The organism is Streptomyces griseoruber (genome assembly GCF_001514205.1).
Taxonomy (GTDB): domain Bacteria; phylum Actinomycetota; class Actinomycetes; order Streptomycetales; family Streptomycetaceae; genus Streptomyces; species Streptomyces griseoruber.
The window spans coordinates 296,705-351,949 of record NZ_KQ948772.1 but is presented as its reverse complement, the minus strand read 5'-3'; the positions used below and the strand labels follow the sequence as shown (position 1 = coordinate 351,949).

General features: G+C 73.5%; 53 protein-coding genes, 3 tRNA genes and 2 pseudogenes (1 of these 58 running past the window's edge). 22 read left to right on the top strand and 36 right to left on the bottom strand.

Annotation, left to right across the window (positions count from 1 at the left end):
• From eboE to AQJ64_RS25675, 5 genes are all read right to left on the bottom strand, one after another.
• Window positions 1-1,102 carry the 5' portion of a metabolite traffic protein EboE gene (gene eboE / locus AQJ64_RS25695; protein ID WP_055637849.1) on the bottom strand. The gene continues 146 nt to the left of window position 1, outside the view, so the window shows 1,102 of its 1,248 coding nt (coding positions 1-1,102); it begins with the start codon at window positions 1,100-1,102; its stop codon lies beyond the left edge, outside the window.
• Between the two features lie 7 nt (window positions 1,103-1,109).
• Window positions 1,110-1,964 (bottom strand): TatD family hydrolase, encoded by an 855-nt coding sequence (locus tag AQJ64_RS25690; RefSeq protein WP_055637850.1) that lies wholly within the window; start codon window positions 1,962-1,964, stop codon window positions 1,110-1,112.
• Window positions 1,964-2,707 (bottom strand): EboA domain-containing protein, encoded by a 744-nt coding sequence (locus AQJ64_RS25685; RefSeq protein ID WP_055637851.1) that lies wholly within the window; start codon window positions 2,705-2,707, stop codon window positions 1,964-1,966. The genes AQJ64_RS25690 and AQJ64_RS25685 overlap by 1 nt, the downstream gene beginning before the upstream one ends.
• Window positions 2,708-2,794: 87 nt before the next feature.
• On the bottom strand, window positions 2,795-3,655 hold the full coding sequence (locus AQJ64_RS25680) for a sugar phosphate isomerase/epimerase family protein (RefSeq protein WP_055637852.1): 861 nt from the start codon (window positions 3,653-3,655) through the stop codon (window positions 2,795-2,797).
• Window positions 3,652-4,569, bottom strand: a complete 918-nt coding sequence (locus AQJ64_RS25675; RefSeq protein ID WP_055637853.1) for an SCO3242 family prenyltransferase — start codon at window positions 4,567-4,569, stop codon at window positions 3,652-3,654. Before AQJ64_RS25675 ends, AQJ64_RS25680 begins: the two co-directional genes overlap by 4 nt.
• A gap of 281 nt (window positions 4,570-4,850) precedes the next feature.
• On the opposite strand from AQJ64_RS25675, the gene AQJ64_RS25670 reads away from it, so the two are divergent.
• Both AQJ64_RS25670 and AQJ64_RS25665 read left to right on the top strand, forming a co-directional pair.
• Window positions 4,851-5,231: a BlaI/MecI/CopY family transcriptional regulator gene (locus AQJ64_RS25670; protein ID WP_055637854.1), complete on the top strand. Its 381-nt coding sequence runs from the start codon at window positions 4,851-4,853 to the stop codon at window positions 5,229-5,231.
• An 18-nt stretch (window positions 5,232-5,249) separates the two neighbouring features.
• Complete coding sequence (locus tag AQJ64_RS25665; protein ID WP_055637855.1) at window positions 5,250-6,182, top strand: M56 family metallopeptidase; 933 nt, start codon at window positions 5,250-5,252, stop codon at window positions 6,180-6,182.
• Between the two features lie 857 nt (window positions 6,183-7,039).
• Here AQJ64_RS25665 and AQJ64_RS25660 read toward each other — a convergent pair.
• On the bottom strand, window positions 7,040-7,495 hold the full coding sequence (locus AQJ64_RS25660; RefSeq protein ID WP_055636867.1) for a tellurite resistance TerB family protein: 456 nt from the start codon (window positions 7,493-7,495) through the stop codon (window positions 7,040-7,042).
• Window positions 7,496-7,610: 115 nt separating this feature from the next.
• Window positions 7,611-7,877 (bottom strand): GlsB/YeaQ/YmgE family stress response membrane protein, encoded by a 267-nt coding sequence (locus AQJ64_RS25655; RefSeq protein ID WP_055636868.1) that lies wholly within the window; start codon window positions 7,875-7,877, stop codon window positions 7,611-7,613.
• A gap of 270 nt (window positions 7,878-8,147) precedes the next feature.
• Here AQJ64_RS25655 and AQJ64_RS25650 point away from each other — a divergent pair, with 270 nt between their 5' ends.
• Window positions 8,148-8,510, top strand: a complete 363-nt coding sequence (locus AQJ64_RS25650) for an ArsR/SmtB family transcription factor (RefSeq protein WP_055636869.1) — start codon at window positions 8,148-8,150, stop codon at window positions 8,508-8,510.
• A 298-nt stretch (window positions 8,511-8,808) separates the two neighbouring features.
• On the top strand, window positions 8,809-10,524 hold the full coding sequence (locus AQJ64_RS25645; RefSeq protein ID WP_240512827.1) for an LCP family protein: 1,716 nt from the start codon (window positions 8,809-8,811) through the stop codon (window positions 10,522-10,524).
• Between the two features lie 16 nt (window positions 10,525-10,540).
• Here AQJ64_RS25645 and AQJ64_RS25640 read toward each other — a convergent pair whose 3' ends face one another.
• Window positions 10,541-10,756, bottom strand: a complete 216-nt coding sequence (locus AQJ64_RS25640) for a twin-arginine translocase TatA/TatE family subunit (RefSeq protein WP_397808446.1) — start codon at window positions 10,754-10,756, stop codon at window positions 10,541-10,543.
• Between the two features lie 140 nt (window positions 10,757-10,896).
• Between AQJ64_RS25640 and AQJ64_RS25635 the strand changes: the two genes are divergently transcribed.
• Window positions 10,897-11,760 (top strand): ion transporter, encoded by an 864-nt coding sequence (locus tag AQJ64_RS25635; protein WP_055636871.1) that lies wholly within the window; start codon window positions 10,897-10,899, stop codon window positions 11,758-11,760.
• Between the two features lie 37 nt (window positions 11,761-11,797).
• Here the strand turns inward: AQJ64_RS25635 and AQJ64_RS25630 are convergent, their stop codons facing one another.
• The 7 genes from AQJ64_RS25630 to pelF form a co-directional block, all read right to left on the bottom strand.
• Window positions 11,798-12,631, bottom strand: coding sequence for an endo alpha-1,4 polygalactosaminidase (locus AQJ64_RS25630; protein WP_055636872.1), 834 nt, complete (start codon window positions 12,629-12,631; stop codon window positions 11,798-11,800).
• Window positions 12,628-13,290 carry a spherulation-specific family 4 protein gene (locus AQJ64_RS25625; protein ID WP_055636873.1) on the bottom strand — a complete coding sequence of 221 codons (663 nt, stop codon included), beginning with the start codon at window positions 13,288-13,290 and terminating at the stop codon, window positions 12,628-12,630. The genes AQJ64_RS25630 and AQJ64_RS25625 overlap by 4 nt, the downstream gene beginning before the upstream one ends.
• Complete coding sequence (locus AQJ64_RS25620) at window positions 13,287-14,186, bottom strand: NAD-dependent epimerase/dehydratase family protein (protein ID WP_055636874.1); 900 nt, start codon at window positions 14,184-14,186, stop codon at window positions 13,287-13,289. Before AQJ64_RS25620 ends, AQJ64_RS25625 begins: the two co-directional genes overlap by 4 nt.
• A 7-nt stretch (window positions 14,187-14,193) precedes the next feature.
• The gene (locus AQJ64_RS25615) at window positions 14,194-14,907 is read right to left on the bottom strand and encodes a nucleotidyltransferase family protein (RefSeq protein WP_055636875.1); all 714 of its coding nucleotides are present in this window, start codon (window positions 14,905-14,907) and stop codon (window positions 14,194-14,196) included.
• A gap of 43 nt (window positions 14,908-14,950) precedes the next feature.
• Window positions 14,951-15,952, bottom strand: a complete 1,002-nt coding sequence (locus AQJ64_RS25610; RefSeq protein ID WP_055636876.1) for a GDP-mannose 4,6-dehydratase — start codon at window positions 15,950-15,952, stop codon at window positions 14,951-14,953.
• A gap of 90 nt (window positions 15,953-16,042) precedes the next feature.
• Window positions 16,043-17,461, bottom strand: coding sequence for a hypothetical protein (locus tag AQJ64_RS25605; protein WP_055636877.1), 1,419 nt, complete (start codon window positions 17,459-17,461; stop codon window positions 16,043-16,045).
• Complete coding sequence (gene pelF, locus AQJ64_RS25600) at window positions 17,458-18,969, bottom strand: GT4 family glycosyltransferase PelF (protein WP_055636878.1); 1,512 nt, start codon at window positions 18,967-18,969, stop codon at window positions 17,458-17,460. Before pelF ends, AQJ64_RS25605 begins: the two co-directional genes overlap by 4 nt.
• Before the next feature lie 675 nt (window positions 18,970-19,644).
• Between pelF and AQJ64_RS25595 the strand changes: the two genes are divergently transcribed.
• Together AQJ64_RS25595 and AQJ64_RS25590 are read left to right on the top strand one after the other, a co-directional pair.
• On the top strand, window positions 19,645-21,690 hold the full coding sequence (locus AQJ64_RS25595) for a phosphocholine-specific phospholipase C (protein ID WP_059203012.1): 2,046 nt from the start codon (window positions 19,645-19,647) through the stop codon (window positions 21,688-21,690).
• Between the two features lie 89 nt (window positions 21,691-21,779).
• Window positions 21,780-22,601 (top strand): LURP-one-related family protein, encoded by an 822-nt coding sequence (locus tag AQJ64_RS25590; RefSeq protein WP_055638386.1) that lies wholly within the window; start codon window positions 21,780-21,782, stop codon window positions 22,599-22,601.
• 7 nt (window positions 22,602-22,608) lie between these two features.
• On the opposite strand, the gene AQJ64_RS25585 is transcribed toward AQJ64_RS25590, so the two are convergent.
• Both AQJ64_RS25585 and AQJ64_RS25580 read right to left on the bottom strand, forming a co-directional pair.
• Window positions 22,609-23,556: a DMT family protein gene (locus tag AQJ64_RS25585; RefSeq protein ID WP_059203011.1), complete on the bottom strand. Its 948-nt coding sequence runs from the start codon at window positions 23,554-23,556 to the stop codon at window positions 22,609-22,611.
• The gene (locus tag AQJ64_RS25580) at window positions 23,553-24,356 is read right to left on the bottom strand and encodes a phosphatase PAP2 family protein (RefSeq protein ID WP_055633289.1); all 804 of its coding nucleotides are present in this window, start codon (window positions 24,354-24,356) and stop codon (window positions 23,553-23,555) included. The genes AQJ64_RS25585 and AQJ64_RS25580 overlap by 4 nt, the downstream gene beginning before the upstream one ends.
• Before the next feature lie 157 nt (window positions 24,357-24,513).
• On the opposite strand from AQJ64_RS25580, the gene AQJ64_RS25575 reads away from it, so the two are divergent.
• The gene (locus AQJ64_RS25575) at window positions 24,514-25,167 is read left to right on the top strand and encodes a TetR/AcrR family transcriptional regulator (protein ID WP_055633288.1); all 654 of its coding nucleotides are present in this window, start codon (window positions 24,514-24,516) and stop codon (window positions 25,165-25,167) included.
• A 114-nt stretch (window positions 25,168-25,281) separates the two neighbouring features.
• Here AQJ64_RS25575 and AQJ64_RS25570 read toward each other — a convergent pair whose 3' ends face one another.
• On the bottom strand, window positions 25,282-26,304 hold the full coding sequence (locus AQJ64_RS25570) for a DUF2510 domain-containing protein (RefSeq protein ID WP_055633287.1): 1,023 nt from the start codon (window positions 26,302-26,304) through the stop codon (window positions 25,282-25,284).
• Between the two features lie 287 nt (window positions 26,305-26,591).
• Here AQJ64_RS25570 and AQJ64_RS25565 point away from each other — a divergent pair, with 287 nt between their 5' ends.
• Window positions 26,592-29,267: an ATP-binding protein gene (locus AQJ64_RS25565; RefSeq protein ID WP_059203010.1), complete on the top strand. Its 2,676-nt coding sequence runs from the start codon at window positions 26,592-26,594 to the stop codon at window positions 29,265-29,267.
• A 28-nt stretch (window positions 29,268-29,295) separates the two neighbouring features.
• Here the strand turns inward: AQJ64_RS25565 and AQJ64_RS25560 are convergent, their stop codons facing one another.
• From AQJ64_RS25560 to AQJ64_RS25525, 8 genes are read right to left on the bottom strand one after another with little or no spacing between them, the layout of a single operon-like run.
• Window positions 29,296-30,087, bottom strand: a complete 792-nt coding sequence (locus AQJ64_RS25560; protein ID WP_055633286.1) for an SDR family NAD(P)-dependent oxidoreductase — start codon at window positions 30,085-30,087, stop codon at window positions 29,296-29,298.
• Between the two features lie 49 nt (window positions 30,088-30,136).
• The gene (gene pcaDC, locus AQJ64_RS25555) at window positions 30,137-31,252 is read right to left on the bottom strand and encodes a bifunctional 3-oxoadipate enol-lactonase/4-carboxymuconolactone decarboxylase PcaDC (RefSeq protein ID WP_055633285.1); all 1,116 of its coding nucleotides are present in this window, start codon (window positions 31,250-31,252) and stop codon (window positions 30,137-30,139) included.
• Window positions 31,249-32,577: a 3-carboxy-cis,cis-muconate cycloisomerase gene (pcaB, locus tag AQJ64_RS25550; protein ID WP_055633284.1), complete on the bottom strand. Its 1,329-nt coding sequence runs from the start codon at window positions 32,575-32,577 to the stop codon at window positions 31,249-31,251. The genes pcaDC and pcaB overlap by 4 nt, the downstream gene beginning before the upstream one ends.
• A complete protein-coding gene (gene pcaG / locus AQJ64_RS25545) occupies window positions 32,574-33,179 on the bottom strand; it encodes a protocatechuate 3,4-dioxygenase subunit alpha (RefSeq protein ID WP_055633283.1) in 606 nt (201 codons plus the stop codon). Before pcaG ends, pcaB begins: the two co-directional genes overlap by 4 nt.
• 6 nt (window positions 33,180-33,185) lie before the next feature.
• Window positions 33,186-33,959 carry a protocatechuate 3,4-dioxygenase subunit beta gene (gene pcaH, locus AQJ64_RS25540; protein ID WP_055633282.1) on the bottom strand — a complete coding sequence of 258 codons (774 nt, stop codon included), beginning with the start codon at window positions 33,957-33,959 and terminating at the stop codon, window positions 33,186-33,188.
• A gap of 16 nt (window positions 33,960-33,975) precedes the next feature.
• The gene (locus AQJ64_RS25535; RefSeq protein ID WP_055633281.1) at window positions 33,976-35,178 is read right to left on the bottom strand and encodes a thiolase family protein; all 1,203 of its coding nucleotides are present in this window, start codon (window positions 35,176-35,178) and stop codon (window positions 33,976-33,978) included.
• Window positions 35,175-35,819, bottom strand: a complete 645-nt coding sequence (locus AQJ64_RS25530) for a CoA transferase subunit B (protein WP_055633280.1) — start codon at window positions 35,817-35,819, stop codon at window positions 35,175-35,177. The genes AQJ64_RS25535 and AQJ64_RS25530 overlap by 4 nt, the downstream gene beginning before the upstream one ends.
• Window positions 35,819-36,574, bottom strand: a complete 756-nt coding sequence (locus AQJ64_RS25525; RefSeq protein ID WP_055633279.1) for a CoA transferase subunit A — start codon at window positions 36,572-36,574, stop codon at window positions 35,819-35,821. Before AQJ64_RS25525 ends, AQJ64_RS25530 begins: the two co-directional genes overlap by 1 nt.
• A 214-nt stretch (window positions 36,575-36,788) precedes the next feature.
• On the opposite strand from AQJ64_RS25525, the gene AQJ64_RS25520 reads away from it, so the two are divergent.
• Window positions 36,789-37,253, top strand: coding sequence for a MarR family winged helix-turn-helix transcriptional regulator (locus AQJ64_RS25520; protein ID WP_055633278.1), 465 nt, complete (start codon window positions 36,789-36,791; stop codon window positions 37,251-37,253).
• 51 nt (window positions 37,254-37,304) lie between these two features.
• Here AQJ64_RS25520 and AQJ64_RS25515 read toward each other — a convergent pair whose 3' ends face one another.
• Window positions 37,305-38,312 (bottom strand): DUF3048 domain-containing protein, encoded by a 1,008-nt coding sequence (locus AQJ64_RS25515; RefSeq protein ID WP_055633277.1) that lies wholly within the window; start codon window positions 38,310-38,312, stop codon window positions 37,305-37,307.
• Window positions 38,313-38,697: 385 nt separating this feature from the next.
• A complete protein-coding gene (locus AQJ64_RS25510) occupies window positions 38,698-39,777 on the bottom strand; it encodes an ATP-dependent DNA ligase (protein WP_055633276.1) in 1,080 nt (359 codons plus the stop codon).
• A gap of 132 nt (window positions 39,778-39,909) precedes the next feature.
• Between AQJ64_RS25510 and ligD the strand changes: the two genes are divergently transcribed.
• Window positions 39,910-40,986 (top strand): non-homologous end-joining DNA ligase, encoded by a 1,077-nt coding sequence (ligD, locus tag AQJ64_RS25505; RefSeq protein WP_059203009.1) that lies wholly within the window; start codon window positions 39,910-39,912, stop codon window positions 40,984-40,986.
• Between the two features lie 153 nt (window positions 40,987-41,139).
• Window positions 41,140-42,165, top strand: coding sequence for a LacI family DNA-binding transcriptional regulator (locus AQJ64_RS25500; RefSeq protein ID WP_059203008.1), 1,026 nt, complete (start codon window positions 41,140-41,142; stop codon window positions 42,163-42,165).
• A 20-nt stretch (window positions 42,166-42,185) separates the two neighbouring features.
• Here the strand turns inward: AQJ64_RS25500 and AQJ64_RS25495 are convergent, their stop codons facing one another.
• Complete coding sequence (locus tag AQJ64_RS25495; RefSeq protein WP_055638364.1) at window positions 42,186-42,977, bottom strand: VOC family protein; 792 nt, start codon at window positions 42,975-42,977, stop codon at window positions 42,186-42,188.
• A 268-nt stretch (window positions 42,978-43,245) separates the two neighbouring features.
• Between AQJ64_RS25495 and AQJ64_RS25490 the strand changes: the two genes are divergently transcribed.
• The 5 genes from AQJ64_RS25490 to AQJ64_RS25470 all read left to right on the top strand — a co-directional run bounded on the left by AQJ64_RS25490 (window position 43,246) and on the right by AQJ64_RS25470 (window position 46,317).
• Window positions 43,246-43,491, top strand: a complete 246-nt coding sequence (locus AQJ64_RS25490) for a WhiB family transcriptional regulator (RefSeq protein WP_167739013.1) — start codon at window positions 43,246-43,248, stop codon at window positions 43,489-43,491.
• An 87-nt stretch (window positions 43,492-43,578) separates the two neighbouring features.
• Window positions 43,579-43,650, top strand: a tRNA-Gly gene (locus tag AQJ64_RS25485).
• A gap of 8 nt (window positions 43,651-43,658) precedes the next feature.
• A tRNA-Asp gene (locus AQJ64_RS25480) sits at window positions 43,659-43,730 on the top strand.
• Between the two features lie 29 nt (window positions 43,731-43,759).
• On the top strand, window positions 43,760-45,121 hold the full coding sequence (locus tag AQJ64_RS25475) for an SDR family NAD(P)-dependent oxidoreductase (RefSeq protein ID WP_055638362.1): 1,362 nt from the start codon (window positions 43,760-43,762) through the stop codon (window positions 45,119-45,121).
• Window positions 45,118-46,317 (top strand): leucine-rich repeat domain-containing protein, encoded by a 1,200-nt coding sequence (locus AQJ64_RS25470; RefSeq protein WP_240512950.1) that lies wholly within the window; start codon window positions 45,118-45,120, stop codon window positions 46,315-46,317. The genes AQJ64_RS25475 and AQJ64_RS25470 overlap by 4 nt, the downstream gene beginning before the upstream one ends.
• Before the next feature lie 24 nt (window positions 46,318-46,341).
• Here the strand turns inward: AQJ64_RS25470 and AQJ64_RS25465 are convergent.
• Together AQJ64_RS25465 and AQJ64_RS46420 are read right to left on the bottom strand one after the other, a co-directional pair.
• Window positions 46,342-46,779, bottom strand: a pseudogene (locus tag AQJ64_RS25465) (AAA family ATPase); the annotation flags it as partial.
• Window positions 46,780-46,812: 33 nt separating this feature from the next.
• A pseudogene (locus AQJ64_RS46420) lies at window positions 46,813-46,998 on the bottom strand (hypothetical protein); the annotation flags it as partial.
• A 57-nt stretch (window positions 46,999-47,055) separates the two neighbouring features.
• On the opposite strand from AQJ64_RS46420, the gene AQJ64_RS25460 reads away from it, so the two are divergent.
• Window positions 47,056-47,131, top strand: a tRNA-Trp gene (locus AQJ64_RS25460).
• Between the two features lie 16 nt (window positions 47,132-47,147).
• Here AQJ64_RS25460 and AQJ64_RS25455 read toward each other — a convergent pair.
• From AQJ64_RS25455 to ssgD, 5 genes are all read right to left on the bottom strand, one after another.
• Window positions 47,148-47,981, bottom strand: a complete 834-nt coding sequence (locus AQJ64_RS25455) for a hypothetical protein (protein ID WP_055638359.1) — start codon at window positions 47,979-47,981, stop codon at window positions 47,148-47,150.
• Between the two features lie 79 nt (window positions 47,982-48,060).
• Complete coding sequence (locus AQJ64_RS25450; protein ID WP_055638358.1) at window positions 48,061-49,035, bottom strand: acyl-ACP desaturase; 975 nt, start codon at window positions 49,033-49,035, stop codon at window positions 48,061-48,063.
• A 219-nt stretch (window positions 49,036-49,254) separates the two neighbouring features.
• Window positions 49,255-50,031: a dimethylargininase gene (gene ddaH / locus AQJ64_RS25445; protein ID WP_055638357.1), complete on the bottom strand. Its 777-nt coding sequence runs from the start codon at window positions 50,029-50,031 to the stop codon at window positions 49,255-49,257.
• A 161-nt stretch (window positions 50,032-50,192) separates the two neighbouring features.
• Window positions 50,193-51,815 carry an ABC-F family ATP-binding cassette domain-containing protein gene (locus tag AQJ64_RS25440; RefSeq protein WP_059203007.1) on the bottom strand — a complete coding sequence of 541 codons (1,623 nt, stop codon included), beginning with the start codon at window positions 51,813-51,815 and terminating at the stop codon, window positions 50,193-50,195.
• A gap of 283 nt (window positions 51,816-52,098) precedes the next feature.
• A complete protein-coding gene (gene ssgD / locus AQJ64_RS25435; RefSeq protein ID WP_055638718.1) occupies window positions 52,099-52,515 on the bottom strand; it encodes a spore wall synthesis regulator SsgD in 417 nt (138 codons plus the stop codon).
• Between the two features lie 225 nt (window positions 52,516-52,740).
• On the opposite strand from ssgD, the gene AQJ64_RS25430 reads away from it, so the two are divergent.
• From AQJ64_RS25430 to mmpA, 4 genes are all read left to right on the top strand, one after another.
• Complete coding sequence (locus AQJ64_RS25430) at window positions 52,741-53,850, top strand: WD40/YVTN/BNR-like repeat-containing protein (protein ID WP_167739017.1); 1,110 nt, start codon at window positions 52,741-52,743, stop codon at window positions 53,848-53,850.
• A gap of 63 nt (window positions 53,851-53,913) precedes the next feature.
• Window positions 53,914-54,246, top strand: a complete 333-nt coding sequence (locus tag AQJ64_RS25425) for a hypothetical protein (protein ID WP_055638720.1) — start codon at window positions 53,914-53,916, stop codon at window positions 54,244-54,246.
• Between the two features lie 60 nt (window positions 54,247-54,306).
• The gene (locus tag AQJ64_RS25420) at window positions 54,307-55,002 is read left to right on the top strand and encodes an endonuclease V (protein ID WP_055638721.1); all 696 of its coding nucleotides are present in this window, start codon (window positions 54,307-54,309) and stop codon (window positions 55,000-55,002) included.
• Between the two features lie 99 nt (window positions 55,003-55,101).
• Window positions 55,102-55,245 (top strand): morphogenic membrane protein MmpA (gene mmpA, locus AQJ64_RS52460; protein ID WP_099054161.1); only part of this gene is annotated, 144 nt, incomplete at its 3' end.

The window sequence follows — 55,245 nt, the reverse complement described above, 5'->3', positions numbered from 1 at the left end:
GGACGGACCAGGTGTAGGTCTCCACCTCCACGTGGTCGCAGACCGCCCGCGGACCGCCGAGCAGTTCCCGGAGAGCGACGGTCAGTTCGGTCGTCGTGGTGCTCAGGGGCGGTTCGGGTGCGGCGTGCAGGGGCGCGTGGAAGTGCACCCGCCAGGGGGAGCCGGGGTCCAGCCCGCCGGCCAGGGCGTCCGGGAGGTCGTCCACTCCGATGACGGTGCGGGTGTCGGTGTCCGTGCCGGTTCCGGTGTCCGTGCCGGTTCCGGTGCCGGGCGGTGCGGTGCGCGTCTGGTGCAGGAAGCGGGGTTCGGCGAACCCGGCGAGGGCCCGGCGTGCCGCGGGGTCGGCGGGGTCGTCGGCCTGGAGGGCGCTGGAGGCCTGCACCTTGACGACCGGGAGGCCGGCGTCGGCGAGGCGGCGCAGTGCCTGCGCCGGGTTCTCGAACTGTACGGCGAGATGGCAGGTGTCCAGGCAGATGCCGAGCCGCTCGGGGTCCAGTCCGCCGAGTTCCCGGGCGGCCTGGACGGTGTTCTCCACCACGCAGCCGGGCTCCGGTTCGAAGCCGACCCGGATCGTACGGCCCGTCTCACGCTCCAACTCGCCTAGCTGGCTGGCAAGTTGGTCCATGGCGCGGCGTGCCGTGTCGCGCGCCCCGGCCGGCCAGGGGGTGCGCCAGGCCAGCGGCAGGGTGGAGACGCTGCCGCGCCGCGCGTCGTCGGGGAGCAGTCCGGCGAGGACCCGGGCGCAGTCGACGGTGTAGCGCAGCCGGGCGGGGTCGGTCCAGTCGGGCAGATAGACGTCCTTCTTGACCACCTCGCGGTGGAAACCCTCGTACGGGAAGGCGTTGAGGGTGACGGTCTCCAGGCCGCGGGCGGTCAGCTCGGCGCGCAGCCGGCGTACGGCCCCGGGCCGGGCGGACAGCTCGGTGACCACGTCCCGGGCCAGCCACAGTCCGATGCCGAGCAGATCGGCGCCGAGGGCCTCGCGGACCGGCTCGGCGTGGGAGGCGAGCTGGCGCACCACGCCGTCCAGGTCCTCCGCCTGGTGGACGTTGCTGCAGTAGGCGAGGTGGACGGTGGTGCCGTCGCCGTGCCGGAAGCGCACCCCGGGCTCACTCCCCGCCGCGCTTGACGGAGTTGCCCTCGAACAGGGCGCTGCCGTCGGCCTCGACGTCCTCGAGGTCGAGCCGGCCGCTCTGCCCGTAGAAGGCCACCGGGTTGCGCCACATCACCTGGTCGACGGTGTCCTCGTCGAAACCGGCGGCCAGCATCGCGTCGGCGGTCTTCCGGGTCTTCAGGGGGTCGCTGCGGCCCCAGTCGGCCGCGGAGTTGACCAGCATCCGCGCGGTGCCGTGGTCCTTCAGGATCCGCACCATCCGGTCCTCGCTCATCTTGGTGTCCGGGTAGATGGAGAAGCCCATCCAGCAGCCGCTGTCGGCGACCAGGGCGACGGTGAGTTCGTTGAGGTGGTCGACGAGGACGTGCTCGGGCGGGATGCCGGACTCGCGGACCACGTCGAGGGTGCGGCGGGTGCCGGCGGCCTTGTCGCGGTGCGGGGTGTGCACCAGCACGGGCAGTCCGTGCTCGACGGCGAGGGCCAGCTGGCGGGCCAGCGCCTCGTCCTCCTCGGGCGTCATGGAGTCGTAGCCGATCTCCCCGACGGCCACCACCCGGTCCTTGGCGAGATAGCGCGGCAGCACGTCCAGCACCCCGGCGCAGCGCGGGTCGTTGGCCTCCTTCGGGTTGAGGGCGATCGTGCAGTGGTGCCGGATGCCGAACTGCGCGGCGCGGTACGGCTCCCAGCCGAGCAGCGCGTCGAAGTAGTCGGTGAAGCTGTCCACCGAGGTGCGCGGCTGGCCGAGCCAGAACGACGGCTCCACCACCGCCCGGACCCCGGCCGCGTACAGCGCCTCGTAGTCGTCGGTGGTGCGGGAGGTCATATGGATGTGGGGGTCGAAGATACGCATCAGGCGGCTCCTGCGGGTGCGGGTGCGGTGGCGGTGGCGGAGAAGGCGGCCAGGGCCCGTACGGCCGCCTCGCGGCGGTCGGGAGAGGGCGACCCGGTCTCGGCGGGCAGCCCGGAGGCCTCCAGCGTCCCCGGGTGGGCGCGCACGACCGGCCAGACGTCGGCCGGGACGTCACGGCCCGCGGCGACCCGCTCATGGGCGAAGTCGGCCAGCATGCGGGCGAGTTCACGGTCGGCGCGCTCCGTCAGACCGGCGATCCGGGCGAGCGGGATGCCGCAGAAGACGCTCTTCAGCACGGCCTGCCGGTAGCCCTCGGCGTCCAGGTGGCGCGCGGCGTACGGTCCGAGGGCCGACTCGATCAGATCGGTGTCGTTGCTCCGCAGCGCCGCCCGCACCAGGGGCAGCCCCCGATCGGCGAAGGACGCGTCCGTGTCCTCCAGCAGGGCCAGGGAGCGCAGCACGGCCCGCTGCTCGGCGGAGTCGCCGTACCGGTGGAGGGCGGCGATCTCCTCGGCGAGTGCCGCGCCGCTGAGCGGCAGGGCGGCGAGCAGCCGGGCGCGGGCGGCGTCCGCCACCGTCCAGCCCGCGATCAGCGGGCCGCGACCGCAGCGCCGGCCCACGGCCGGGAAGACGCCGCGTACCGCCGCCGGATCCTCGCCCACCCGGGCGACCGCGTCGGCCAGCCAGGCCGCCGCGTCCGCGGTGAGCCGCTCGTCGAGGGCGATCGGGATGCGTGGGTCCACAGCGCATACCTCCTCTGTCGGATGTGCGTACGGCGAACAGCCGCACCGAGAAAGGGAAGTGACGAGATGTCAGAGCAGAGCGAGCCGTCAGTGCGGCTCGGCGGCCTTCAGGAACTCCAGTGAGCGGCGGGCGACTTCGGGGGCGTTCAGCGACGCGCCCTGGATCTCCACCGAGACGGGTCCGTGATAGCCGGAGGCCTTCAGCGCGGCCAGGACCGGCGGGAAGTCGATCTCGCCCGTGCCGAGTTCCAGGTGCCGGTGCACCCCGCGCCGCATGTCCTCGATCTGCACGTTGACCAGGTGCGGTGCCGCCAGTGCGACACAGTCGAGCAGGGGCGCTTCCTCGACGCAGTGGGCGTGGCCGATGTCGAGCGTGACACCGAACAGGTCGGGATCGCCGAGCCGGTGGCGCAGGTCCAGCACCCGCTGCACGGTGTCGACGAACATGTACGGCTCGGGCTCGAACCCGAGCGCCACCCCGTGCTCGTCGGCGATCTCCAGGACCTCCTCGCAGCCCGCGGCCAGCCGCTTCCATGCCTCCTCCTCCGGGACGCCCTCGGGGGCCGGCCCGCTGGCCAGCTGGACGGCCGGGGCGCCCAGCTCGGCCGCGATGCGCACCGCCCGCGCGAGGAGGTCCAGGCGCCGTTCGGAGCCGGGGGCGCACATGAGGGTGGGGACGTGCCCCCGCCAGGGGTCGAGGAGGTACGGCGCCCCGGTCTCCACCATGACGGCGAGACCCAACCGGTCGATCCTGGAGGCCAGTTGATCGACCCGGCGCGGCAGGTCCGCGGCGAAGGGGTCGAGATGGCCGTGGTCCAGGGTGAGCCCGACCGAGTCGTAGCCCAGGTCGGCGAGAACGGTCAGGACGTCGTCGAGACGGTGGTGGGCGAAGCCGTTGGTCCCGAAGCCGTAGCGCAGCCGGGCGGGCGGGGCGGGGAGGGCGCTCATGTGGGCGACACCTTCCGTGCCAGCCTGCGGGCCGTCGGATGGGCCGCGGCGAGCAGACCGGCCAGGGCCGGGGCGCCACCGCTCGCGGTGAGCGCCGCCTGGAGGGGCATCAGCGAGAGGATCCCGGCGCCGACGGCCTGCCGGACGTTCGCCGCGGACGGGTGGTGGGCCGCCCGCGCCTGCGCGCCGCCGTACGTGGTCAGATAGGCGAGTGCCCCGGCGGCGGCACCGATCCGGGCCGCCCGCCCGTCGGGTCTTCCGCGTCCGGTGCGCCGTAGTGAGGGAAGCGCCCCGGCGGCGAGGGCGGTGGCCGCGGTGCCGGCCAGGGTCGCGGCCGGTACGGAGCGGGGCGCGCCCGTCACCTCGTGGCGGCTCAGCGCCGTGACCGTGTAGGTGTGCGCGCCGACCAGCAGCGCGGCCGGGAGCGCCGAGCTGCGGCGGCCGGGCTCGGCTCCGGCCAGTACGTTCAGCGCCCGCGCCCCCGCCATCGCGGCGGGGCCGGCGGCGGTGGACTTCAGACGCAGGTCGTACGCCCAGACCAGCCCGGTCAGCGGCACCGCCACACCGAGCGCGGCACGCCCGCCGGCCAGGGCGGCGAGACCGAGGCCGGCGGCGGTCAGCCCGCAGGCGGTGGCCAGGGCGGTGCGGCGGCCGACCCGGCCGGAGGGTATGGGGCGTTCGGGGCGTTCCACCGCGTCCACGGTCGCGTCCGCGTAGTCGTTGAGCGCCATGCCGGCCCAGTAGAGGGCGACGGAGGACGCCATCGTGGCGGCGGTACGGGGCCGGACGCGTCCGGTGCTCGCGACCGCGCCGGCGAGCACGTCACCGGGCACGCTCAGCGCGGCGGGCAGGCGGACGAGGGTCGCCAGATCGGTGAGACGGGGGGAACGCGAGATGTCGTTCGGGCCTTGCATGATCGGACACCCTACGCCCCTTGCTTTAACGTTCAGATACCTTCCCCTCACCCTTCGTGTGAAGAATCTGTGTGTGCGGTGGATCGAACAACACCCTTGCCCCGCACGGCACTTGGCCGCGATTCCGGGGAGGCCCGGGACGTCCTGGTCCCCTTCTCCCGGCCGGTCTTCTACGCTGGTGTAGTCGACCGGGGCGGCGGTGCGATGCACCGGGGGTGGACCGGGGGCGTCGATACGATGTCGGGCCGGAAAAGCGTCGGCGGCGGAAGGGAGACAGGGGCGTGGTGGACGACCGGCAGGGTCCGCGGCGGCGCAGACAGGGCGAGCTGGAGGCGCTGGTGCTGTCGGTGCTCGGCGAGGCGAAGGAGCCGGTGAGCGCGGGGTGGGTGCAGGAGCGCCTCGGCGACGACCTCGCCTATACGACGGTGATCACGATCCTGACCCGGCTGCTGGCCAAGGGCGTGGTGACCCGGGAGCGGGCGGGCCGGTCCTTCGCGTGGACGCCGGCCTCGGACCAGGCGGGTCTCGCGGCGCACCGGATGCGCAGGGTGCTGGACGCGGAGAGCGACCGTGAGGCGGTGCTCGCCAGCTTCGTCACCGGTCTCGGCCCGGACGACGAGCGGCTGCTGCGGGAGCTGCTGGGCCGTTCCGGCGGCGAGTGAAGGGGAAGCCCGAGCCCTATGGGGGTGTTCGTCTTTTTGCCGCTGGTGCTGCCGTTGACGGCGTGGCCGGTGGCGCGCCTGGCGGAGCAGCATCTGCATCCGCGCGCGGCGACCCGGCTGCTGTCGGGGGTGGCGGTGGTGATGGCGGTGTGCAGCACGGTGTGTCTGGGGCTGGTCATGGTGGTGGGCACGGCCCAGCTGCCGGGCAATCCGCTGCCGGACGGGTGGTCGGACCCCGAGGTGCGCGCGGCGGTGCCGTACGACGAGGTGGCCGGGAAGGCGGCCATCCCCGCGCTGTGCGCGGTGCTCGTGGCCTGCGGGCGGACGCTGTGGCGGCACGTTCGGGTACGGCGCGGGGCGCATCGCGCGCTGGCGGGGCTGCCGGGTACCGAGGTGGTCGTCCTGCCCGACGGGGTGCCGTACGCCTACGCGCTGCCCGGTGGCCGGCGGGCCCGGGTGGTGGTGACCACCGCCCTGCTGGACCGCCTCGAACCGGCCGAGCGGCGGGCGCTGTTCGCTCATGAGCGCGCCCATCTGACGGCCGGGCACCACCGGTTCCTGCTGGCGGTGGGGCTCGCGGCCCGCGCCAACCCGTTCCTGCGGCCGCTGCGCACCGCCGTGTCCTACACGGCGGAGCGCTGGGCTGACGAGGACGCGGCCCAGGCGGTGGGCAGCCGCCGTACCGTGGCACGGGCGATCGGCAAGGCGGCCCTGGTCTCCCGGGCCACTCCCGTGTCCACACTGGCGGGCTTCGCGGCGCCGGGACCGGTGCCGCGCCGGGTGGCGGCCCTGCTCGGCCCGGCCCCGGCCGGGCGCAGCTGGCCCTCGGCGTTCACCGCCGTGGGCCTCGCGGCATGGGGCGCCGCCGCCGGCACCGCCGTCTCCGCGATGTCCTCGGCGAACTCCGCCGTGACCATGTTCCTCATCCTGTACGCCGCGACGCCTCTGTAGGGGGCTGAACCGGCAACGGGGAGAGCCGACGGCGCGGGCGAGGCGGTGGCGGCGGTGGGGTGGCGGTACTGGCGGGGCGGCGGCGGGAGGGCCGACGGCGCGGGCGAGGCGGTGGGGTGGCGGTACTGGCGGGGCGGCGGGGTCAGGGCGGCGGTACTGGCAGGGGGGTGGTGCTGGCGGGGCGGCGGCGCGGTCAGGGCGGCGGTACTGGCAGGGCGGTCTTGCTGGCGGGGCGGCGGCGCGGTCAGGGGAGTGGTACTGGCGGGACGGTGGCTGGGTCGGGGGCGGCGGCGCAAGCGGGCTGGCGGGCGATGCGCCGGGCCCCGCCCCCTTTGGGTCCGTCCGGCACCTGGCACCTGGCACCCAGCACCCGTCATCCGGCGGCCGCCACTTGCCATCGGGCATCCGAGACCGCCATCGGGCATCCGAGACCCGCCACCCGGCATCCGGCATCCGGTACCCAGCACCCGGCGCCTGCCACTTGCCATCGGGCATCCGGCATCCGAGACCCGCCGTCCGGCACCCGGCACCCGGCACCCGGCATCCGAGACCCGCCACCCGCCATCCGGCACCCGGCATCCGAGACCCGCCACCCGCCATCCGGCACCCGGCATCCGAGACCCGCCACCTGGTATCCGGCGCTCGGCATCTGCCACCCGCCATCGGCCACCCGCCCCCGGACACTGGCCACCAGCCCTAAGACCAGCCACCCGCCCCAAACGCCGGGCACCCCCAACACCGGCCACCGGCCCCAACACCGGCCACCGGCCCTAAGTCCGGTCACCCGCCCCAACCGGGCACCCCCAACCGCCGGCCACCCCCCAACACCGGGCGCCCGCCCCCCGTCCCCCGGTCGGTCAGAGGTCGAACTCGTGCGGGGGCAGGTCGAGGGTGAAGCAGGCCTCGCGGACGACCGCCTGCTCGGTCTTGTCGAAGTCGCCGTCGGCGCCGCCGATGACGATGCCGATCTGGATGACGGCACGGGCCTCGGCGGGCTTCTTCTTGGCCTTGGCGATCTCCTGGAGCACGCTCACCTTGCCGAAGTCGAAGTCGGTGGTCAGTTTGTTCAGGTTGTCGTCGAAACGGCGCTGGAGATCCGTGGCGTCGAAGTTCTGCAACACCTCGTTGGTGGCGATGAGCTGGGCCACGCGGCGCCGCTCGGACGGGTCGATGGTGCCGTCGGCGGCGGCGACCAGGGCGCACATCGCCATGCTCGCGTCGCGGAAGGCGCCGCTCTTGAGGTCGTTCTTCTTCGCCACGAGCTGCGTCTGCATCGACGACGCGGATTCCTTGATGCGGTCCCACAGGGCCATGAGAACTCCATACGGTCGGTCGGGGGCGGTCGCTCCGGAGGCGACCGCCGGCCCTTCAATATCTACAACAACGTAGAAACTAACGAGGGGTCGGACAAGTTCCCGCCGTGCCCGCTCAGTTCCGCGAGTTGCCGAACAACAGGCGGTAGGCGACGAGGAGGACCAGGGAGCCGCCGATGGCCGCGCCCCAGGTGTAGAGGTCGAAGAAGTGGTTCTCCACCGGGCGGTCGAGGAAGCGGGAGGAGAGCCAGCCGCCGACGAAGGCGCCCGCGACGCCGATGAGCGTGGTGCCGATCAGACCGCCCGGGTCGCGGCCGGGCAGCAGGACCTTGGCGATGGCTCCGGCGAACAGACCGAGGATGATCCAGCCGATGATGCCCATGTCGTCGTGTCTCCAGTCGAGTCGGTCGGGTGGCACCCGTTCCGCATGATGAGTTGCCTGTTTGCGCAACCCTAGAGACGAAACGGGGCGGCGGGCGAGCCTGCACAGGTCACTGCGTTCGAGTCGTCGCGGTTCTGTCACTCATTCAGGACATTGCGCAAACCGCCAAGCGGACGCGGGACCTTCGGCGGCTTCCGCTGCCGGTGCCGACGCCTACACTGGGTACCCGCACGTGCGTCGGTGGTGACGCGGAGGGGACGGGAGAGGGCTGTGGCAACCAGCATCGGTCGCTTCGAGGACCCGTCCGCCGAGGTGCTCGACGAGGCGGCCGCCGCGTTCGGTCTGCTCGCCGCTCCGGCCCGGCTGCATCTCATGTGGGCCCTGTCCCAGGGCGAGAGCGATGTCACCCGCCTCGCCGACCGCGTCGGCGGCGCGCTCCCCGCCGTCAGTCAGCATCTGGCGAAGCTGAGGCTCGCCGGACTCGTGGGCTCGCGCCGCGAGGGCCGGCGGCAGGTGTACTACGTCGACGACCCGGACGTCGTCACCGTGGTGCGCGTGATGGTCGGCCAGCTGACCGCGCGCTCGCACCAGACCGCCGTGCCGGTACGACGACTGCGCGGTGCCGGCAGCTGAGGCCGGCCCGCGTCGCCGGGGGTCGGAACAAGACAGGGCGGCCGAAACCGGCTCATGACGTCCGCTCCGGGCCCCGTGAGGCGAAATCCGTCCCGCGGGTTGCATGAGATCCCTCACCTGTGAATTCGCCCAGGATCCGACCTGTCCCGGCCAGGGCTTTGTTAGATTGCGCAACTACGCAAGCAACCTTGATCTTGATTGCCGCCTCTACCTCTGTGCATCTGTACACCGCCACGCACGCCCGGTCGCCGTTCCGGTGGCCCGGCCTGTCGGGTTCGACCGTTCGTAGGAGTGGTAAATGAGCGACCCGTGGGACGGTCCGGCCGGCCAGGCCACGCGCAGCCGCACCGGCAGGGTGCCCGGGCAGCGCGCGGCCGGGCTCGACGAACCGCTTCCGACGGGCGGGCGGGCCGCGGTACGGGCGGCCTCCCGCAGGCGCCCCGGCCGCGGGGCGCGCCGGGGCCGGCCGGTGCGGCGCGGCAGGCGGGTGCTGCGGATCGCCGGACTGTTCCTGGCGGTGCTGGTGCTGGGGACGGCCGGTGCGGGCTGGTGGTTCTACCAGCACCTGAACAGCAACATCAACAGCGTCTCGATCGACGGCAAGGGCGGCAAGGAGAAGGCCGACGCCTTCGGCCGGACCCCGATCAACATCCTGGTCATGGGCTCGGACGGCCGTACCAGCAAGGCGGACTGCAAACTGGGGGGCGGCTGCTCGCAGACCGGGGTCCAGTCCGGCAACGGCAACGCGGACGTGCAGATGGTGGTCCACATAGCGGCCGACCGCTCCAACGCCACCGTGATGAGCATCCCGCGCGACACCATGACGAACGTACCGGCCTGCAAGGACAGTGAGACCGGACAGTCCACGTCCGGCTACTACGGCCAGATCAACAGCGCCCTCCAGTACGGCCCGGCCTGCCAGGTGTCCACCATCCACGAGCTGACCGGCATCCCCATCGACCACTTCGTCAAGCTCGACTTCTCCGGCGTGGTCAAGATGTCCGACGCGGTCGGCGGTGTCTCCGTGTGCGTGGACGCCAACGTCTACGACACCTACTCGCATCTGAAGCTGTCCAAGGGCACCCACACCCTCAAGGGCGTCGCGGCGCTGGAGTTCGTCCGCTCGCGGCACGGCTTCGGCGACGGCAGCGACCTCGGCCGTACCGTCTCCCAGCACATCTTCCTCAGCGCGATGATCCGCAAGTTCAAGAGCGCGGGCACCCTCACCGACCCCACCGCGGTCTACGGCCTCGCCGACGCCGCCACCAAGGCGCTCACCGTGGACGACGGCCTCGGCAGCGTGAAGAAGCTGATCGGGCTCGCGGCCGACCTGAACAAGGTCCCCACCAGGCGGATGACGTTCACCACCATGCAGACGGCCCCCGATCCGGCGGACAGCGACCGGGTCGTGGTGGGCGCCGGCGCGAAGACCCTGTTCTCCACCATCGCGGGCGACCAGTCGCTCACCACCGGTTCCGGCAAGAAGTCGGCGGCGGCCTCCGCGACGGCGAAGGCGACGGCCACCGCCTCGGCGGTCCCCGCGTCCGAGGTCGCCGTCACCGTGGAGAACGGCACGAACATCACCGGCCGTGCCTCCGCCGTCGCCGGCGCCCTCACCGACGCGGGCTTCAACTCCGGTACGACCACCGCCAACGCCCCGAGCCCGGCGACCACCACGACCCTCACCTACGGCACCGGCGGCAAGGGTGCGGCCCGGACGGCCGCGAAGACCCTCGGCCTGCCGTCCTCCCACCTGAGGCAGGGCGGCGGAACCGGCCTGACCCTGGTCATCGGCAGCGACTGGCCGAGCGGCACCACCTACCCCGGCGGCACCTCCTCGCCCGCCCCCGCCGACACCAAGGCCGCCGTCTCCAACGCCCACGCCCAGACCGCCGACGAGGCCAAGACCTGTGCCAAGGTCAGCCCCTACCGGACGGTCGCCCTCAACGGCGTCCCCATGACGCCCACCCAGGCCTACGCCGCGGCGGGCGACAAGCCCGACTCGGACGACTGACCCACCACCGCGGGGGTCAGGGGCGCCGGGCGGAATCGTCCCGGTCGACGACCGTGCCGGGGACGATCCGCGGCGCGGACGGAGCCGGGTCCGGGGCGTCCTGGTCCTTCAGGGTCCTCGACTCGCTCTTCAGGATGCGGGCCGCCTTGCCCGCCGAGCGGGTCAGTTCGGGCAGCTTCCTGATCCCGAGGATCACGATGACCACCACCAGGATCAGGGCCAGCTCGCTCATGCCGAACATACGGGTCTGCTCTCTCCCGAGGTCGTCTACAGTTCTGTAGAAGTATCCCCGGGAGGCGATCGTTCAACAAGCCTGCCTTCCGGCCGCGTTGGCGGGAAACACCGTACGATCCGAGGAGTGTCGGCAGCAGGATGTCCGAGCAGCACCACCAGGCGACCGTCAGCGCGTCCGGGATGGCCCGCCGGGAACTCGCGCACCGCTGCCGCACCCTCACCGAGGCCCGCTGGTTCGCGCTGACCGTCTTCGCTGTGATCCTCCTCAACGCGGCACTGCTCGGCGTGGAGACCTACTCCGGCCTGGTCGAGGAGTGGCACCGCTGGTTACGGCTCGCCGAGCACGCCTGCCTCGCCGTGTTCACCGTCGAGATCCTCGTACGGATCGGCGCGCACGCCGACCGCCCCCGGGGCTTCCTCAAGGACCCGTGGAACCTGTTCGACCTCGCCGTGGTCCTGTGCGCGTTCCTGCCCGTCGTACGCGAGAACACCACCGTCCTGCGCCTGCTCCGGCTGGCCCGCGTCCTGCGCACCGCCCGCTTCCTGCCCCAGCTCCGGGTCCTGCTCACCGCGGTCGCCCGCAGTCTGCCCGGCACCCTGAGCTTCCTGCTCGTCGGCGCGCTGCTGCTGTACGTGTACGCGATGATCGGCTGGGTCTTTTTCGGCCGCGCGGACCCCGGGCACTACGGCTCGATCGGTCGGTCGGTGCTCACCCTGTTCCTCCTCATGACTCTGGACGGCATCGGCGACGCCGTCCACGCCGGCCTGGAGATCTCCCGCTGGAGCCTGCTCTACTACGCCTCCTACGTGCTGCTCGCCTCCTTCGTCCTGGTCAACGTCCTCATCGGCGTCGTCATCACCTCCCTCGACGAAGCCCGGGAGATGGAGAAGACCCAGCCGCCGCCGGCCGCACCGGCGCAGGACCGGCATCTGCTGCTCGCCCGTGTCGCCGCCGCCCGCGAGGCCCTCGACGACCTCGAACGCGACGTCGGCGCGGGCTGAGGGAACCGGGCCCGGTGGCACCCCGCACGCCGCCCGCTCAGCAGGGCTTGCGCCACACCCCCAGCTCCAGCCTCTTCTGCATCGACGACAGCTTCAGCCGCCGCGACTCGGCGCAGAAGCTGCTCGTGGGCTGCGCGTACTCCACGTGGAAGACCGCCTTGCCGGCCTCGATGAACGGGGTGAGCCGCGCGCACTCGCCGTACTGGGCGCACTCCTCGTTGACCGCGAAGTCGAAGTGGGAGAGGAGCTGCGGGATCTGCGGCAGGTCGTTCTTCAGACCCACCGACATGCCCCGGTCGTGCGCGAGCCGCGCGATCATGCGGTTGTAGCGGAGCTGGTCGCGCGCGGTGAGCGGGAAGCCGGTCGTGTTGCCGTACCCCTCCACCAGGTCCGGCTCGACCGCGTCGAAGCCCTTGTCCCGGCACATGTCGAAGCGGCGTTCCATGATCGGCCGCAGCACGGAGATCTTCCGGATGTCCAGCCAGCGTTCGCCCGCCCAGCCGTTCTGCCGGCCCAGCACCGACTTCGGGAAGGCGTCCTTGTCGGACCGGAAGTCCTCCCAGGCGCCGACGTTGACGTAACAGATGACCCGGCGTCCGTCCCGGTGCAGCCGGGCCACGTCCGCGGCCGTGTTCTCGAAGCCGTCGATGTCGTAGACCGGCACGTCCACCGACGGGTCGACCCGGCTGTTGAGCTGCCACTGCCAGGCCAGCCCCGGCCGGGGCCGCCACCGTGCCCCGGTCGAGGAGTCCGCCGTACCGGAGGGCGAGCCGGAGGACGGCGGTGTCCCGCCGGCCCCGCCCCCCGTGCCGGAGCAGCCCGCCAGTGCCAGCGCGCCGACCAGCAGGAACGCTCGTACCGTGTGCCTCATCGTTCCGCTCCGCTCAGTGCGGGGGTCAACTCACCCCAGGGATTGGGCAGTCCGCCCGTGACGGGACCGGACACGGCCGCGCCCCGCTCGCCCGCGGTGCGCACCGCGAGCGGCACCAGCGCCTCCGGGACGCCGTACACCAGATGGCAGAGCCGCTCGGGCGCGTGCCGGGTGGTCCACGCCGGCCGGGTGAACGCCGAGACGTACGTGGACCAGTGCCCCTCGAAGGTGACGGTCAGGTCGGCGAGGCGGGCGTAGCCGGGCGCCGGGTGCACCCCGGGGTTGAGGACCACCGTCCCGGCGCCCGACCGGCGCACGCTCCGCACCAGCCTGCGGCAGGCGGGCAGCGCGTCCGGGGTCGCCGTCACCTGGTCGAGGAAGCAGCCGTCGGCCGCGTACCACGCCTGGTGCCGGCGTACGTCGGCCACCACGTCGGCGCACTCGCGCACCCCGTAGTCGGTGTCGACGTACCCGAGGACGCGCGTGCCCGCCTCCCGAAGGGCCCCGGCCGCCGCGGCGAACGCGGGGTCGGGGCCCGCACCGGGCCCGTTCGCGGGGTTGAGGATCACGCCGTACGTGCGCCCCGCGCCCTGGATCAGACGGTGCCAGGCGCCCGGATCGTCGGCGGGGTGCACATACAGCGGAATCAGCAGGCTCACGGCGTGCCGTCGCCTTCCCACAGCGTGGCCAGCGCCTCGTCGAGGGTGTGCGCGGGCCGCCAGCCCAGGGCGCGCTCGGCGGCCGTGACGTCGGAGCACTGCCAGGACACCTCGCCCGAGCGGATCGACCGTCCGCCGCCCGCGCTCTCCTCGACCCGCCCCCGGAAGCCCGCCTGCGAGGCCAGCCCGAGCACCAGCTCGCGCACCGGGACGGCGCGGCCCGCGCTGACGTTCAGGATCCGCGGCAGCGGGCCGGGTGCCGTGACCGCCAGCTCCGCCGCGCGCGCCACGTCCCGTACGTCCACGAAGTCACGGTAGGAGGACAGATCGCCGAGCCGCAGCACCGCGTCCGGGTCCCGGCCCGCCTCCCGCAGCAGGGCGGCCAGCCGGCCCGGCAGTCCGGCGGGCGGCGCGCCCGGCCCCACCGGGTTGCCCACCCGCAGCACCACCGCGTCCAGGCCGGACGCGGTCACCAGCGCCGTGCCCGCCAGCTTGGTCGCGCCGTACGGGCCGGCCGGGCAGGTCGCGTCGGACTCGGTGACCGGACTGCCCGCGACGCCCGGACCGTACTCGGCGGCCGAGCCCAGATGCACCAGCCGGGCCCCCGGCGCCGCCTCCCGCAGCGCGGCGCACAGCACGGCCGGACCGCGGGCGTTGACCTCGGCGAGGGTCACGGCGTCGCCGCCGGTCGCGCCCGCGCAGTTGACCACCGCGTCGGGCGCGGCGAGGGCCAGGGTCTTGGCCAGCTCCGCCGGACGGACCGAGGCGAGATCGACCTCGTGGTCCGCGCCCGGGGAGCGGCCGGCGCCGAGGACCAGCGCACCCGGCAGGGTCCGCAGCCGTGCGGCGACATGGGCTCCGAGATATCCGGTGAAGCCCAGGACGAGAATGCGCATGGGGTGCTCAGGCTCCCTTGAGGAGATGGGACTTGCGGGTGGTGAACTCCGCGTTGGCGCGGTCGTAGTCGTCGGGGCGCCCGATGTCCAGCCAGTAGCCGTCGAACTCGTAGGCCTGCGGCGGGTTCTGAGCCCTGATCAGATCGATGACCAACTCGTCGAAACCGAGCGGCAGTCCGGCGGTGTAGCCCTCCAGCGTCGAGCGGGACAGGCCGTAGACGCCCATCGAGACGCGGTAGTCCATGCTGGGCTTCTCGGTGAAGGCGACCACCTTCGAGGAGCGGGTGGTCAGCACCCCGAAGTCGATGTGCACCTTGCGGGCGTACGTGGCGATGGTCAGCGGTGCCCCCGAGTCGCGGTGCGCGCCGAGGACGTCCGCGTAGTCGAGGTCGGTCAGGACGTCTCCGTTCATCACCAGGAACGTCTCGGGCAGTTGCTCGCGCAGGGTGAGCAGCGGGCCGAGGGTGCCCAGCGGGCTCTCCTCGGTGGCGTAGTCGATCCGCAGGCCCCAGGCGGCGCCGTCGCCGACATAGGCGCGGATGATCTCGCCGAGATGGCCGATGGCGATGGTGCAGCTGGCGAAGCCGGCCGTGGCCAGCTGGCGCAGCACGATCTCCAGGATGGCGTGCTGGTCGCCGATGGGCACCAGCGGCTTGGGCAGCGCGGTGGTGTAGGGCCTCAGCCGAACGCCCTTGCCCCCGGCCAGGATCACTGCGTGCATGGGTCTCCCCCTTGGTGTACTCGGTGCCGGACGTGCCGGACGGTCAGATGTTGTAGATGCCGGTCTTGTAGCGGGCCAGGTTGGCCGGTTCGCGGAAGAACTCGACGGTGTGCGCGAGCCCTTCCTCCAGGGTGTGCGCGGGCTGCCAGCCGGTGGCGGCGGCGAGCCGGCTCGCGTCGGCGACCAGCCGCATCACCTCGGAGTTGGCGGGCCGGACCCGGGCGCTGTCCTCGCGGACGTCGAGCGCGGCGTCCATCACCTTCCCGATCAGCCCGACCAGGTCGCCGACGGAGATCTCCCCGCCGGTGCCGGCGTTGAAGGTGCGCCCCACCACCCGCCCGGCGGGCGCGGTGCCGACGGCCAGGAAGGCCTGCGCGGTGTCCTTGACGAAGGTGAAGTCCCGGGTGGGCCGCAGATCGCCGAGGGTGAGGGTGCGTTCCCCGGCGGCCACCTGGCCGATGACGGTGGGGATGACCGCGCGCATCGACTGGCGCGGCCCGAAGGTGTTGAACGGCCGCAGTGTCACCACGGGGGTGTCGAAGCTGGCGTGGTAGCTGTCGGCCAGCCGGTCCCCGCCCGCCTTCGAAGCGGCGTACGGGGACTGGGTGTTGATCGGATGGTCCTCGGTGATCGGCACGGTCTGCGCGGTGCCGTACGTCTCACTGGTGGAGGTGTGCACCAGCCGGGGCGTGCCGAGGGCGCGCACCGCCTCCAGCACGTTCAGCGTGCCGGTGACATTGGTGTCCACATAACTGTGCGGTGCCCGGTAGGAGTACGGGATCGCGATCAGCGCGGCCAGGTGGTAGGCCGTGTCGGCGCCTTCGAGCAGGCCGCGCACCGAGCCCGGGTCCCGGACGTCGCCCAGGACGATCTCCACCTGGTCGAGGACGTCCGGGTGCAGGGTCTCCAGCCAGCCGTACGAGGAGAACGAGTTGTACTGGGCCATGGCCCGCACCCGGTGCCCCGAGGCGACCAGCGCCTCGGTGAGGTGCGAGCCGATGAATCCCTCGGCTCCGGTGACGGCGGCGAGCGGTGTGGAGGTCAACTCCGGTGTCCTTCCAGTTGGTTGGAAATAGGTGCAGGTGGGGGCGTGGGGAGTGGTGAGAAGTCGTGCGGCCCGGGGAGCGCGGGGTGCTCAGGCGTGTGGCGCGGGACGACCGAGCTGCCACAGCGTGTACGCCGTCAGACAGAGCGCGGCGCCGCCGCAGGCCACAGGGAGCGCCTCGACGGGGCCCGGCGGCAGACCGAGGAGGGCGACCGCCCCGGCGCCCGCGGCGGCGGTGAGACAGATGACGGCCGACGGCCAGGCGGCACCGAACGCCTGGAGCAGCAGGGCGGTCCACAGGGTGGCCGCGAGGAGCAGCAGCGCGGCCGGCGCGGCACCGGTGACCAGGGCCGCCGGGACCAGGGGCAGCAGATAGGCGAGCAGACAGACGGCGAGGATGGCGGCCGAGCGCAGCAGGAAGCCGGCGGGGGTCGCGGTGGCACGCAGGGCCGCCACCGACAGTCCGCGGTAGCGGTACAGCAGCCACTCCGCGGGCCCCATGCTGACGGTCAGCACGATCACCGCGTACGGCTCCTCGCGCCCTTCCAGCAGCACCAGCACCCCGGCGGCCAGCCCGAACAGGCCGTACGGCACCGACCAGGTGAGACGCGGGAGGTTCCCGGCGGTCGCGGCGGGCGCGGCGAGGGCCGGGCGCAGCGCCAGGGCGGTCGCGGCCAGGGTGCCCAGCAGGGCCAGCGCCGGCAGCCCGGCGCGCAGCGGTCCGCCCGGCTCCCCCCACGGCAGGACGACGGCGCCCGCGACCAGCGGGGAGAGCGCGGCCAGCAGCAGCCGTTCCCGCGCCAGCACCAGCAGGACGCCCGCCGCCGCCAGATACAGCGACTGCGCGGCGGCGACCAGGGCCACCGGCACGCTCCCGGCGAGCGGCACGGCCGCCGCCGTGGCGAGGGCGGCGCCGACGGGCGCGCCGGTGAGCAGCGTACGGCCGGCCTCGCGCCGGCCGGTCGCCATCCGCAGGTGGGCGCGGTGGCCGAGGGCCTGGCCCCAGGCCCAGGAGAGCAGGCCGGCGACGATCAGCGCGGGGGCGTGGTCCTGCGCGTTCCACAGCGGACGGGTGAGCAGATAGGCCAGCCCCGGCAGGGCGAACAGCACGCCCCGCAGCAGACAGCGCACGGTGTCCGGGCGCCATACGTCGGCCGCCGGGGCGGGTTCCGGGAAGGTCCGCGGGACCCGCTCGTACAGCGCCGCGGCCAGTGAGAACAGGCCGGGGTGGCCGTAGCGCTCCTTGATCAGGGCGGCCGGCAGGCCCTCCGCCTCCAGCAGCGCGGCCACCTCGTAGGGGTGGACGGCGGGCCCGACGCGGTCGGCGAGTTCGGCGGCCAGCTCGCTCACCGCCTCCTCGTCCGGGCCCTGCCGGGGCAGCCGGAGGGCGAGCGTGGTGTCGTCCGAGGCCCAGCGCGGCCGGCGGCGCGGCGGGCGGGTCTCGGCGAGCCGCAGTGCCAGGGTGTCCTGTTCGGACCCGCCGGGTTCCAGGGAGACCGGCCCGCTCATCCGGCCACCGCGCCGACCGGTGCGAGCGGTCGCGGCGGGACGGATATCGCCGCCGGTTCCTCCCTTTGCAGCGTGGGCAGTTCGAGGTAGATGGAGCGGAAGGTGTCGATGGTCTGCCGCAGGGTGAACTGCTCGATCACCCGCAGCCGCGCCGCCTCGCCCATCGTGCGGCGGCGTACCGGGTCGCCCAGCAGCTCCAGGGCGGCCGAGGCCATCGACCGGGGGTCGCGGGGCGGCACCACGAGCCCGGTGTCGCCGACCGCCTCCCGTACCCCGCCCACGTCGGTGGAGACGGTGGCCCGCCCGCACGACATGGCCTCGATCAGCGTGAACGGGAAGCCCTCGCTGATGCTGGACAGCATCACGACGTTGCCGGCCGCGTAGGCGTCCTTGATGTCGTCGACCCGGCCCTCGAAGGTGACGGCGTCCGCGTGTCCCAGTTCGGCGGCGAGCGCCTCGCACCGCTCCCGGTAGGCCTCGCCGCCGCGCGGGGTGCCGCCGAACAACCGCAGGCGGCAGCCGGGGAGTTCGGCGCGGACGAGGGCGAAGGCCCGGATCAGCGTCTCCAGGTCCTTGATCGGGTCGACCCGGCCGGCCCAGCTGAGGGTGAGGTCCCCGGGTTCGGGTCCGGCGGGCGGGAACGCGGCCGGGTCCACGCCGTTGTAGACGGTGCGGATCGACTCCGGGGCGGCGCCGCCCTGCTCCTCCCACAGCCGGTTGTAGCGGTTGCCGGGGGTGATCAGCGCGGCCCGCCGGTAGGTCTCCTCCGCCAGCAGCCGGAAGAAGCCGAGGACGACCGCCTTCACCGGCCAGCGGTAGGGCGCGGTGCGGTAGCCGAGATAGCGCTCGCGCAGGTACACGCCGTGCTCGGTCAGCAGCAGGGGCACACCGTGCCGGTCGAGTGCGGCGAGGCCCGGCAGGACGGCCACGCCGCCGCTGACCGCGTGCGCCACCCCGGACTCGGGGGCGGGCGCGGTGAGCGGGCGCAGGGCGTGCTCCAGCAGGGCGGTCGCGGTGAGCGCGTCGTGCAGGGTCGGGCCCGCCTCGCGCACGGAGAGGCCCGGACGGTTCCACACCGAGGTGAGGACCGCGATCGCCCGGTCGCCGCGCAGGAAGGGGCTGAGCGTCCCGTCCGCCGCGGCCCGCGCCATCGTGTACAGGGCCGGCGCGAAGCCGCCCTCGGCGCGCGGGTCGAGCAGCGCGGTGAGGAACTCCTCGTACGCGTCGGCCAGTCGGCCGCGGGCGCGGCCGCGGGGCGGGCGGCCCGCGGGCGGGTCGCCCCACAGGGGGACGGACCGCACGTGCGAGACATGGGCGGGCAGCTCCCAGGCGACCGGCTCGCGTCCGGTGCCGGTGACGGCGATGACGTCGAAGTCGATGTCGGGCATGCCCTGGACGAGTTGGTCGCACCAGACGCTCACGCCGCCGTGACTGTGCGGGTAGGTGCCTTCGGTGAGCAGGGTGACGCGCGCCGCGCCGGAGCGGCGCGCGCCGTGGTGAACGTGCATGGGTGGGCTCCACGGCCGAGGTGTGGGGTGGTTCGTGTTCCGGTCGGTCGGTGCGCCGTTCAGCGGGCCGGGGCCCCGGTGTCCGGTGGCGTGGCCGTGGGCGTGGTGGTGCGTGTGGTCCGCTCTATGCGGTGAAGTCCCTCCCCCCGGGCAGGGGTGGGCACGGCTCCCCTGGAGCCGACGCACCCCCTTGCGGGACGCCGGCTCCCCCTCCGAGGCCGGTCGTCTCCGCATCCGTCGGCGTCAACTTAGTGAGGTGTCTGTGCGGATTTTGTGATCTTGCCGTGAAAGATGACGGAAAAGTGCTCTTGATCCATTGGTTCGGAAGACAACCGAATGATGTGTTTTTCCGCCTGGGGTGTCTGGGGGGCGCGTCGGAGGCAAGCGCTTCATGTGCTGGTCGTGGCCTCGCGCGGCCCATCGGCGAACCCCGTTGGGCCTCCGGGCGAACACCAGTGGTCCATACCGCGGCGGTTGGTCCGGATCAGGCCGGAATCAGGTCACCCTAAGGGAGTAGGACCGCGTGTCTTTGGCATGTCCTTGATCTGCCGCACATCTCCTGTACCGGCGACCTTCACCCGGGCGCCACCGCACCCTTCCCCGACGTTCGATGCCCTTGGAACACTCGCTTCCCGTCACGTGAGACACGCCTTCTGCACGAGAGGTCCCTCACCCATGTCCGAGGTCAACCGGCGCCGCTTCCTCCAACTCGCGGGCGCCACCACCGCGTTCACCGCGCTCTCCGGCAGCATCGAGCGTGCCGCGGCCCTGCCCGCGAACCACCGCACGGGATCGATCGAGGACGTCGAGCACATCGTCGTCCTGATGCAGGAGAACCGCTCCTTCGACCACTACTTCGGCACGCTGAGAGGCGTCCGCGGCTTCGGCGACCCGCGCCCGGTGACCCTCGCGAACGGCAAGTCGGTCTGGCACCAGTCCGACGGCACCAAGGACGTCCTGCCCTTCCACCCCGACGCCGACGACCTGGGCATGGCCTTCCTCCAGGACCTCCCGCACGGCTGGAACGACGGTCACGCGGCCTTCCATGGCGGCAAGTACGACGGCTGGATCGCCGCCAAGTCCGCGACGACGATGGCGTACCTCAACCGCCAGGACATCCCGTTCCACTACGCGCTCGCCGACGCCTTCACCATCTGCGACGCCTATCACTGCTCGTTCATCGGCTCGACCGACCCCAACCGCTACTACCTGTGGACCGGTCACACCGGCAACGACGGCAAGGGCGGCGGCCCGGTCCTCGGCAACGACGAGGCCGGCTACAGCTGGACGACGTACCCGGAGCGGCTGGAGAAGGCGGGCGTCTCCTGGAAGATCTACCAGGACGTCGGCGACGGCCTCGACAAGGCCGGCGGCTGGGGCTGGATCCAGGACGCCTACCGCGGCAACTACGGCGACAACTCGCTGCTCTACTTCACCCAGTACCAGAACGCCCAGCCCGGCGACCCCCTCTACGACAAGGCCCGCACCGGCACCGACGCCCGCACGGGCGAGGGCTTCTTCGAACAGCTCAAGGCGGACGTCAAGGGCGGGAAGCTGCCGCAGATCTCCTGGATCGTCGCCCCCGAGGCCTTCACCGAGCACCCCAACTGGCCCGCGAACTACGGCGCCTGGTACGTCGCCCAGGTCCTCGACGCCCTCACCTCGGACCCGGAGGTCTGGGCGCGGACGGCCCTGTTCATCACCTACGACGAGAACGACGGCTTCTTCGACCACATGGTCCCGGCGTTCCCGCCCGCCTCCGCCGCCCAGGGCAGGTCCACGGTCGACACCGGCCCGGACGTGTTCAAGGGGGACGGCGGTCATGCCGCGGGCCCCTACGGACTCGGCCAGCGCGTGCCCATGCTCGTCATCTCCCCCTGGAGCAAGGGCGGTTACGTCTGCTCCGAGACCTTCGACCACACCTCGGTCATCCGGTTCATGGAGCGCCGCTTCGGCGTCCACGAGCCGAACATCTCGCCCTGGCGGCGCACGGTCTGCGGCGACCTGACCTCCGCGTTCGACTTCGGCCGCAAGGACACCCGCCCGGTCTCCCTGCCCGGCACCGACGGCTACGAGCCGCCGGACCGCAACCGCCACCCGGACTACGTCCCCACCCCGCCCGCCACCCCGGTCCTGCCGAAGCAGGAGCGCGGCCACCGCCCGACCCGCCCCCTGAAGTACGCCCCGTTCGTGGACGGTTCGGCGAACGGCGCGGCCGGGGAGATCACGCTCACCTTCGCCTCCGGCGCCAAGGCCGGTGCCGCCTTCCTCGTCACCTCCGGCAACCGCGCGGACGGACCGTGGAGCTACACCACCGGCTCGGGCAGGACCGTCTCCGACACCTGGAACCCGGCCGCCTCCGGCGGCTCCTACGACCTGACCGTGCACGGCCCCAACGGTTTCCTGCGCACCTTCGGGGGCAAGGAGGCCGGGCTGGAGGCGATCGCCCGGCACGTCGGCGAGGGCCTCGAACTCACCTTCACCAACAAGACCTCCGGCACGGCCGTGCTGAAGCTCGCCGACGGCTACGGCGGCCGCACCACGTCCGTACGGGTGCGCCCCGGCGCCGTGGTCCGCCACCGCGTGGACCTGACGCGGAGCCGGCGCTGGTACGACGTCACCGTCACCGCCGACGGCGACGCGGACTTCGTACGGCGGTTCGCCGGTCACGTGGAGAACGGGCGCCCCGGCGTCAGCGACCCGGCGATCGTCACGGAGTAGCAAAGGTCCGGGCGCGCGGGCAAATGCGCGGTGAACACCGCATCGTGGGGTCTGGTCAGGTCCTGGTGGCCTCGGGGTAGTGTGCCCCGGTGACCACGCATTCGAACACACCTGCAGGCTGGTACCCGGATCCGCACGGTGCGGCCCAGACGCTGCGCTACTGGGACGGCACCCAGTGGACCGAGCACACGCACGCCGACCAGCAGGGCCAGGCGGCGCCGGGCATCCCGGCGCAGCAGACCGGGCCCGACCCGCGCGTCCAGCGCCAGGTGCAGCAGCAGGCCGGGGTCGCCTCGAGCGGCCCCGGCGGCGGCACGCTGTTCAGCGAGCCGGTGCTGGTGGTGAACCAGAAGGCCAAGCTCATCGAGCTGACCAACGAGTACAAGGTCATGGACCAGCAGGGCAACCAGCTCGGCTCGGTCGTCCAGGTCGGCCAGAGCGCCCTGCGCAAGGTCATCCGCTTCGTCGCCAGCATCGACCAGTACCTCACCCACAAGCTGGAGATCCGCGATGCGTACGGGCAGCCCGTGCTGCTCCTCACCCGCCCGGCGAAGATATTCAAGTCCCGGGTGATCGTGACGCGTCCGGACGGGCAGCAGGTCGGCGAGATCGTGCAGCAGAACGTCTTCGGGAAGATCAACTTCGCGATCAACGCGGGCGGCCGGCAGATCGGCGCGATCAAGGCGGAGAACTGGCGGGCGTGGAACTTCGCCATCGTCGACCACGAGGAGAACGAGGTCGCCCGGATCACCAAGACCTGGGAGGGCCTCGCCAAGACGATGTTCACCACCGCCGACAACTACGTCCTGCAGATCCACTACCAGCTGCCCGAACCCCTGCTGAGCCTGGTCGTCGCCACCGCCCTGACGGTCGACACCGCGCTCAAGCAGGACGCCCGCGGGCTCGGCTGACGCCCGGTCACAGCGGGGTGAGGTGCTCCGGTCCGGTCGCGGGCCGGGGCAGCAGGGCCGGTTCGGCGGAGGCCGTCTCCGGCCTCAGGGCCAGGACGGCCGCGACGGGATGCTCCTCGTCGTGGACCGGCAGCGGCTCCGGCGTGGCCCGCGACAGCAGCACCACACCCCACCCGGCGAGCCCCGCCCCCGCCAGCGCGAGCAGCACACCGGCCGGCCCGCCCTGGAGCCGTTCGCCGAGCAGGACCAGCCCGATCGTCGCCGCGGCCACGGGGTTGGCCAGCGTCACCATCGCCAGCGGGGCGCCGAGCCCGCCCCGGTAGGCGGTCTGCGACAGCAGCAGCCCGGCCGTGGCGAAGGCCGCGACCAGCAGCGCCACCCCGATCACCGGCACGCTCAGCAGTGAGCCCGAGCGGTCGGTGGCCGCCACCGTCACCGTCTGGGTGAGCGCCGAGGCGACCCCGGAGACGATGCCGGAGGCGCTCGCGTGCCGCAGTCCGGGCCGGGTGCCGGGCCGGGCCAGCAGCCCGATCACCGCCGCCGTGGCCCCCGCCACCGCGACCGCCTCGGAGCCGCTGAGCGCGTTCTCCGGGGCCGGGCCCGAGGCCGTGACCAGGATCGCGCCCAGACCGCCCAGCGTGAAGGCGGTGCCCCGCCACTCGGCCGGGGTGACCCGCCGTCCGGCGACCCGGGCACCCATCGGCACCGCGGCCACCAGCGTCAGCGCGCCCAGCGGCTGCACCACGGTCAGCGGACCGTACTTCAGCGCCACCACGTGCAGCAGCGCCGCCGAGGCGTTCAGCCCCACCGAGGCCCACCAGGCCCCCCGGCCCAGCATGCGCACCAGCCCGGCGCCGGGGGAGCGGGAGGCCAGCCGCTCCTGGGCGACGGCCGCGGCCGCGTAGGCGACGGCCGAGAACAGCGAGAGGACGACGGCGACGAGGGTGGCGTTCACCGGCCCGCCCCCACCAGGACGTGGTCCCCGGTCTTCGCCCGGAGGGGCCGCGGGCCGCCGCGGCCGGCGGTGGCCGCCGTCCGCGCGGGCACGTGGATCACCGCGAGCGCCGCGCCGAGCAGGGCCCCCGCCACGATCGCGTCCAGCCAGTAGTGGTTCGCCGTCCCCACGATCACCAGCAGCGTCACCAGCGGATGCAGCAGCCACAGCCAGCGCCACCGCGACCGGGTCGCCACGATCAGCCCGACCGCGACCATCAGGGCCCAGCCGAAGTGCAGCGAGGGCATCGCCGCGAACTGGTTGGACAACTGGTCGGTCTGCGGCGGCCCGTACACCGAGGGGCCGTAGACCCGCGCGGTGTCCGTCAGGCCCGCCGCCGCGAGCATCCGGGGCGGGGCGAGCGGGAACGTCAGATGCAGCACCAGGGCGGCCGCGGTGACGGCGGCCAGCACCCGCCGGGCCCACACGTAGTGCGCCGGGCGCCGCAGGTACAGCCAGACCAGGAAGGCCAGCGTGGCCGGGAAGTGCACGGTCGCGTAGTAGGTGTTCGCGACCCGGACCAGGACGTCCCCGTGCAGCAGCAGGGACTGCACCGCGCCCTCGCCGGGGAGGTGCAGCCGGCGTTCGGCGTGCCACACGTCAGCGGCGTTGCGGAAGGCCTCGGCGGTGTGGCCCGTGGCCAGCTGCCGCCCCACCTTGTAGACGAGGAAGAGCCCTGCGACGAGCAGGAGCTCCCTGACTATGGGCGGCCGGGCCGGCTGGACCGGCTCCGCCTCTTCAGGCTCGGTGCGGGCATTCATCCCCCGACCCCTTCACTGGACGGTGGTGCGTTTGATCGATCGATACGGCATCGTACCGATACGCTACTGTACCGATACGAGCGAGTACCGGTACACTTGCGTATCGATTGAGATACGACACACTGGAAGCACAGCGAGGGAAAGAGAGGCAGAGGCGATGACGTCGCAGGCCGCGGAGGGACCGGAGCCGGTCGCCGCAACGCGCCGCTCCAAGATCACGCCCGAGCGTGAGAAGGAGTTCTTCGACGCCGTCCTCGAACAGATCCGCGCGTGCGGATACGAAGCGGTCACCATGGAGGGCGTCGCCGCCACCACCCGGTGCAGCAAGTCCACGCTCTACCGGCAGTGGAAGACCAAACCCCAGTTCGTCGTGGCCGCGCTGCGCTCCCGCCGGACCGGACGGCTGGCCGGCATCGACACCGGCTCCCTCGTCGGCGACCTGTGCGAGGCCGCACGGGCCACGGGACGCTGGTCGTCGCACGACGGCGCGCTGCTCCAGGCCCTCGGCCACGCGGTCCACGGCGACGAGGACCTCGCGCGGGCGCTGCGCGAGGCGCTGATCGACCCGGAGATCGAGGCGCTGCGGGCGATTCTGCGGCGCGGCGTCGAGCGCGGGGAGATCCCCGCCGACCACCCCGCGCTGGAGTACATCCCCGCGCAGATGTTCGGCGTCGTCCGCGCCCGGCCCGTGGTCGACGGGGAGTACGCCGACCCGGACTACCTGGTCCGGTTCGTGGAGGCCGCCGTACTGCCCGCGCTCGGGCTCGCGAGGCCGTCACCGCAGAGACCCAGGCCGCCGTCCACGGGATGACCGGACGGTGACCTGCTCGCGCCGCACCGTGGGGACGGGGGCGGCGCGCACCCCCCGGCCGGGTGGGGTTCCCCCTTGAGCGGAGGGGCGCCCCACCCGGCCGATCGGTGGGCCTCACACGTTCGTGCCGCTGCCTCCGCCGGACGCGACCTTGATGCCCTTCGTGATGGTGTCGATGACCGACACGCTCTGGTCGGCGTCCACACCGAACCGCAGCACCACCAGCCGCTTGGCGTCCGCGGGGGCCGGGAACGCGAGCGACTCCACGTACCCGTCGGCACCCTTGCTGGTGACCGCCTTCCAGCGCACCAGATAGCCCTTCTGCCCGGCGACGGTCACCGCCTTGGAGGCGAGCACCTGGTGCGAGGTGATCTCGCCGTAGGTGTCGCCGCCGTAGGACTGCTCCGCGTTCTCGGCGATGTCCGCCTTGGCGACCTCCTCGGCGGTGTCGCCCTTGGTGCCCAGCAGCTCGACCGGCGAGGAGTACACCCCGCCCTTGGTGCAGGACTTGGAGGTGTCGCCCGGGCACTTGTACGAGGACTCGGACGTCACGGCCGCGCCGGAGCTGCCCTCCTGCCCGTACCAGCCGCTCGGGATCGGGATGCTGATCCCGTTGAGCGCGTCGGTCACCGACCCGCTCTTGATCTTCGGCGCCTCGGACTCCTGCGGTGACGGCGAGGCCCCGCCCGAACCGCCGGAGTCCCCCGAACCGCCGGAGCCGCCGGGCCCGCCGTTCGAGCCGCCCGAGCCGCCGGGCCCGCCGTTGCCGCCGGGCCCGCCCTGGCCGCCCGGCCCCTGCGCCGTACCGCCACCGCTGCCGCCGTCGTCCTTGGACAGCGCGTACACGCCCACCCCGATGCTGGCGAGGACCGCGACCGCCGCCGCGACGGCTATGCCCGTGCGCAGTCCGCGCCGCGGGCCCGTGCCCTCCGGCGGTGCCGGGTACGCCGGATAGGCCGGGTACGCCGCATACGCGCCGTCGGTCGGCGCCTGCGCCGGCGGACCCCATGCGGCGGCCGAGCCCGTGGGGCGGGTCTGGTCCGTCCATGCCTTGCCGTCCCACCAGCGCTCGGTGGCGGGACCGTCACTTGTCTGCCCCGGGTCGGGGTACCACCCGGGAGGAGTCACCTGCGTCATGCCCTAACCGTATGAGGCATCGGTGAAAGACGGATGAGAGGGAGGGGAATCCGCCGCGGCGGGCCGCAGCGGGCGAGCCCGCCGATGGCGCGAATCGGACGTCAAATCGGTGCGCGTCGCCCGGCGTTGACGTTCCGGCGCCCGCGCCGCAGGCCCGTCGGGCCGGAGCGGGGCCCGCGGTGTCACTCGTGGAGGCAAGACCTGCGCGGACTGTCTGCACGGCGGCCTCCGGACGGCTACGCTCGAGTTCTGTACGTCGTCCGGGCGACACTTGGGGAGGTAGCGGGATGACGGAGGCACGGCCGGCGGGGGCCGCCCCGGCTTCCCTGTGGGAGCGCGACGACGAGATCGCCGGCATCGCGCGGGCGGTGGACGCGCTCTGCGCCGACCGGTCCTCCTCGGGTCACCTGCTGGTGCTCCGGGGCGAGGCCGGAGTCGGGAAGACCGCGTTGCTGGCCGAGACCCGCCGTATCGCCGAGGACCGGGGCTGCGCCGTCTGGTCGGCCCGCGGCGGCGAGACGCTCAGGTCCGTCCCCTTCAACGTCGTACGGCAGCTGCTCCAGCCCGCGCTGCTGTCGCTGCTGCCCGAGGAGGCCCGCGAATACCTCGGCGACTGGTACGACATCGCGGGCCCCGCGCTCGGCATCGCGGAACCCGGCGACGGCCCCGCGGACCCGCAGCACGTGTGCGACGGACTCGTCGCCGCCGTGAGCCGGCTGGCCACCCGCTGCTACCCCCTCGTCCTGCTGGTCGACGACGCGCACTGGGCCGACCAGGAGACCCTGCGCTGGCTCGCCGCCTTCACCGAACGCCTCGACCGCCTCTCCGTCCTGGTCGTCGTCGCCCGCAGGCCCGAGGAGGTGGGCGGCGACCGGGGCCGCCACCTCGACGCGATCGGCGAGGCCGCCGGCCCCCGCGTCACCAGCATCACCACCCTCACCCCGGCCTCCGTCGCCGGTCTGACCCGCGCCACCCTCGGGGAACACGCGGACGCCGCGTTCTGCCGCGAGGTGTGGGCCGTCACCGACGGCAACCCCTACGACACCGTCGAACTCCTCGCCAAGGTCAGGGACAAGGGCCTCGACCCGACCGAGGCCTCGGCCGCGGAACTGCGGCCCCTGAACCGGGCGGCCCGCGGCGGCGGACTCGTCGACCGCCTGGAGGAACTGGGCGTGGAGGCCACCCGGTTCGCCATGGCGGCCGCCATCCTCGGCGGCGTCGGCATCTCCATCGACGAGGCGTCCCGGCTCGCCGTCATGGGCCGCGACACCGCGGTGCGCTGTGCCGAACTGCTGCGCACCGCCCGCATCCTCACCGAACCCGACCCGGCCGCCGTGCCCGCCGCCGAGGGGGACCTGGAGTTCGTCCACCCGCTCATCGCCACCGCCGTCTACGACAGCATTCCGTCCAGCCTGCGCACCGCGATGCACGGCATCGCCGCCAAGATCGTCACCGAGGCCGGCAAGGGCCTCGCGGCCGCCTCCCGGCACCTCATCCAGGTCCACCCCGAGGGCGACCAGGAACTCGTCGAACAGCTGCGCGGGGCGGCCGGTGAACACCTCGCGGTCGGCGCCCCGGACGCGGCCCGCCGCTGTCTGGAGCGCGCGCTCGCCGAACCGCCCGACCCGGACGTCCACGCACGCGTGCTGTACGACCTCGGCTGCGCCACCCTGCTGACCGCGCCCGCCCGGACCGTCGAGCATCTGCGCACCGCGCTCGCCATGCCCGGCCTGGAGGGCGACCTGCGGATCGACGCCGTCTACCGCCTCTCCCAGGCCCTGCTCCACAACGACCAGATGGAGGAGGCCGTCCGCACGGTCGAGGCGGAGGCGAACCGGCTCGCCCCGGGCCCGGCGAAGATGCGGTTGCGGGCCGTGCAGTTCATGTGGGAGTGCGTGCACGCGGGCGAGGCGATCTCCCCGAACCGCTCCGAGCAGCTCGCCGCCCTCGCCGCGACCTGCACCGGCCGCGACAACGCCGAGCGGGCCCTGCTCATCCTGCGCGGCTTCGACGCGGTGACCCGCGGGGAGAACGCGGAGGAGGTCGTCGAGTACTGCGACCGCGCCCTGGTCAACGGCGGCCTCGCCCCCGGCCTCGGCTGGACCGACCAGGTCTGGGGCATCGAGCTGCTGATGATGCTGTCCAGCTCCTACGCCTACACCGACCGGCTCGACCGCGCCGACACCTTCTTCAACGAGGCGCTGCGCACCTACGAGTCGGCCGGCTGGAGCGGCGGCCATCTCGCCCTCGCGCACGCCTACCTCGGCCTCGGTCTGCGCCGCCGGGGCAAGCTGAAGGAGGCCGAGGAGTCCCTCAGGAAGTCCCTCCGGCTCGCCGAGCGCGTCGGCCGCGGACTGCCCCTGTACTGGTCGGCCACCTGCAACCTGGTCGATGTGCTGCTGTGCCGCGGCCATGTCGACGAGGCGTGGGAGGTCGCCGAGGAGTGCGGTTTCGCCCCGCCGTACCCGTCCACGATCGTGCTGCCCGACCCGCGCTCGGTGCGCGGCCGGCTGCTGCTCGCCGTGGGCCGCACCGCCGAGGGGATCAACGAGCTGGAGGAGGCGGAGAAGGCGGCGGCCGTCCGCGGCCACCTCAACCCGGTGATGGTCCCCTGGGCGGTCGACCTCGCCCGGGCCCTCGCGACCGAGGACCCGGCCCGTGCGGCGCTGCTCGCCGGCGACGTCCGCCGCCGGGCGGAGCGGTTCGGCACCGACACCGCGATCGGGGAGGCGCTGCGGTGCGCCGCCGCGCTGGAGACGGGGCAGCGTGCGGTGCGGCTGGCGCATCAGGCGGTCACGCTGCTGGAATCCTCGCCCAGCCAGTACGAGCACGCGGCCGCCCGTATCGAGTACGGCATCCTGTCCCGGTCGGTGTCCGAGCTGAACCGGGGGCTGACGCTGGCGCGGACCTGCGGGGCGGACGGGCTGGTGGAGCAGGCGGAGAGGGCGTTGGGCGCGCGCTGACGTCCTCTCGCTCAAGGCGCCGGCCCGGTCAGTTCGTCAGCAGGTGACCGGTGAGCCGGGCCAGGCGGTCGCGCACCTCCGGGTCGTACGTGTCCTCGTGGGCGCGGGCCGGGCGCGTGCCGTCGTAGAAGCGGCCCGTGCCCAGGCTCCGGGTGGCCAGGGCCAGGACGCCCGGGGCGCCGTCGGCGACCGTGGTCCACGGGGTGACACCGCCCTCGCGGACCATCGTCGTGTCCATGAAGGTCGCCGGGTGCAGGACGTTCACCGCGACGCCGGTGTCCGCCAGTTCCTCGGCGAGGGCGAAGGTGTGGGCCGCGAGGGCGAACTTGCTGCGGCAGTAGGCCGCGAAGCCGTCGTAGCCGCGGGTGAACCCGGGGTCGTCGGTGTCGAGGGGTTCCTGGCCGAGCGAGCCGACGTTGACGATCCGGGCCGGCGGGTTCGCCCGCAGCACCGGCAGCAGCGCGCGGGTCAGCGCCACCGGTGCCAGGTAGTTGACGGCCAGCCGCAGTTCGTGCCCGTCGGCGCTCACCTCACGGCCCGAGCCGGGTGAACCGGCGCCCACGCCCGCGTTGTTGATCAGCACGTCGAGTTCCGGGTGGGCCCCGGCGACCCGCGCGCCCAGCTCGCGCACCCGGGCCAGCGAGGCCAGGTCGGCGACGAACCCCTCCGCCGCGCCCTCCGCGCCCAGCTCCTCGACCAGGGCCCGGGTACGGTCCGGATCGCGGCCGTGGGCGAGCACGAGGTGCCCGGAGCGGACCAGCTCGAACGCGACGTACCGGCCGAGACCCGAGGTGGCGCCGGTGATCAGGATGGTGGACATGCCCCCACCGTAGGCACATCGCGTCGACCCGTGCCTGCCACCGTCGGGGTCAGCCTTCTTCCTCCAGCACCCGCTGTGCCGCCGCGAACGCCGAGTTCGCCGCCGGGACCCCGCAGTACACGGCCGTCTGGAGCAGGACGGCCCCGATCTCGTCCGGCGTCAGCCCGTTGCGCAGTGCGGCCCGCACATGCATGGCCAGCTCGTCGTAGTGGCCGTGCGCGACCAGCGCGGTCAGCGTGATCATGCTGCGTTCGCGGCGGCTGAGCGTGGGGTCGGTCCAGATCTCGCCCCAGGCGTAGCGCGAGATGAAGTCCTGGTAGCGGGCCGTGAACGGGGACTGCCGGGCCTGCGCCCGGTCCACATGGGCGTCGCCCAGCACCTGGCGCCGCACCTCCATGCCCCGCCTGGCCCCGCCGTCGAAGTGGCCCCGCAGCGCGGTCAGCACCGCCTCGGGCCGCTCGGCGGGCGCCAGGTGCGAGGCGCCCGGGATCTCCACGAGCGCCGCGTCCGGGACCGCGTCCGCGATCTCCCGCAGATGCGCGGGCGGGGTCGCCGGATCCTGCCGCCCCGCGATCAGCAGGGTCGGCACGGAGATCTCCGCGAGCCGCTCCCGCAGGTCGAACGCGCCCAGCGCGTCACAGCACGCGGCATAGCCCCCGGGGTCGGCGGCGCGATGGTCCGCGACCAGCTCCGGCACGGTGAATCCGGGGGTGAACCAGCGCGCGTCGGCGCTCTCGGCGAGCTTCGCCAGCCCCTCGCTCCGCACCTGCGCGGCCCGCTCCTCCCACGGCCTGCTGCCGTTGAAGTGGGCCGAGGAGCAGATCACCGCGAGCTTGGACATGCGCTCGGGGTGGTGCAGCGCGAGATACAGGCCCACCGCACCGCCCAGCGAGACGCCCGCGTACGCGAAGCGTTCCAGGCCGAGCGAGTCGGCGAGCGCCAGCACCAGCGCGGCGAGGTCGCCGACGGTGGCCCCGGGGCCGATCAGATCGGCGGGGGAGCCGCCGTGCCCCGGCAGGTCGTAGCGGATCACCCGGTGGGTGATGGACAGCTCGGGCGCGACCTTGTCCCACAGCGCGTACGAGGTGCCCAGCGAGGGGCCGAGCAGCAGCGCGGGCGCGGAAACGGGGCCCTCGGCACGGTGGTTGAGCAGCTTCTCGGTCAACGTCGCTCCAGCGCACGGTCGGTGAGGGCACCGGCGGAGCCGGTGTAGCGGGCGGGGTCGGTGAGGTCGCCGAGGTCGACGTCCTTCATGTCGGCCTCCTCCGCGAGGAGTTCGGCCAGCGGACGGCCCTCGGCGTAGGTGCGCGGGGCGAGCGCGGTGAGCAGCTCCTTGGCCCGGGCCCGGCCCAGCACCGCCGACAGCTCGGCGGACAGCCGCTCGGAGACGATGAGCCCGTGGGTGAGGTCCACGTCGGCGCGCATCGCCTCCGGACGTACGCGCAGGCCCTCGGCCAGCTCGGCCGCGTCCCGGGCGGCCCCGCCGACCAGCCGCAGCAGATCCCGCAGCGGCTCCCACTCGGCGTGCCAGGCCCCGGCCGGCCGCTCGTCCGGGGCGGTCAGCGACCCGAACAGCACGGCCGCGAGCTGCGGTGCGCGCAGGGCGGCGGCCGCGATCAGCGTCGAGCGCACCGGGTTCGCCTTGTGCGGCATGGCCGAGGAGCCGCCCCCGCTGCCCTCCGCCACCTCGGCGATCTCGGTGCGGGCGAGGGTGAGGACGTCCGTCGCGATCTTGCCCAGCGCGCCCGCCGCGAAGGCGAGAGCGCCGGCGAGGTCGGCGACCGGGGTGCGCAGGGTGTGCCACGGCAACAGCGGTTCCGCCAGCTCGAGTTCGCGCGCGTACGCGGCCACCAGCGCCGTCGCGTCCGGGGCGCCGTATGCCGTGAAGGCCGCCAGTGTCCCGGCGGCGCCGCCGAGTTGGGCGGGCAGACCGTCCCGTACGGCGGTGATCCGGTCCCGTGCGTCCAGCACGAGGGAACGCCATCCGGCGGCCTTCAGCCCGAAGGTCGTCGGTACGGCGTGCTGGGTGAGCGTCCGGCCGGGCATCACCGTGTCCCGGTGCGCGGCGGCGAGCCGGGCGAGCGCCTCCTGCGTACGTCCGAGGTCGGCCAGCACCGTCTCCAGGGTGCGCACGGCGACCAGCATCGTCGCCGTGTCCATGATGTCCTGGCTGGTCGCGCCCCGGTGGACGTACGGGCCGAAGGTGCCGCCGACCGCCCGGGTGAGGTCCGCGACCAGCGGGATCACCGGGTTGCCGCCTCCGCGGGCGCGCTCGGCGAGGGAGTGCGCGTCGAACGCGCCGGCGGCGGCCGCGGTGACCGCCGCCCCGGCGCCCTCGGGGGCCAGGCCCAGGGTCTCCTGGGCACGGGTCAGCGCGGCCTCCGCGTCCAGCAGCGCCCGCAGGTAGGCGCCGTCGGAGGTCGCGGAGGCGGCGGGGGAGCCGGTCCACCCCGGGGAGAGCAGACCGGACTCGGGCCGGGCATCCGTCACTGGAACTCCAGGAACACCGTCTCGCCTTCGCCCTGAAGGCGGATGTCGAAACGGTAGGTGCCCAGCGGGCCGTCCGTGGCGATCAGCGTGGCCCGGCGCGCCGGGTCGAGCCGCTCCAGCAGCGGGTCCGCGGCGAGCGCGGCCTCGTCGCCCGGCAGGTAGATCCGGGTGTACAGGTGCACCAGCAGACCGCGGGCGAACACACAGACGCTGAGGTAGGGCGCGCTGTTCCCGCGCGCGCCGGGCCGCAGGGTGCGGGCCGACCAGTGGCCGTTCGCGTCGGTCTGGACGCGGCCCCAGCCGGTGAACTCCACGCCGTTGCGGCCCAGGAAGCCGCCCGTGGACGGGTCGCGCCGCATCGAGCCGTCGCTCTGCGGCACCCGGCCGTCCGGGTCGGCGCCCCACAGCTCCACGAACGCGTCCGGCAGCGGGTTGCCCTCGCCGTCGTACACGTACCCCTGGAGGGCGACGGTGTCCGGGTGGCCGAGCGGGGCGATGTCGCCGCCGCCGGGGAACGGCAGGGCATGGCCGTAGAACGGGCCGACCGTGTGCGACGGGGTCGGGAGCACGGTCTCCGGACGGCTTGTGTCGATCTTCGTCATGGCAGGTCAGCGTCCTTCTTCGATCCAGGTGGCCTGCGGGCCGTCCAGCACGATGTCCCAGTGGTAGCCCATCGAGAACTCCGGCACCGACAGGCTGTGGTCGTACGTCGCGATCAGCCGCTGGCGGGCCGCGTCGTCCGTCACCGACTGGATGATCGGGTCGTAGGGGAACAGCGGGTCGCTCGGGAAGTACATCTGCGTCACGAGCCGCTGGGTGAACGCCGTCCCGAAGAGCGAGAAGTGGATGTGGGCGGGCCGCCAGGCGTTGAGGTGCTGGCGCCAGGGGTAGGGGCCCGGCTGGACGGTCGTGAAGTGGTACCGGCCGTCGTCGTCGGTCAGGGTGCGGCCGACGCCGGTGAAGTTCGGGTCCAGCGGGGCGTCGTGCTGCTCGCGCTGGTGCGCGTACCGGCCCGCCGAGTTGGCCTGCCAGATCTCGACGAGCTGGCCCCGGATCGGACGCCCGGCGCGGTCCAGCAGCCGTCCGGAGACGGTGATGCGCTCGCCGATCGGCTCGCCCTGGTGCTGGCGGGTCAGATCGTTGTCGATCTCGGTGATGTCGCGCTCGCCGAAGGCGGGGGAGTGCAGCTCCACCAGCTCCGGGTCCTTCGACACGTCGATGGTGACCGGCGGCTGCTTCGGGTGGCGCAGGACCGAGGAGCGGTACGGCGCGTAGTCGCGGCGCGGCTGGTGCTCCACGGGCGCGCCGTCGGCGACCCGCTTCTCGTACGCGGCGTGCTCGGCCGCGATCTCCCGGTCGATGTCGTGCTGGGTGAGAGTCATGGGGATTCCTGGAGGCCTAACGTTCGAGGACGAGGGCGAGGCCTTGGCCCACGCCGATGCAGAGGGTGGCGACACCGGTGCCGCTGCCCTTGCGGGCGAGCTGGTGGGCGACGGTGCCGGCGAGCCGGGCGCCGGAGGCGCCGAGCGGGTGGCCGAGGGCGATGGCGCCGCCCTGCGGGTTGAGGACCGCCGGGTCGAACTCGGGCCATTCGGCGACACAGCCCAGCACCTGGGCGGCGAACGCCTCGTTCAGTTCGAGCACGGACAGGTCGGAGAAGGTCCGGCCGGCCTTGGCGAGCGCCCGGTTGACGGCCTCGACCGGGGCGAGCCCGAAGTAGTCCGGGTCGACGGCGTGCGCACCGGTCGCCGAGACACGGGCGAGCGGCTCCCGGCCGGTCGCCTTCAGCCCCTCCTCGTCCACCAGCAGCAGGGCCGCGGCACCGTCGTTCAGCGGCGAGGCGTTGCCCGCGGTGACGGTCCCGGCGCCGGGGCGGAAGGACGGCTTCAGCTTCGCCATCGCCGCAAGCGACGCATCCGGGCGTACGCATTCGTCGGCGCCGAAGAGAACCGGGTCGCCCTTGCGCTGCGGGATCGCCACCGGCGCCAGCTCGGCGTCGAACAACCCCTCGGCCTGCGCCTTCGCCGCCTTCCGATGCGAGGCGAGGGCGAACTCGTCCTGCTGCTCACGGCTGATCTTGTGCTTGTCGGCGATCAGCTCCGCCGACTCGCCGAGCGGGATGGTCCACCGCGGGTCCATCCGCGGGTTGACCATCCGCCAGCCGAGCGTGGTCGAGTACAGCTCGGTGTGCCCGGCGGGGAAGGCCCGGTCCGACTTCGGCAGCACGTACGGCGCCCGGGTCATCGACTCCACGCCACCGGCCACGGCGACGGAGGCGTCGCCGACCGCGATGGCGCGGGCCGCCTGGATCACCGCCTCCAGCCCGGAGGCGCACAGCCGGTTGACGGTGACGCCCGGCACCGAGGTGGGCAGGCCGGCGAGCAGCGCGGCCATCCGGGCGACGTTGCGGTTCTCCTCGCCGGCGCCGTTGGCGTTGCCGAAGTACACGTCCTCGATCCGGGCCGGGTCCAGCGCGGGCGTACGGGCGAGGAGCTCACGGACGGCGTGGGCGGCGAGGTCGTCCGGGCGCACGCCCGCGAGGCCGCCGTTGTAGCGGCCGATCGGGGTGCGGACGGCGTCGACGACGTACACCGTGTTCACAGCAGGTCCTCCGCAACGGTCAGTTCGGCGTCGGTCCGGGCGACGACGTCCTCGACGTCCACCCCGGGTGCGACCTCGGTCAGCACGAGCCCGTCCGGGGTCACGTCGATCACCCCGAGGTCGGTGATGACCCGGTCCACGCACGCCTTGCCGGTGAGCGGCAGCGCGCACTCCTCGAGGATCTTCGGCGAGCCGTCCTTGGCGGTGTGGGTCATCACCACGACGACCGTACGGGCCCCGTGGACGAGGTCCATCGCGCCGCCGATCCCGGTGATCAGCTTCCCGGGGATCGCCCAGTTGGCCAGGTCGCCCTTCGCGGACACCTGCATGGCGCCCAGCACGGCGACGTCGATGTGCCCGCCGCGGATCATCCCGAAGGACAGCGCCGAGTCGAAGAAGGACGCGCCCGGCAGGACCGTCACCGTCTCCTTCCCCGCGTTGATCAGATCCGGGTCGACGGCGTCCTCGGCCGGGTAGGGGCCGGTGCCCAGGATGCCGTTCTCCGACTCCAGGATCACCTCCACGCCCTCCGGCAGATAGTTCGGGATCAGCGTCGGCAGCCCGATGCCCAGGTTGACGTACTGCCCGTCCCGGAGCTCGCGCGCGGCCCGGGCGGCCATCTGCTCACGTGTCCAGGCCATCAGCTGCTCACCGTCCGCTGCTCGATCTTCTTGTCGGCGGCCTGCTCCGGGGTCAGCGCGACCACGCGCTGCACGAAGATGCCGGGCAGATGCACCGCGTCCGGGTCGATCTCCCCGGGCTCCACCAGCTCCTCCACCTCGGCGACCGTGATCCTCCCGGCCATCGCGGAGAGCGGGTTGAAGTTGCGGGAGGACTTGTTGAAGACCAGGTTGCCGTGCCGGTCGCCCCTGGCGGCCCGGACCAGCGCGAAGTCGGTGCGGATGCCGCGCTCCAGCACGTACGGGGTGCCGTCGAACTCGCGCACCTCCTTCGGCGGGGACGCCAGCGCGACGCCGCCCTCACCGTCGTAGCGCCACGGCAGCCCGCCCTCGGCGACCTGGGTGCCCACCCCGGCGGGGGTGTAGAAGGCGGGGATGCCCGCGCCGCCGGCCCGCAGCCGCTCGGCGAGGGTGCCCTGCGGGATCATCTCGACCTCCAGCTCCCCGGCCAGGTACTGGCGGGCGAACTCCTTGTTCGCGCCGATGTAGGAACCGGTCACCCGGGAGATCCGCCCGGCGGCGAGCAGGACCGCGAGGCCCGACTCCATCGCCCCGCAGTTGTTGGAGACGACCGACAGACCGCTCACGCCCCGCTCGTACAGGGCCTGGATGAGGACGTTCGGCACGCCGCTCAGTCCGAAACCGCCCACTGCCAGCGACGCGCCGTCCGGCACGTCGGCCACCGCCTCCAGGGCCGTGGCGACCACCTTGTCCATCCGTTGAGCCTCCTCTCTTCCGAGTGCCGTCGGCGCCCGAATTACTCAGGGCACTGATTATTTCTCCGAGGTTTCCCACACGCTGCCATCGTGGCGTGGGACAGTCAAGACCCCAGGCAGAAGGAGGGGTGAAGGCCGTCCGGGGGAGAGACGAGGCCGGGAGGCTAACGGTATCGTTCAGTGCACCGATCGAATCCGAAGCAGAGGAGGGCATATGGCCGCGGTGGATCTCTCGAGCCATCCCGGGCACCTCGCCCGGCGGCTCCAGCAGGCGCACTACCTGCTGTGGAACACGATGGTCTCCGAGGAGATCACCTCCCCGCAGTTCGCCGTCCTCAACGCGCTCGTCGCCGAGCCGGGCCTCGACCAGCGCACCGTCGGCGAGCGGGTGGGGCTCGACCGCTCCACGATCGCCGAGGTGATCAGCCGGCTGAGCCGGCGCGGGCTGCTGGACAAGGTCCGCGACCCGGCGGACGGCCGCCGTGCCCTGCTGCGGCTCACCGAGGACGGGGTACGCACGCACCGCAGGCTCACCGTCCGCACGGCCCGGATGAACCAGGTCTTCCTCGCGCCGCTCTCCGCCGAGGAGCAGGTCCAGTTCTTCGACCTGATCCGGCGGGTCTCGGACGCGGCGGAGGGACTGCGCAATCCGGCCGAGCCGCTGGTCGGGCAGGGGTGAGGCGACCGCGCACGGTGCACCGCTCCTCGTCCACCGCTGATCGGCCCCCGGTCACGGAGCCTTCGCGAAGACCACCCACACCTGCCCCTCGGCGAAGTCGACCGGGTTGCCGTCGCCCGTGGTGAAGTCCGTGCCGTCCTGCGCCGTCGCCCGTTTCCAGCGCACGTCGTAGGCCCGTCCGTCGCGCAGCACCTCCGCCGTCCCCGACCCCACCGTCTCGGTGTACGGAGTGTCGTTGCCGAGGAAGTCGTGGAACGCCGACGCGCGCATCGTCACGTACTGCACCACCACCGTGGCCGGGGCCACCCGTTGTCCGTCGGCCGTCACCGTCGGCGTGCCGTCCATGGAGACCAGCCAGCGGGCCCGGTCCGCCGACCAGGTGAAGGTGAAGCGGGCGGCCGGATAGCGCACGGTGTGCGAGGCCTGCGCCCGGCCTCCGGAGGGCGCGGGGCCGTAGCGGAAGCCGGTGGTCAGCGCGGCCGCGCCCGGCGCCGACGGCAGCAGCCGGTCCGGGCGGAGGTAGAGATTGTGCGGGGCGGCCCGGTCCGGGCCGCGGAAATAGGCACCGGACGCGTCGCCCGGCGTGACGGCGTCCAGCGGCGCCCGGTCGATCAGCGGCAGCAGCTTGTGCTGCGCCCCGGAGAACGCCAGCACCGGCCGCCGGAACTGGCCCAGCAGCTCCAGATCGGACTCACGGGCGCTGCGCACCGGCCCCACCGCCTGCGGCAGCCTGCTCGCGTACACCGCCATCAGCCGGCTCAGCCCGCCCTCGACCTGCTCGACGTAGACGACGTCGGCGGCGTCCACCCCGGTCTGCGGGCGGGCCGCGTCCGCGTTGTCGATCTTCACGGCGAGCACCGGGCCGAGGGACGTGGCGGGCGGGCTGGTGCCGTCCGGCCGTCCCGATGTGCTGCGTCCGTCGTCGGGCGACGGGGAGCGGGACGTCGTACAGCCGGCCGCGAGGGAGAGAGCGAGAGCGAGGGCCGCGGCGAGCAGGGGCGCGGCCGGTGTCGCCCCGACCGCCGCCCTGGAGCGTCTCGCGCGTTCCGCACCCACCATCGCCACCCCGTTCCCGTCCCTCGATTGTGCGCTCGTCCGTTCGGTCGCGCCTCCGCGTGGACGGGGCGGGCGCGACGGGGCACCGGTCCTGGTCCCCGGGGCCGGCCGGCAACCGGGCCCCGGACCGCCGAGGGCCTGGGCGCCCGGGCCGGGTATCCGCGCGTCCCGCAGGCCCGGTTCGGCCCGATCAGGGTCCCCGTGGGCCCGCCCGGCGACCGGTTCGTGGACCTCTCCGACACCCTGCCCACCGCCTGACAGGCCGTCGCCTGCGCCAGGCGTTCCTCCCGGCGGGGCCGCGCGGTGCCCCGGTTCGGCCGCATCGGCACGGCGGCGCGGCCGCCCGCCCGGTCCGGAACGCCTCCGCGCCGCTGCCCCGCACACGCCGTCAGGGCGCCGCCGGGGGCGTCCCCAGGATCTCCGCGAGGTCGTAGCGGACCGGCTCCTCCAGCTGGCCGTACGTGCAGCTCTCCGGGGTGCGGTCCGGGCGCCAGCGGCGGAAGCGGGCGGTGTGCCGGAAGCGCGCCCCGTTCTCCATGTGGTCGTACGCCACCTCGGCCACCCGCTCCGGTCTCAGCGGCACCCAGGACAGGTCCTTCTTGCCCGACCAGCGGCTCGGCGCCCCCGGCAGCCGCGCCGTCTCATGGGCGGCCTCCTGCGCCCAGGCCGCCCACGGGTGCCCGGTGGGATCCGCCATCCGTGACGGCTCCAGCTCCTCGACCAGTTCGGCCCGGCGCTTCATGGGGAAGGCGGCGGACACGCCCACGTGCTGGAGGGTGCCCCGGTCGTCGTACAGGCCCAGCAGCAGCGACCCGACGACCGGCCCGCTCTTGTGCAGGCGGTAGCCGGCGACCACCACGTCGGCGGTGCGCTCGTGCTTCACCTTGAACATGGCCCGCTCGTCCTGCCGGTAGAGCAGGGTGAGCGGCTTGGCGATCACTCCGTCGAGGCCCGCGCCCTCGTACTGCTCGAACCACCGCCGGGCCACCTCGGCGTCGGTCGTCGCCGGTGCCAGGTGCACGGGCGGGCTCACCCCCGCCAGCGCCCTGGTCAGCAGCTCCCGCCGGTCGGTCAGCGGTACGTCGAGCAGCGCGGTGTCCGCCAGCGCCAGCAGGTCGAACGCCACGAACGAGGCCGGCGTCCGCTCGGCCAGCGTGCGCACCCTCGACTCCGCCGGATGGATGCGCTCGGTGAGCGCGTCGAAGTCCAGCCGGCCCTCCCGCGCGATCACGATCTCCCCGTCCAGCACGCACCGCTCGGGCAACCGTTCCTTCAGCGCCTCCACCAGCTCGGGAAAGTACCTGGTCAGCGGCTTCCCGGTGCGACTGCCCAGCTCGACCTCGGCCCCGTCGCGGAACACGATGGCCCGGAACCCGTCCCACTTCGCCTCGTACTGCATCCCCGCCGGAATCGCCGCCACCGACTTGGCGAGCATCGGCTTCACGGGCGGCATCACCGGCAGATCCATGGCTTTGACTCTACGAGCCGCCCAGGACGCCCGCACTCCACACCGACGCCGCCCCGGCCCGCATGCAGCGCGTCACTCGTACCGGTATGGCCCGGTATGCGTGTCATGGGTGTTGCGCCTACCGTGGCTCGCATGGCTGATGCGGTGGAACTGGAGGCGGGCGGCCGGACCGTACGGCTGTCCAGTCCCGACAAGGTCTTCTTCCCGGAGCGCGGCTTCACCAAGCTGGACCTCGCCCGCTACTACCAGGCCGTCGCGCCCGGCGTCCTGCGCGCCCTGCGCAACCGCCCCACCACCCTGGAGCGCTACCCCGACGGCGTGACCGGCGAGTCCTTCTTCCAGAAGCGGGCCCCGAAGAACATGCCCGACTGGATCCCCACCGCCCACATCACCTTCCCCAGCGGGCGCAGCGCCGACGAGATGTGTCCCACCGAGGAGGCGGCCGTGCTGTGGGCGGCCCAGTACGGCACGCTCACCTTCCACCCCTGGCCCGTCCGCCGCGACGACGTGGACCGCCCCGACGAACTGCGCATCGACCTCGACCCGCAGCCCGGCACCGACTTCGACGACGCCGTCCGCGCCGCCCATGAACTGCGGTCCGTCCTCGACGAGTTCGGCGGTCTGCGCGGCTGGCCCAAGACCTCCGGCGGCCGGGGCCTGCACGTCTTCGTGCCGATCCGGCCGGACTGGACCTTCACCCAGGTGCGGCGCGCCGCCATCGCCGTCGGCCGGGAGATGGAGCGGCGGATGCCGGACCGGGTGACGATCAAGTGGTGGAAGGAGGAACGCGGCGAGCGCATCTTCCTCGACTACAACCAGACCGCCCGGGACCGCACCATCGCCTCCGCCTACTCCGTACGGCCCCGCCCGCACGCCCCGGTCTCGGCACCCCTGCGCTGGGAGGAGGTCGGCGAGGCGCACCCCGGTGACTTCGACATCGCGACGATGCCGGCCCGCTTCGCCGAACTCGGCGACGTCCACGCCGACATGGACGACCACGCCTTCTCCCTGGAGTCCCTCCTGGAACTCGCCCGCCGCGACGAGCACGACCACGGCCTCGGCGACCTCCCGTACCCCCCGGAGTACCCGAAGATGCCGGGCGAGCCGAAACGGGTCCAGCCGAGCCGGGCCCGCAGCGAGGACGCCCCGCCGCCCTCCCGCTCCCGCCGCCACGAGAAACCGGCGCCGCCGGAGTCGACGGCCCCCTGACCCCGAGGGGCTCCCGGGGCGTTCCCCCTGACGATCGGTCACCGCCCAGCGCCGACCGCCCGGTGCCCCGCGCCCGCCCGGCGGCGAGAGCGCTCTCACCGACCCCCTCCCGGAGCTATCCTGATCCGCACCCACCCGAGGAGGAGCCCCGACGTGACCGAGACCGCACAGCGTCCCACCCTGGAGGCCGTGGCCGCGCGGGCCGGGGTGTCCAGGGCCACCGTGTCGAGGGTCGTCAACGGTGGGGACGGGGTCCGGGAGCCTCTGGCGGAGCGGGTCCGGCGGGCCGTGGAGGAACTCGGGTACGTGCCCAACCAGGCGGCCCGCAGCCTGGTGACGAAGCGGCACGGCGCCGTGGCCGTCGTCATCGCCGAACCGGAGACCAGGGTCTTCGCCGACCCGTTCTTCGCGCTCCAGCTCCGCGGCATCAGCAAGGAGCTGACCGCCCAGGACAACCAGCTGGTCCTGCTGCTCACCGAGGGCCGCGACGACCACACGCGCGTCGCCCGCTATCTCGCCGGCGGTCATGTCGACGGCGCCCTGGTCTTCTCCCTCCACCTCGACGACCCGCTCCCCGGCCTCATCCGGGGCGCCGGCCTGCCCACCGTGTTCGGCGGCCGCCCCGGCTGGAGCGACGGCGAGGCCGGCGTGGCGTACGTCGACAGCGACAACCGCGGCGGGGCCCGCGAGGCCGTACGCCATCTCGTCGGCCTCGGCCGCACCCGGATCGCGCACCTCACCGGCCCCCTCGACCAGACCTCGGCGGCCGACCGGCTGGACGGCTACCGGGACGTCATGGGCGGGGCCGATGCGCGGCTCGTCGTGGAGAGCGACTTCACGCCCGCCGGCGGGGAGCGCGCCATGCGCGCCCTCCTGGACCGCTGCCCGGACGTCGACGCCGTGTTCGCCGCGAACGACCTCACCGCCTCCGGCGCCCTGCGCGTGCTGCGCGAGCGGGGGCGGCGGGTGCCCGAGGACGTGGCGGTCGTCGGCTTCGACGACATGCTGCCGGTCGCCGAGGCCACCGACCCGCCGCTGACGACGGTCCGTCAGGACATCGAGGAGATGGGCCGGATCATGGCCCGCCTCCTGCTGCGCCGCCTCGACCCGCGCACCCCGGAGGAGACCCCGGCCGGTGTGGTCCTGCCGACCACCCTGGTGCGCCGTGCCTCGACCTGAGCCCGTCCGCCGGCCGGCCCTCAGCCCTCCTGCTGCGCGCTCCTGATCACCGCGAAACGCGCCCCGTACGGGTCGGCCAGCCGGGCCATGCGGCCGACGCCCTCGACGTCCGCCGCGGGCATCCGGACCGCGCCGCCCCGCGCCTCCGCCTCGGCGGCCACCGCGTCCACGTCCGCGACCTCGAAGTACGGCAGCCAGTACGCCCCGTCCCGCGCCTCGGTCGGGTCGTCGGCCAGTGTCACGAACCCGCCGAACATGGCGTCCTCGCTCCCACCCGGGGGATTGACACAGGTGTACACGCCGCCGGGGAAGGGGACCGCGGAGGTCTCCAGACCCAGCGCCGCGTAGTAGAAGGCGGCCGCCGCGGCGATGTCCGGCGTGTACAGCTCCACCCAGCACAGCGAACCGGGCTCGCCGGCCAGGTCCACGCCCTTGTTCCGGCCCGGCTGCCAGAGGCCGAAGGGCACCCCCGCCGAGTCGGCGACGATCGCCATCATGCCCTGTCCCATCACGTCCATGGGAGCGAAGAGCACCCGGCCGTGGGCCCGTTCGGCGGCCTTGGCGGTGGCGTCCACGTCCGACGACTGGAAATAGACCGTCCAGGACGGGGGACCCTGCGCGGGCGTGGTCTGCATACCGCCCGCGACGGTTCTGCCGTCCGACTGGAAGAAGCCGTAACCGCCGGCCTCCGGCCCCGCGGACGCGAACCGCCAGCCGAACAGGGCGCCGTAGAAGGAGGTGGCGCCGTCGATGTCGGGCGTGCCGAGGTCGATCCAGTTCGGAGCGCCGTCGACGAAACGGGTGGTGAGCATCTCCGCCCTCCTCACAAGGGTCCCGTTGCCTGCACTGCCGAGTCTTGCACCGCCCACTGACAATCGCCGCCGGAGTGCCGCGGACGGCCCGCGCGGACCTCCTTCACCGTCGGTGACCGCGGCGGGTCTCCTTGGTGGTGCGCGTTCCGCGCGCCGCCGTGCGCCGAGGCCGGTCACGGCGTCATCATCGGGGCGGCCGGAGGCCTGCGCCCGCTGCGTATATCCGGCGTTGATCGAACGTTTTTCGCCGCACGGCACGATCCTGGCCATGCATACCGACACGATCCCCACGTCCGACCTCGGCTGGCAGCGCCAGGCGCTGTGCGCGCAGACCGGGGCGGACTTCTTCTTCCCGGAGCCCGGCAGCTCGGTGCGCGAGGCCAAGCGCATCTGCGGCATGTGCGACATGCGCGTGGCCTGTCTCGAGTACGCCCTGGCCAACGACGAGCGCTTCGGTGTCTGGGGCGGCCTGTCCGAGAAGGAGCGCCTCCAGATCAGGCGCACGTCCTGCTGACCCGTCACCGGGCGGTGGACCGGGAGAGGCGCCTCGAAAAACCGGGAGACCGCGTCGCGGGGGTGCGGTTAGGATCCGGGGGCGCCTCCGGACGTAGCGCAGAGGCAGCCGCACCGGCTTGCCCAGCCGGATACGCCGGTTCGAATCCGGTCGTCCGGGCGCGGAACGGTCCTGTAGAGCAGAGGCAGACTCACCACCCTGTCAAGGTGGATACGCCGGTTCGAATCCGGCCGGGACCACGGTACGGCGAGCACGGGGGCGGGGACGGATGGGCGAGGAGATGGGGCCGGCGGCGGTCACCGCGCCGGTCACCGAGACGGAACTGGCCGCCTTCCACGCACTGGTGGGCAGGCTGCGCGCGCTGCCCGTCGACGATCCCGTACGGCTGCGCGCCGAGCAGGTCGCCGCGTCCTTCGCGCGCGACGGACGGCTGCGCCGCCGCAAGGCCCGCGGCGCCGAGTTGTCGGCCGCCGACGCCGCCGCGATGGCCGCCACCGCCACCGGAGCTCCGGGCCGGCGCGAGGACGCCCCCCTGACCGGCGCCGACACCGGTGACGGAGGCGTGTTCCGGCGGCCACGCACCTGCTACGTCTGCAAGTCGCCGTATCGACAGGTCGACACCTTCTACCACCGGCTCTGCCCCGGCTGCGCCGCCGACAACACCGCCCGCCGTGCCCTGAGCACCGATCTGCGCGGGCGGCGCGTCCTGCTGACCGGCGGCCGCGTGAAGATCGGCTTCCAGCTGGCGCTGATGATGCTGCGCGACGGCGCGGAGGTCCAGGTCACCTCCCGGTTCCCGCACGACACCGTGCGCCGCTTCCGGGCCGAACCGGGCAGCGCTCAGTGGCTGGACCGGCTCACCGTGCTCGCCGTCGACCTGCGTGACCCGCGCCAGGTACTGGGTCTGTGCGAGGACCTGCGCGCCGAGGGCCGGCCCCTCGACATCCTCGTCAACAACGCGGCCCAGACCGTGCGCCGCCCCCCGCAGTCGTACGCCCTGCTCGCGGCCGGCGAGGTCGACGCGCTGCCCGAGGGGGCGCGCCAGGCCCCCGGGTTCGCGCCGATGCGCATGCTCCCGGGCGGGGCCGCCGCGCTGCCCGCGGCCCTGCGCGAGGCCGACGAGGCCGGTCTGCTGCCGGACCCCTCCCCGGAGAACTCCTGGTCGGCGACGCTCGGCGCGCTCGACCCGGCCGAGGTCCTGGAGACCCAGCTCGTCAACGCCCTCGCCCCCGCCCTGCTGTGCGACCGGCTGCTGCCGCTGCTGCTCGCCTCCCCGCACCCGCGCCGGTACGTCGTCAACGTCACCGCCGTCGAGGGCCGGTTCACCGTGCGCAACAAGATGGCGGGGCACCCGCACACCAACATGGCCAAGGCCGCCCTCAACATGCTCACCCGCACCAGCGCCGCCGAACTCGCGGCCCGGGGCGTCCACATGTGCGCCGTCGACACCGGCTGGATCACCGACGAGAACCCGGCACCGAAGAAGGCCCGGATGGCGGGCGCCGGCTTCCGCACCCCGCTCGACATCGTCGACGGCGCGGCCCGGGTGTACGACCCGATCGTGCGCGGCGAGGCCGGGGACCCGGTGTCGGGCGTGTTCCTGAAGGACTACCGGGAGGCGCAGTGGTGAACGAGGAGAACCAGCCGGCCGGGTTCGCCGGAGTGCCCCCTGTCGTTCCCCGGCCGCTCGCCGATCTCGCCCCGCTGCTCGACTGGCTGCGTGCCGGGCGGCCGGCGGGGGAGCGGCTGGACTTCACGGCCGGGACCGCGCTGCCGGACGGGCGTCTGGACCTGTGCAAGCAGGGGCTCGGCGCCGAGGGGGCGGCGCTGGTCGCCGAGGCCCTGGCCGACGGCCCGTCGCCGGTACGGCATCTGCTGCTGGGCACCGACGCCCTCGGCGACGAGGGCGCCGCCGCCGTGGCCGGCACCGACGCGCCGGTCGAGACGCTCTACCTCGGCTGCAACGGCATCACCGCCGGCGGCGCCTGCCGGATCGCCGACCAGCTGCGCGCCTCGCCGCAGGTCGTCACCGGTGTCTGGCTCAAGCGCAACCCGCTGGGCGGCGGGGCGGGCCGGGCGGCCGCCGAACTCATCGAGTCCGCACGCACCCTGCGCACCCTCGACCTCGTCCAGACGGGCCTGGACGCGTCCGGCGCCGCACGGCTCGCCGACGCCCTGCGGGCCGCCGCCGACGGCGGACGGCGCATCGAGCGGCTCTTCGTCGGCGGCAACCCGCTGGGCGCACCGGGCGCCGAGGCGCTCGCCGCGGTGATCGCCGCCGGGGCCGTCGACGAGCTGTACGTGTCCGCCGCCCGGCTGGGCGACGCCGGCGCCCTCCGGCTCGCCGACGCGCTGGCCCGGGCGCCGTACGGGCGGCTCACCCGCCTGTCCGTCGCCAGCAACGGCATCGGGCCGCGGGCCGCCGCCCTGCTGGTGGACGCGGCCACCGCCGCCGGGGTCACCCTGCTGGACCTCGGCCGGGTGCGTGCCGCCGCCGTGCTCGGCGCGGCCGACAACCGGCTCGACCTGGAGGCCGCCGACCGCATCGGCCGGACGCTGGCCGCCGGTGAACACCGCCTCGCCCACCTGTACCTGCGCCACACGGGCCTGCGCAGCCGCGAGGCCCACCGTCTGCTCGACCACGCGCCCCGCGCCGCCACGGCCACCCGCCTCGTCCTCGGCCGGTCCATCGCGACCAGCGTCAAACGCCGCCTCGCGGCGCTCAGCGCCCACGTCCCGCCCCCGTCCGTGGCCCCCGACGTGGCCGCCGTACGCAGCGTCCACCGCACGGCACCCCTGACACCGGAGAGCTCACCGGAGGACTGACCGGCCCCCGGCCGGCTCGCGCCCTCACCGCCCCTTCCCCGTGCACACCTCCCTCCAGAACCGCTGGTGCTTCTCCGACGCCCCCACCAGATACGTCGCCCGCAGCTTCGGCGGCAGATGACGCACCAGCCGGGCCACCACCGCGCGATGCCTGCGCAGCTGGGACAGCTCGGCGTTGGCGAGGATCTGGTGGACGACGTCACCCTCGTCACCGCCCTCGTCCGAACGCCCGGCGGCACGGCGCAGCCGGGCCTCCCAGGCGTCCGCGTCCCGGGCCAGTTCGCCGAGGCCGGTGACCGGGCGGCCCCGGAGGCGGTCGATCAGCGCGGTCAGCGGCACGGGCGCGTACGCGCCGTCGCCGAGGTAGACCGTCGCCATCTCCAGCGGCAGCCCCCGCCGGTGCAGCTTGATCAGCCGCTCCAGGGCGCGCTTGGTGATCCAGGCCCGGCCCTCCTCGTCGAGGGTCCTCGCGCAGCTCGGGTTCGGCCGGCAGACCGCCGTGTCCACGGCCGTCGTCGGGATCTGGCGGTGGCACTTGGTGTACAGCCAGGACGCCACCGCCGACTCGGTCAGTCCGAAGTCCAGCGGTGCCGCCTCCTTCAGCCGCCGCGCCTCCTCGACGACCTCGGGATCGGCCGGCCGACAGGCCTCCAGCGCCCGCCGATCGGCGAGATCCACCACCGGCGCACGCCGCCGCCGCTCCGACAACGGGCCAAGGCATTACGCTCTGCGGCAAGGGCGGGGCCGTAGCGCAGAGGCAGCCGCACCGGTCTCCAAAACTGGAACACGCTGGTTCGAATCCAGCCGCCCCGCCCCCTCCTCGGCCGTGCTCAGGCGAGGGCTCCCGCCGTCATCAGCAGCTCCGGGGCCGTTCCGTGGAAGGTCTCGGCGATCTGGGCCAGCACGGCCCAGGCCTCCTCACGGTTGCCGAGGTGGCGGTGGACGAGCGGGCGCAGGGCGCGCTCGGCGTCGGGGACCCGGGCCGGGAACATCAGACGGCCCATGGCGAGGACTTCGAGGACGCGGACCGCCGGGCCGTGGCCGGTCGCGTACGCGGCGGGCCCGTCCAGCACGCCCGCCTGCCGCAGCCGGTGCGTGAACTTGGCGTGCGTGCCGAACCGGGCGCGCAGCGCGGGCGGACAGTCCGGGCGTATCGAGAGCACCCAGCGGGTGTAGCCCGGCAGTGGCTGTTCGGCGTCCGCCTCGGCGACCGTCGACCAGTCCTCCCGGGTCAGCACCATGGAGCTGGCCGCGCGGGCCCGGGACATGGAGTCCACCGCGCGCAGGGCGCCCACGAGGCCGTGGCGGACGTAACTCCCGGGGATCTCGGGTTCCTCACCCGCCAGCTTGGGATCCACCGGCACGGGCGCCGTGCGGCCGGGGCCGAAGGGCAGCCCGCGCACGACGGCCCGCCGCAGGCCCGTGTTCCTGCCCAGGTGGGGCCAGACCAGGGCGTTCAGCTGCGGGTCGTCCTGTTCCAGTGTCCACAGCGCGACGGACGACGGTACGGGGGACCAGTTCCAGGCCCGTCGGATCCGCCGCCGGGCCAGTCGGGACGGTTCGCCGGAGTGCAGCCCGATGCGCGCCCGGACGCGGGCCGCGGTGTCGTCGTCGGTCAGGTCCAGCAGGAGGCCGACCGCCAGTCGCGTGGTGTCGTCGAGCATGGCGGCATGATGCCGCACAGCGCCGACAGGGCGCACCGCTGTTTCGGTACGCCCCTTCTCGGTGGTTCCAGCCCGGGTGTCAGGCCCCGGCGCGCGCCGCCATGCGCGCCTTGCGCGCCGCCAGCTTCTCGTCGAACTTCGCCGCCTCCGAGTCCAGGCCGCCCAGGAACAGACCCAGCTCCTCCTGGGCCTGGCGGCCGTCGGCGCCGAGGCCGTCGATGTCCATGACCTTCAGGTGGCGCAGCACGGGCTGGAGGACGTCGTCGTGGTGGATGCGCAGGTTGTAGACCTCGCCGATGGCCATCTGCGCGGCGAACCGCTCGAAGCCGGGCATGCCGTGGCCGGGCATCCGGAAGTTCACGATGACGTCCCGCACGGCCTGCATGGTGAGGTCGGGGGCGAGCTCGAACGCGGCCTTCAGCAGGTTGCGGTAGAAGACCATGTGCAGGTTCTCGTCGGTCGCGATCCGGGCCAGCATGCGGTCGCAGACCGGGTCGCCGGACTGGTGGCCGGTGTTGCGGTGCGAGATGCGGGTCGCGAGCTCCTGGAAGGCGACGTAGGCGACCGAGTGCAGCATCGAGTGGCGGTTGTCCGACTCGAAGCCCTCGCTCATGTGTTCCATCCGGAACCGCTCCAGCTTGTCCGGGTCCACCGCGCGCGAGGCGAGCAGGTAGTCGCGCATCACGATGCCGTGGCGGCCCTCCTCGGCGGTCCAGCGGTGCACCCAGGTGCCCCAGGCGCCGTCCCGGCCGAACAGGGAGGCGATCTCGTGGTGGTAACTGGGGAGGTTGTCCTCGGTGAGGAGGTTCACCACGAGCGCGATCCGGCCGATCTCGGTGACCTTGGACTGCTCCTTGTCCCAGGCCTCGCCGTCCTCGAAGAGGCCGGGGAAGTTGCGGCCGTCGCTCCAGGGCACGTACTCGTGCGGCATCCAGTCCTTGGCGACCTTCAGATGCCGGTTGAGTTCGGTCTCGACCACTTCCTCGAGTGCGTACAGCAGCTTGGCGTCGGTCCAGACGGCGGGGCTGCCGAGGTGAGGGGAGGTGATCGTCACGAGGTACTCCAGGGGACGGAAAACGGAGCGGAACACTCCGGCGAGCGATTGCCGGAACCTACGGGATCGTAGGCTACGAAACCGTAGGTTACGAAGCCGTAGGTTAAGGGTGCTGTAAAGATCGCTGATCAGCCGGGCTCCCCAAGGGATTTCGAGGGGTGTCGAACACCCCCCGGGATCCGCAGGTCCCAGGGCCGGGAAGGTGATTCGATCACCCGGTCAGGCGTACAGCTCCCGCAGTCGCACCGAGAGGCATGTCACACATCCCTCGAGCTTCTCGAACTCGCCGATGTCGACCGTGACGGGCTCGAGGCCGAGGTCGGCGAAGAGCTCGGCCGACCGGGGCGCGGTCGCCGACATGAGCAGCTTCGGCCCGCCCAGGAGCACCACGTGCGACCCGGCCTCCTCGGGCACCGACAGGAACCGGGGGAACAGCGAGGGCCGGTCCACCTTGGGGATGTGCCCGATCACCGTACCGTCGGGCAGCGCGGTGACCGCCGATTTCAGATGCAACACCTTGCTCACCGGTACGGCGACCACCCGCGCCCCGAGCGGCTCGAAGGCCGCCCGCACCTGCTGGAGCCCGGCGGCGTTGGTCCGTCCGCCGCGGCCGACGTAGATCGTGTCGCCCACCTTCAGGACGTCGCCGCCGTCCAGGGTGCCCGGCTCCCAGATCCAGTTCACCGAGCAGCCGAGGCGGGCCACGGCCTCCTCGACCCCGTCGGTCTCCTCGCGCCGGGACTCGGCGCCGGGGCGCGCGATCAGGGCGACGTTCCTGTACATGACCACCGTGTCCTCGACGAACACGGCGTCGGGGCAGTCGTCGGCCGGGTCGACCTCGATCGTCTCCCAGCCGTGCGCGCGCAGCGTCTCCGTGTACGCCTCCCACTGTTCGAGGGCGAGGTCGACATCGATCTTCTCGCGCTCGACGTGGGTCACCAGCCCTTCGGCGAGGCGGGGGCCGGGGCGGCGGACGAGGGCTTTCCTGCTGGGCACGGACGGGTCTCCGAATCAGCGGTGGCTCGGGCCCGGCCGGCGGGTCGCGCCGGAGGTCCGACCGGCGCCCCTGACACGGCGCCGGTCCGCCATCATGCAGCGCGGGCCCACCAGGACAAAACCCCTGGCGCCCGCCTGTGCCCCTCCTGAGACCGCCCCGCCTAGGCCGGGTCCGTCACCTCCTCGAGGCTGCTCTCGCGCAACTCCCCGTCCAGCAGCAGCCAGCGGGTGATCCCGATCGACTCCAGGAACGGCAGATCGTGACTGGCGACGACGAGGGCGCCCTCGTAGGACTCCAGGGCCGTGGTGAGCTGCCGCACACTCGCCATGTCGAGGTTGTTCGTCGGCTCGTCCAGCAGCAGCAGCTGAGGGGCCGGCTCGGCGAGCATCAGGGCCGCCAGGGCCGCCCGGAAGCGCTCCCCGCCGGACAGCGTGCCCGCGTTCTGGTCCGCGCGGGCGCCCCGGAACAGGAACCGGGCGAGCCGGGCCCGGACCCGGTTGTTCGTGGCGGCCGGCGCGAACCGCGCCACGTTCTCGGCGACCGTCAGCGTGTCGTCCAGGACGTCCAGGCGCTGCGGCAGGAACCGCAGCGGCACGTGCGCGTGTGCCTCGCCCGCGACCGGCGCCAGCTCCCCGGCGACGGTGCGCAGCAGGGTCGTCTTGCCCGCGCCGTTGCGTCCGACGAGCGCCACGCGCTCCGGCCCGCGCAGGTCGAGACCGCCCGCCACGCGCGCGCCGTACGCGAGTTCCAGGTCCCGCAGGGTGAGGACCTCACGCCCCGGCGGGACGGCCGTGAACGGCAGCTCCACACGGATCTCGTCGTCGTCCCGTACGGCCTCCGCGGCCTCGTCGAGCCGTTCCCTGGCCTCGGTGAGGCGTTCCTCGTGCAGGATGCGGTGCTTGCCCGCGGACTCCTGCGCCGCGCGCCGACGCGCCCCCATGACGATCTTCGGCTCGCGTTTCTGTTCGAACATCTTCTGCCCGTAGCGCTTGCGGCGGGCGAGCTTGACCTGGGCGTCGGCCAGTTCGCGCTTCTGCCGACGCAGATCGGCCTCCGCGACGCGCACCATGCGCTCGGCCGCCTCCTGCTCGCCGGCGAGCGCCTCCTCGTAGGCGGAGAAGGTGCCGCCGTACCAGGTGATCTCCCCGCCGCGCAGGTCGGCGATCTGGTCGACGAGCTCCAGCAGTTCCCGGTCGTGGCTGACCACGACCAGCACGCCCGGCCAGGACTCCACGGCCGCGTACAGCCGCCGCCGGGCGTGGAGGTCGAGGTTGTTGGTGGGTTCGTCGAGCAGCAGGACGTCGGGGCGGCGCAGCAGCAGCGCGGCCAGCCGCAGCAGGACCGACTCGCCGCCGGACACCTCGCCGACGGTGCGGTCCAGGCCGATGTGGCCGAGGCCGAGCTCGCCCAGGGTGGCCAGGGCGCGTTCCTCCACGTCCCAGTCGTCGCCGAGGGCTTCGAAGTGCTCCTCCGAGGCGTCGCCGGCCTCGATGGCGTGCAGGGCGGCCCGCGGTACGGCGATGCCGAGGACGTCGTCGACCCGCAGACCGGTGTCGAGCGTGACGTTCTGCGGCAGGTGGCCGATCTCGCCGGAGACGCGCACGGTGCCCTCGGTGGGGGTCAGCAGCCCGGCGACCAGCTTCAGCAGGGTCGACTTGCCGGAGCCGTTGACGCCGACGAGCCCGGTCCGGCCGGGGCCGAAGGAGACGTCCAGGCCGTCGAGGACGGCGGTGCCGTCGGGCCAGGAGAAGGAGAGGGAGGAGCAGGTGATGGATCGTGTCAAAGGGGCCTCGCGGTGTGCGTGTGCGGTCAGGGGCATACGCGTGTCGAGACACCGGAGGGCGGCGACCACCGCGGGAGCGGGAGCGCGGGCATACGGAGAGCCCTGTTGCTCGGGACGGCTCGAAGACGCCGAGGTCGCACGCAGCGCCCGCACGGGTGCGGGGCATGGTGTCTCAGGACCTCAGACGAGCAACGTCCTTCTCCAATCGACGGCAACAGGACCGATTCAGACGATAGGAGGGGCCGACAGCCCCGTCAAAGGATTAAAACCGGCCGCCCGCGGTTCAGCAGGCGTCCCGCATCAGTTGCGCGAGGTCGTGGTCCAGATCGAGCTGGAGGTGCTCCAGACCGACCGGCACCAGTTCCCCGCTGGCGCTCAGGAAGCGGCGGATGTCCGACGAGTGGACGTGCACGACGGCGGTGCCCTCGGGGGCGTGGAACTCCAGCACCGTGCGGTCGTACCCGTACGGCCGGACACGGACGTCGCCGTGGCCCTCGGCCCGCTCGAGGCCGGCGGCGAGCAGATCACGGGCGAACGTCCAGCAGACCTCGACGCCCTCCAGGGTCGCGGGGGCCGGGAAGGTCATCCGGACGGCGAACGGATCGCTCCGGTCGTAGTGCAGCATGGCGGGGATGCTGGGCATCCGGGGCGCGGCGGCGACCAGGCGGGCCTCAACGGGCTGCTCGATGACGGTGGACAACGCCTTGCTCCCTTGCTGACGACGTGAGGGACTACCGGCCGGACGGCGTCCGGATACAGGAAGAGACGCTGGAACCGGCCGATCCGTGCACACCGATGACGAGTGACCTCGGTCACCGCCTTCATGCAGGGAAGTGACACACCTCTCCCGCCGTTGCGGGCAGGGCGGTCGAGGCGGCCGAGGCCCTCTGGACGCCATCGGGGCCGTGGGCTAGCTTCCCGCGCCATGAGGCGCTTGGGGAAGACGCGACGCACGGTAAGGACGGTAAGAACTGCACGGGGGAGGGCGTGGGCCGCCGCGGCGGCGGCCTGCGCGGCGGCGCTGGCCACGCTGCCCGCCGCACCCGCCCACGCGCACGGCGATCCGCACTGGGCGCCGAAGGACACCGGCAGCGTCTCGGTCCGCTTCCGCGGGCTGTCCGCGGTCGACCGGCACACCGCGTGGCTGTCCGGCACCCGGGGCACCGTGCTGCGCACCACCGACGGCGGGGCGAGCTGGCGCGACGTCTCTCCGCCCGGCGCGGCCGACCTGCAGTTCCGCGACATCGAGGCGTTCGACGCGCGCCGCGCGGTGGTGCTGGCGATCGGCGAGGGCGAGGCCTCGCGCGTGTACCGCACCGACGACGGCGGGGCGACCTGGACGGAGTCCTTCCGCAACACCGACGCGAAGGCGTTCTACGACTGCATGACCTTCTTCGACCGCCGCCACGGCCTCGCGATGAGCGATCCGGTGGACGGAAGGTTCCGCATCCTGTCGACCGCCGACGGCGGCCGGTCCTGGACGGTGCTGCCGGACACCGGCATGCCGGCCGCCCTGGACGGCGAGGCCGGCTTCGCCGCCGGCGGCCAGTGCCTGGTCTCCTCCGGGCCGAGGGACGTGTGGCTGGCCACCGGCGGAGCGGCACGCGCGCGTGTGCTGCACTCCGCCGACCGGGGACTGACCTGGACCGCCGCCGACACCCCCGTCCCCGCGGGCGACCCCGCGCGCGGGGTGTTCGCCCTCGCCTTCCGCGACCGTACGCACGGCCTCGCCGTCGGCGGCGACTACCGCGCCGGGCAGCCCTCCCCGGACGCCGCCGCCGGCACCGGCGACGCGGGCCGCACCTGGCGCCCCGCCGCCACCGCGCCGCCCGCCTACCGCTCCGGCGTGACCTGGCTCCCGCACCGCCGCGCCGCCGCCCTCGCCGTCGGCCCCACCGGCACCGACCTCACCACCGACGCCGGCCGCACCTGGCGCACCCTCGACTCCGGCTCCTACGACACCGTCGACTGCGCCCCCGGCGGCGGCTGCTGGGCGGCGGGCGAACAAGGGCGGGCGGCACGGCTGGAGAACTGACCGGTCCGGGGTACCCGGACCGCGTACACGAAGGCCCAGCGCGGCCGGAGGGAGTGAGCGCACATGCCACGCGGTGCGAGCCCCAAGCGGGAGCGCCAGTACGAGCACATCAAGGAGAGCGCGCGGGACCGGGGCGAGAGCCCTCGCCGCGCGGAGGAGATCGCCGCGCGCACGGTCAACAAGGAACGTGCCCGCTCCGGCGAGTCGAAGACCGCGAGCCGCACCTCCACCGAGGACATCTCGTCCGGCAGGCGGGGCGGACTGAGGTCAGGCAAGGGCGCCCAGGGGCCCACGTACGACCAGCTCTACGAGGAGGCCAGGCGGCGCGGCATCAAGGGCCGTTCGAGCATGGACAAGAGCCAGTTGCAGCGCGCCCTGGACGGCCGGAAGGGCTGACGGGCCGCCGGGAGACCTGATCGCGGGCCCGCGCGCGGGAGCCGTACGCTCGTCACCACCATGACGACCGTAGACATTCCCGCGGGCTGGCCCGCGACCGAGGAGGAGGCCCGCGCCGTCCAGGACGAGCTGCGGGTCCGCGTGCTGCTCGACGAGACGGGCCCGCCGCCCGGGACCGGCCGGGTGACGGGGGTGGACGTCGCCTACGACGACGAACGGGACGTCGTCGCGGCCGCGGCCGTCGTGCTGGACGCGGCGAGCCTCGACGTCGTCGCGGAGGCCACCGCCGTCGGCCGGATCTCGTTCCCGTACGTGCCCGGTCTGCTCGCCTTCCGCGAGATCCCGACCGTGCTGGCGGCCCTGGACGCCCTGCCCGTCCCGCCCGGCCTGGTCGTCTGCGACGGCTACGGCCTCGCCCACCCGCGCCGCTTCGGCCTCGCGAGCCACCTCGGAGTCGTCACCGGCCTGCCCACGATCGGCGTCGCGAAGAACCCGTTCACCTTCACGTACGACGCCCCGGACGCACCGCGCGGAGCGTCCTCGCCGCTGCTCGCGGGCGCCGAGGAGGTGGGGCGGGCCCTGCGCACCCGGCAGGACGTCAAGCCGGTCTTCGTCTCCGTCGGCCACCGCACGACCCTGGAGACCGCCTGCGCCCACACTCTCGCCCTGACGCCCCGGTTCCGTCTCCCGGAGACGACCCGCAGGGCCGACGCGCTGTGCCGGCGGGCACTCCGGGAGGCGACGGGCGGGCCCTGACGAGCCGCCCTGACGGGCCGTACGGGCACCCCGTCTGAGTACGTCGTCTGAGTATCCGTACGGATGTGGGCGCCGCCTGCCGGCGGCGAGGCTGTGCCCATGACCACGCACCGTGCCCCGAAGCCCCTCGCCGACCCGGACCGGCCCGTCGAGCGCGCCGTCAACGCCGCCCTGATCCTCGCCGTGCTCGCGGGCCTCGGCTGGATCGTCGGCATGATCTACACGCTCGTCGAGTGGCCGGTG

Bases quoted from the DNA above. Each gene is read 5' to 3' on its own strand.
- AQJ64_RS25690 (WP_055637850.1), bottom strand. From the start codon at position 1,964: ATGCGTATCTTCGACCCCCACATCCATATGACCTCCCGCACCACCGAC.
- AQJ64_RS25680 (WP_055637852.1), bottom strand. From the start codon at position 3,655: ATGAGCGCCCTCCCCGCCCCGCCCGCCCGGCTGCGCTACGGCTTCGGG.
- AQJ64_RS25675 (WP_055637853.1), bottom strand. From the start codon at position 4,569: ATGCAAGGCCCGAACGACATCTCGCGTTCCCCCCGTCTCACCGATCTG.
- AQJ64_RS25665 (WP_055637855.1), top strand. From the start codon at position 5,250: ATGGGGGTGTTCGTCTTTTTGCCGCTGGTGCTGCCGTTGACGGCGTGG.
- AQJ64_RS25660 (WP_055636867.1), bottom strand. From the start codon at position 7,495: ATGGCCCTGTGGGACCGCATCAAGGAATCCGCGTCGTCGATGCAGACG.
- AQJ64_RS25655 (WP_055636868.1), bottom strand. From the start codon at position 7,877: ATGGGCATCATCGGCTGGATCATCCTCGGTCTGTTCGCCGGAGCCATC.
- AQJ64_RS25645 (WP_240512827.1), top strand. From the start codon at position 8,809: ATGAGCGACCCGTGGGACGGTCCGGCCGGCCAGGCCACGCGCAGCCGC.
- AQJ64_RS25640 (WP_397808446.1), bottom strand. From the start codon at position 10,756: ATGAGCGAGCTGGCCCTGATCCTGGTGGTGGTCATCGTGATCCTCGGG.
- AQJ64_RS25635 (WP_055636871.1), top strand. From the start codon at position 10,897: ATGTCCGAGCAGCACCACCAGGCGACCGTCAGCGCGTCCGGGATGGCC.
- AQJ64_RS25630 (WP_055636872.1), bottom strand. From the start codon at position 12,631: ATGAGGCACACGGTACGAGCGTTCCTGCTGGTCGGCGCGCTGGCACTG.
- AQJ64_RS25620 (WP_055636874.1), bottom strand. From the start codon at position 14,186: ATGCGCATTCTCGTCCTGGGCTTCACCGGATATCTCGGAGCCCATGTC.
- AQJ64_RS25615 (WP_055636875.1), bottom strand. From the start codon at position 14,907: ATGCACGCAGTGATCCTGGCCGGGGGCAAGGGCGTTCGGCTGAGGCCC.
- AQJ64_RS25605 (WP_055636877.1), bottom strand. From the start codon at position 17,461: ATGAGCGGGCCGGTCTCCCTGGAACCCGGCGGGTCCGAACAGGACACC.
- pelF (WP_055636878.1), bottom strand. From the start codon at position 18,969: ATGCACGTTCACCACGGCGCGCGCCGCTCCGGCGCGGCGCGCGTCACC.
- AQJ64_RS25595 (WP_059203012.1), top strand. From the start codon at position 19,645: ATGTCCGAGGTCAACCGGCGCCGCTTCCTCCAACTCGCGGGCGCCACC.
- AQJ64_RS25580 (WP_055633289.1), bottom strand. From the start codon at position 24,356: ATGAATGCCCGCACCGAGCCTGAAGAGGCGGAGCCGGTCCAGCCGGCC.
- AQJ64_RS25575 (WP_055633288.1), top strand. From the start codon at position 24,514: ATGACGTCGCAGGCCGCGGAGGGACCGGAGCCGGTCGCCGCAACGCGC.
- AQJ64_RS25570 (WP_055633287.1), bottom strand. From the start codon at position 26,304: ATGACGCAGGTGACTCCTCCCGGGTGGTACCCCGACCCGGGGCAGACA.
- AQJ64_RS25565 (WP_059203010.1), top strand. From the start codon at position 26,592: ATGACGGAGGCACGGCCGGCGGGGGCCGCCCCGGCTTCCCTGTGGGAG.
- AQJ64_RS25560 (WP_055633286.1), bottom strand. From the start codon at position 30,087: ATGTCCACCATCCTGATCACCGGCGCCACCTCGGGTCTCGGCCGGTAC.
- pcaG (WP_055633283.1), bottom strand. From the start codon at position 33,179: ATGACGAAGATCGACACAAGCCGTCCGGAGACCGTGCTCCCGACCCCG.
- pcaH (WP_055633282.1), bottom strand. From the start codon at position 33,959: ATGACTCTCACCCAGCACGACATCGACCGGGAGATCGCGGCCGAGCAC.
- AQJ64_RS25530 (WP_055633280.1), bottom strand. From the start codon at position 35,819: ATGGCCTGGACACGTGAGCAGATGGCCGCCCGGGCCGCGCGCGAGCTC.
- AQJ64_RS25525 (WP_055633279.1), bottom strand. From the start codon at position 36,574: ATGGACAAGGTGGTCGCCACGGCCCTGGAGGCGGTGGCCGACGTGCCG.
- AQJ64_RS25520 (WP_055633278.1), top strand. From the start codon at position 36,789: ATGGCCGCGGTGGATCTCTCGAGCCATCCCGGGCACCTCGCCCGGCGG.
- AQJ64_RS25515 (WP_055633277.1), bottom strand. From the start codon at position 38,312: ATGGTGGGTGCGGAACGCGCGAGACGCTCCAGGGCGGCGGTCGGGGCG.
- AQJ64_RS25510 (WP_055633276.1), bottom strand. From the start codon at position 39,777: ATGGATCTGCCGGTGATGCCGCCCGTGAAGCCGATGCTCGCCAAGTCG.
- ligD (WP_059203009.1), top strand. From the start codon at position 39,910: ATGGCTGATGCGGTGGAACTGGAGGCGGGCGGCCGGACCGTACGGCTG.
- AQJ64_RS25495 (WP_055638364.1), bottom strand. From the start codon at position 42,977: ATGCTCACCACCCGTTTCGTCGACGGCGCTCCGAACTGGATCGACCTC.
- AQJ64_RS25490 (WP_167739013.1), top strand. From the start codon at position 43,246: ATGCATACCGACACGATCCCCACGTCCGACCTCGGCTGGCAGCGCCAG.
- AQJ64_RS25475 (WP_055638362.1), top strand. From the start codon at position 43,760: ATGGGCGAGGAGATGGGGCCGGCGGCGGTCACCGCGCCGGTCACCGAG.
- AQJ64_RS25455 (WP_055638359.1), bottom strand. From the start codon at position 47,981: ATGCTCGACGACACCACGCGACTGGCGGTCGGCCTCCTGCTGGACCTG.
- AQJ64_RS25430 (WP_167739017.1), top strand. From the start codon at position 52,741: ATGAGGCGCTTGGGGAAGACGCGACGCACGGTAAGGACGGTAAGAACT.
- AQJ64_RS25425 (WP_055638720.1), top strand. From the start codon at position 53,914: ATGCCACGCGGTGCGAGCCCCAAGCGGGAGCGCCAGTACGAGCACATC.
- AQJ64_RS25420 (WP_055638721.1), top strand. From the start codon at position 54,307: ATGACGACCGTAGACATTCCCGCGGGCTGGCCCGCGACCGAGGAGGAG.